Raw genomic sequence first — 57,671 nt, forward strand, 5'->3', positions numbered from 1 at the left:
CCTCTATTCTTCCGGCATCCCGCTATCCCTCCTCACCCTACGAGAGTTGAGGGTGAGGACTCCCGCGAATACGTTGAGGATTGGGGAAGTGCGAGAGTTTTGTGTAGGGGCTCTTTTCACTGTTATCGTTTCTTATCTCACCCCGATGGGACTAAATCCGCCCTCCCTTATCCCCCCTGTCTCCCTTGTTTTCTTTGTCTACCTCATCTGTCTCATCTAAACCCATGAAGTATCCTATTCGCCTATTCGGAATAACTCTTAGTCTGATACTGCTTGGATGTTCGGCTTCCGGCTCAAAGAATGTCGCCGATGGAACACCATTGAAGTCCGGCGAACGGCTTCCAGAACCGCCATCCCTCTCCTCGTCACCTCCCAATTCCGGTCAGATGTTACCCATTAGCGCTCAAACTCAGATCGGTGATCAGCAGATTTTACTCGAAGTCGCTAGAACACCTGGACAACAGCAGATTGGATTAATGTATCGCACGGCTTTAGCACCAAACCGAGGGATGTTGTTTCCCTTGAATCCGCCGCGACCTGCTACGTTTTGGATGAAGAATGTGAAAATCCCCTTGGATATGATCTTTTTGCGAGATGGCGAAGTCAAAGCGATCGCGGCAAATGTTCCCCCCTGCATCACGACTCCCTGTCCTACCTATGGTCCGGGGGTTCTGGTTGACCAAGTGATTGAACTTGCCGGTGGACGAGCCGCTCAACTGGGTCTCAAGGTGGGCGATCGCATCACAATCACCATCCTAGAGGATGAGATTAATCCATCGCCAGAATCTTAAATTTTGATTAACATCATTGAGAAAATAAATAAACGATGTAAAGATTTTTCTACGAAATTACGTTAACATTTCGTAAGATAGATTTCTAATCTAAGACCATTGACGACGAGGTAGTAACCTGCATTAGTGGTGGATACCCATCAAAGCGACCAAGTACGGGTGTAGTCTGGAACAGCCTTTTAGTGGTGTGAGGTGAGGCAAGGCGAAACAGTACACAAAGAGTCGATGGGGGGTGAGGGTTCAAACAATACCTGGTCAGTACATCCTGTGAGTTGTCAACTCGATCAATCAACATCTTAGATGGTCAGTGATCTAGGACACAAGCAGTGCCGGATTAACCTATCACAATAAGCAAAGAACCCTCAGCTAGTAGACAGTATTAAATGTGTCTACCCATTGCTAAAAGAGGCAGGACGCTGATTCCACAATAGATCCGATAAGGAGGTGAATAGCAGTTATGGCACCTGCAACCTATTCTGAATTTTTACGATTTCTGCAAGAGGAATTGGCAATTTCCACCGATTCCATTGCGATCGCTCAACGGCGTCGGGAACAAGACCCAGGACCATTACCGATGATTCTGTGGCAGTACGGTTTAGTCACATTGCAGCAATTAGACCAAATCTATGACTGGCTGGAAACAGTCTGAAATTAAAACAATCGGTCAGGAGCATATAGTAATGTCTAAGTGCTTACGCTTTGGGAATAATCCATTCAAGTCTAAACCGTTCAATTTCATACAATGTTATCCATTGACCATTGATTCCTCTACAAGAAAGAGCGGGTCGCTAGTTGACCCGCTCTTTTTTGGCGTCTTTAGTGTATTTCGTTTATGGCTTAGCCTAAGATTGAGTCAAGACGCGAGCCGCCGCTGACACTCCTGCTCCTGGTGTCATAGACTCATAACCCAACTCTCGCAGCGTCGCTTCTAGCGCCCCAATCGCCGCCAGAATATCGCGATCGCAAACAAAGCCTAAGTGACCAATGCGAAATATTTTGCCTTTCAAGTGATCCTGTCCCCCAGCTAGGGAAATATCAAAGCGCTTTTTCATCACGCCCCGAATTTGTTCGGCTTCAATCGACACAGGCGCCACAGCCGTTACCGCTGGACTGGCGGCGATATCCGGAGCAAATAGGGGAAGGGAAAGCGCCTCAATCGCCGCCCGAGTTGCTTGCATCAGGCGTTGATGACGGGCAAAAATATTATCTAACCCTTCAGCTTGCATCATTTGCAACGCTGTTTGCAGTCCCACCACTAAATTGACTGGGGGGGTAAACGGATTGCTATTCTTTTTTGCCGCTTTACGATACACACCCAAATCTAAATAAAAGCGAGGCAGTTTGGCTGTCTCATAAGCTTGCCAAGCTTTATCCGAGACACAGACAAACCCTAATCCAGGGGGAACCATATAGCCTTTTTGGGCACCTGAGGCTACCACATCAATCCCCCACTGATCAATCGGTAAACTGACAGCGCCTAAGCTGGTTACCGCGTCTACAATAATTAGAGCTTGACCGTGTTCTTTGACGTAACGATTAATCGTTTCCAGGTCGTTGAGTACACCTGTGGAGGTTTCTGAGTGGGTGACAATAACGGCTTTGATTGTCTTATCCGTATCCGCCACCAGCTTTTGGCGAAACTGTTCCGGATCGAGGGGTTGACCCCACGGTGCCGTAATCGTCTCCACCTCTAGACCGAACGCTGCACTCATCTTTGCCCAGCGATCGCCAAATTTACCATTAGTTCCGACCAAAACGCGATCGCCAGGACTCAAAAAATTAATAATCCCGGCTTCCATAGCACCCGTACCACTCACCGTTAACACCAAAACATCGTTCTGAGTTTGGTGCAACCATTTTAGGTTTTGGGTCACCTCTGCCATAATGGCGCTAAATTCCCCACTGCGATGCCCAATGGGATGCTTGGCTAACGCCAGCAATACCTGTTCGGGCACCGGTGTTGGTCCGGGAATCATCAGCATCAACTTATTATCCATGAGCGTTATCCTCAATCGTTGAGTATCACATAATTCAGAATGACACCACTATCTCATGACTGAGTTTTGGTTTCCGAATCTAGAGGAAAACCATTATCCGATGATTTTGACTCAACGTTGACATTATTGAGTGACCAACGGTACTCAACGGGTAAGTTGAGGCGCCCACAGGTTTGTTCTAGTTGTTTCTGCTGGGCTAATGCTTTGCGTAGAGTGGCAATCAACTGATGCACCTGTTCTCGAATCATCGGGTTTTGATTCGTGGCAAAGGCAGTATGACGCTCTAGCATCTGTAGTAGCAGTTCGTAGTGAATATATGACGGAAGGGGTATTGGCTCCATGAAACCTGGCTTACCTTAAATGGACGAATTGCGATTAATCTTCACGTTCGACAAGCGTATCGGATGATCTGACCTGCTCTGTGACAAATCAACAGGCAAGGACGATTGATTACACAGAACTCACGAACTTGGCAATAGATTGGTGATGGCTTGGGCTGGATCAGGTTGTTTAACCAATGATTCACCAATTAGTACAGCGGTAGCACCCGCCGATGCGACCTGCTCTAAATCGGCTTTTTTTTGCACTCCTGACTCACTGACAATCAGAATACCGCGTTCTTTGAGCTGCTGACCTCGCGCTGCCAGAAGTTGGCAGGTTGTTTGGAGATCAACTGAGAAATCTGCCAAGTTGCGGTTGTTTATACCTACTAGGGTAACGCCATCTACCAATAACACGCGGTCTAATTCATCCAGGGTATGCACTTCGATAAGAGGGGTCATGGATAACCCATTGGCAATTTTGACAAAGTAGCGTAGGTCTTGATCCGACAAGATCGCCGCAATCAGCAAAACCGCATCAGCACCGTGACTCCGAGCCAGATAGAGTTGATAGGGATAAATGATGAACTCTTTACACAGAATTGGCAAGTTGACCTGAGCCCTAACTTGGCTGAGATTCTCCCAACTCCCTTGAAAGAACTTTTGATCAGTCAGCACAGATATGGCAGAAGCACCACCTTGTTCATAAGAACGGGCAATCGCCACGGGGTCAAACGCTTCCCGAATTACGCCTTTACTGGGAGATGCCTTTTTTACTTCAGCAATTAATGCCGGACGAGTCTTTGCCCCTAATAACGCCGCTTTAAAGTCACGCGGCGGTGGTGCCGATTCTATCTGTTTCCGGAGTTCAGCTAAGGGTAGCCGTTCCCGCATCCGGTCAACTTCTGTTTCTTTATGCCAGACAATTTCTTCCAGAATATGGCGCGGCTGGGCGTCTGGGAGAACGACTTGATAGCGCAGGATATTCAGGTCAACCGCCGGATTGGGTGGACGGCGGCGAATTGGTAGTTGGTCATTTGTCATTCGTCGTTGGTCATTGGTCATTGGTCAAGAGTTAACAACAGGCAAAAAAGCACATACTTTAAAGTTTACAGCCCTGGAACCGTGGAGTCCTCTGCCTTCTTGTACTACGTTATTTGTTCTTGATCACAATAGGTTTAATGACTGGCAACGGCTCGCTTGTAGGCTTCATCGAGGACTTCTGACAATGTGGGATGGGCATGGACTAAGTATGCCAGAGTATTTACAGACTGTCGTTGGGCGATGGCGTTTGAGGCTTCGTGAATTAAATCAGAGGCGTGGATGCCCAAGATGTGAACACCAAGGATTTCACCGCTATCTTTACGATAGATAACTTTGGCAATGCCATCCGACTCTCCTTGTGCGATCGCTTTGGAATTTCCTTTAAAATACGTCCTCACTGAGGCAACTTCAAATCCCTCTTTTTCTCCGAGTTCCTTGGCGGCGGGTTCAGTCAGTCCCACGTAACTAATTTCTGGATGGGTAAAGGCGGCGGCGGGGATGCTGCGATAGTCAATGGTACGATGACGCCCACAGATATTTTCCACGGCGACAACCCCTTGAGCTGATGCCGCATGTGCCAGCATGAGTTTACCTGTGGCGTCACCAATTGCCCACAGATGGGGAATGGCTTCGTCACCGGATAAAACTGCCATTTGATCATTGATGGGGATGAATCCTCGGCGATCTGTTTCCACACCTACTGATTCTAAGCCTAAATCCTTGCTCACGGGAATCCGTCCCGTGGCGACTAAGCAAGCATCAACTTCTAGGACATCCACAACTTCCTTGGTTTTGGCATCCGCCAGTTCAATTACAACGGGTGAACCGGGAGTCACTTTTTGTGCCAGAATGCCGGAATAGGTTTCAATATCGCGGGGAGAAATCAGCACCCGGGTGGCTAGTTTGGCAATATCTGGGTCAAATGTGGGCATTAACTGGTCGAGGGCTTCAATCATGGTGATTTCCGACCCTAGGGCTGTATAGATGTCAGCAAACTCTAAACCAATATAACCACTGCCAATAATTGCCACCCATTGGGGTAACCATTCGAGCTTTAGGGCGTCGTCGCTGGTGAATACGGTTTTCCCGTCGAGTTCAATACCGGGGGGGACGAAGGGAACGGAACCTGTACAGAGGATAATGTCTTTGGCGGTAACAGTTTTTTCGCCACTGTCTGTCGTCACCGTTACTTTTTGTTGTCCAGCCACCCGACCCCAACCGGGAATGATATCAACATTTAAGCGTTTGAGGCTGTTGGTGAGATCGCCGCGAATCTTACTCACCAGGGTATTCGCATGGTTTGCGATCGCGTCTCGGTCAAAGTTTACGCCACCCACCTGAATTCCCAGGGATTTCAGATGATGGGTATTGCGTAACTCCCGTACTCGCCCTGATGCGGCTAATAGGGCTTTTGACGGGATACAACCGCGATTTACACAAGTACCGCCCATTTGGGAGGCTTCAATGATGGCGGTTTTCAATCCGCAACTGACAGCATGTATTGCCGCGCCATGCCCACCGACACCAGCACCGATAATCACTAAATCGTAATCAAATTCTTGACTCACATCCATTTCCGTTACATAAAACTTACACAAATCTACCAATACCCGGTAGAACCTGCCGTTTACTTCTTGCTTCACTCGCTTCAGTGTCGGCACTAAACCAGTCTACAGGCTCTCCCCCACCAGTACGGGCTTGGTAACCAAGCCCCTACGGCGGCTTGCTCCACATTGAACGATGCGTTTAATGTCGGTCGCGCGCGATCGCACTCTCGCCCCAAAGTTGTCACACCGGAAAACCCGCTTAGATATTTATCCTACAGCCAAAAGGGTTGTCTCTCCCGACAAATCCACTCAAAAGATTTTTCGGGAAATATCTAGAAATTACCTGTAAATCAAGCTCTAATCGTTAGCCCCTAAAAGACTATACCATAGGATCAAACGGTAAGGGTGCTAGTTTCTCCGACATAGGCTAATGAGTAGCGTTCATCTCCATAAACACTAGCTTTAGGAAATCAACTATTATGCGCGAACCTCAGCAAAATCATCGAAATGAAGCAGCTAAAGCCTTTGTGGAATCCCTTGACCAACTTGAGAATCTCTTGGGGCACCCATCCCCTCCTCCCCAATCGCCATCCCGTCGTTCTTCATCGAAAGCCCCTACTCCTCAATCAAAATCCTCCCAGTCAGACGATGACATTTTCGATCTGGATCTTCTCGAAGAAGCTGCGGCTGATCTCGATGCATTTTTTGGCGACACTGAGTTACCAGAGGATGAATAGGAAGACAACAGAGCCGAGATGCCAAAGTGCAGGGGGAGATGGTTGAGATGAAGGAGATGGGGGAGTTAACTTAAAACTCACGCGCCATGCCCTACCCGTTGGCGCAGCGCTTCATAGACGATTAAAGCCGCCGCGATCGCAACATTTAAAGATTCTACATCCTGACTGAGGGGAATTTGCACCGATTTATCAGCGAGTGCGGCTAACTCAGGGCGCAGTCCCGCCGCCTCATTGCCCAGTAGAATCAAGCTAGGACAGCGCCAGTCTATTTCCCAGTAACTCAATGTCGCCTTGGGTAGAGTTGCCACAACTTGTACCCCTTGATCCTGACTTTGCCTAACCACCTGACTTAGATTAGCATTGCTACTCATGGGCAGACGAAACCATTGACCCGCTGAAGCCCGTAATACTTTGGGATTCTCTAAGTCTACACTGTCTCGACTCAGCCATAAACCATCAACACCTGCGGCGGTTGCGGTACGAATGATGGTTCCCAAGTTTCCCGGATCTTGCAGGGTCTGTAAAACTAAACCGAGGGAACAGGGAATCTGAGGAGGGACGAGGGATGAAGACTTTGCGGTTACCACCACGCCATCTGGCTGAACAGTTGTCGCCATCGCCTTGAGCACAGAGGGTTCAACAATTTCAACGCGCTGACACTGAGGTGTGGCGTCTTGCCAAAGTTGCGGATGAGTTTGCTGCCAATCTGGTGTACAACAAAGGGTGACTAGGGGATAATTGACCGCACAAGCTTCTGCCAACAGGTGGGTTCCCTCTAACAGCAGAAGTTGCTCCTCCCGCCGCCCTTTGGCTGTGTGCAGTTTCCGAATTGCCTTAACTAGAGGATTCTTGCTACTTGTCAGCATTATCAAGTTCAAGGTCAGCGTAGAGACGTAGCATGCTACGTCTCTACAATCTTCGATGCGGAACCCGGGACTTGAACCCGGAAGTTCTTGCGAACACTAGAACCTGAATCTAGCGCGTCTACCAATTCCGCCAGTTCCGCTTCTTTCCATGCAGTTTTCCATTATGCGACTATACTGACGCCTTTGTCAACTAATTTTTTTTTTGCGGATTTTCGGCATCGGACAAGGTAAAATTCAATGCTGGTTGATTCACCAGTTTGGGAAGCAAATCTAGACATTTGCCCTGTTTCAGGTAGAATCAAAACCAAATTTTAAAAAATGCCAAGATTTCACCGATTCTGGAGGATAGACCTATCAACCACTCTCTTAATCTGACAGATACTGGATCTGTACCCAAGGGGAACCCATCCGTTCTAGAGATTTGGGGCAGTTCGTCCCTCAAAGGACATGTGACCATTAGTGGCGCGAAGAACTCGGCATTGGCAATTATGGCAGGGGCGCTGCTGTGTCCTCAAGATTGCCGACTGCGTAATGTGCCTTCCTTGGTAGACATAGCGCGGATGGGTCAGGTGCTGACGGCTTTGGGTGTTAAACTAAACCATCATGGGGATATATTGGATATCGATGCGCGTCACCTGGAACAGTCAAAAGCGCCCTACGAGGTAGTTAATCAGCTTCGAGCCAGTTTCTTTGTGATTGGTTCTCTGCTGGCACGATTGGGCGCGGCTCAAGTTCCTTTACCGGGTGGCTGTGCCATCGGCGCTAGACCTGTCGATCTCCATGTTAGGGGATTGCAAGCCCTAGGTGCTGAGGTGCAGATTGAGCATGGTATGGTTAATGCCTATGTGAGGGGGAATGGGCGGCAGCGGTTAAAAGGGGCAAAATTTTATCTCGACTATCCCAGCGTGGGAGCAACGGAAACCCTGATGATGGCAGCGACATTGGCTTCAGGGGAAACGATCTTAGAAAATGCTGCCCAAGAACCAGAAGTGGTGGACTTGGCAAAGTTTTGTAACGCCATGGGTGCCAAGATTCGGGGGGCGGGGACAAACACGATTATCATTTCTGGCGTTCCCAGTTTACATTCGGTAGACTACTCAATTATTCCCGATCGCATCGAAACGGGTACGTTTTTAGTGGCTGGAGCAATTACCCAGTCAGAACTCACTCTTTCCCCGGTTGTACCGGAACATATTACCGCCGCGATCGCGAAACTCCAAAACATTGGCATGAGAGTGATTCAGGAAGCCCCTGACTGTCTACGGATTGTCCCAACAGGGATAATTCGCGCTACGGATATTGAAACCTTACCCTATCCAGGATTTCCCACGGATATGCAAGCCCCATTCATGGCACTATTAACGCTGAGTGATGGGGATAGTGTGATTACCGAAACCGTGTTTGAAAATCGCTTAGGTCATGTCCCCGAACTCAATCGCATGGGGGCAGATATTCGGATTAAAGGCAATAATGCGATTGTACGTGGTGTGCCTCTGTTATCAGGCGCCCCTGTCGTTGCGACTGACTTACGCGCATCCGCCGCACTGGTATTAGCCGCCCTAGCCGCCGATGGTAAAACCACGATTCAGGGACTGCATCATTTAGACAGAGGGTATGAGAAGCTAGAGGCGAAGTTAAAGAAACTTGGCGCACGATTACAACGGGTGTCGGATAACTCACCGCTAAAAGACTCCTCAGCAACCCAAAGTCCAGTTAAAACACTGTGACGCTCAAAAATCTTTGTGGCTGATATCCGTCGCTTTAATCCTAGACGTTGACATCCTCCCCACTCTGCTTGCGAACTGAGACTCTATGCGGTATTCAACGGTTTAAATTGTCGTTTGTCCGGCAATCCCTAACAGAGCAGCGATAGCTAGGTTAGGGTTGTTGAACTGTAGAGCGGAACGTTACTATCAGGTAACAATATCGGCTAACGCGGGTTTGACTGTTGGATAGCGATAGTTAAAACCACAGCTAGTCGTCCGCTTAGGTAACACATTTTGACCTTCGAGAACAACTTTAGCCCCCTCTCCCAGTAATGCTTCTATAGCAATGCTGGGAACGGGTAACCAGGAGGGACGGTTTAGCACATCCCCCAGGGTTTGACAAAATTCCGACATCCGCACGGGGTTGGGTGCTGTAGCATTGAATACCCCTTCCATGTCGTTGCGGGTGAGTGCGTCGATAATCAAGTTCACGAGGTCATCTCGGTGTATCCAAGAGAACCACTGACGCCCACTCCCAATCGGACCCCCAGCAAAGAGTTTAAATGGGGGTAGCATTTTTGCCAGTGCGCCACCATCGCCAAGAACGATGCCAAACCGGAGGATAACCAACCGAACGTCAGCATCTTTCACCTTTTCGGCTTCAGCTTCCCAATCCTGACAGACTTGAGCGAGGAAATCGTCTCCAGGGGGACTGGTTTCAGTGTATGTTGCTGTTTCGCTAGTCCCGTAATAGCCAATAGCCGAGGCATTCACTAATACGCTAGGTTTGGGTTGAGCTTTCGCGATCGCGTCTACAATTTGCCGGGTTCCCAGTTGGCGGCTATTGAGAATCGCCTGCTTACGTTCCGGTGTCCAACGATTCTCACCGATGGGTTCTCCCGCCAAGTTCACCACCCCATCGCAAGACGCGATCGCGTCTTGCCAAGCTCCGGATTCGGTGGGAGTATAACCCACAATCTCTAAATTGGGAAACAGCCTAGTCGCTTTGGCTCGGTTTCGGGTTAAAATTAAGGGTTGATGCCCTTTCTCAAGCAGACGCTTGACTAAGCGAGAGCCAATAAATCCAGTGGCTCCAGTAATAGCGATTTTCACGATTAAGTTACTCTGCTCCCTGTCCTTGTTTTGTGTCATCGTAAGCCATATCATTGGCTTCGGCATAGCGGTGCATAAAGCGCATGAAACGATCCCAGTGCTCTTGCTGTTCGATGTCAAATTCGCAGTCTACCCGCTTCAAATCATCGCCTTCCGGACCACTGAATATAAATTTAACCGATGATGGCTCAACACTAATTTGCCCTTCTTCATCGATTAAGAGCAAGGCGTTAGCGAATCGCTTGGTATAACTCTGGAATTTTTCTATCGCTTTTAAGGAATCGAAACTCATTAATACTGAACGCACGCCCGAACTCCGATTTCGTCTCAAGCTAACATTGCTCAGTTCTTCAGGAAGTCCTTCAAAAAATTGAATCGATGGCGTTTGGGAAGTCATTTTAAATTGCAAATACTATATTATTCAGTATACAAAACTTTATGCCTCTCACAGAAGAGATCCCCGACTTCTTCAAGAAGTCAGGGATCTCAGGCTCACGAGAAATGACTCAAAACTACACGGCTTGCGGTTGCACTTGCGGCTGGAATTGGAACAGCGAGTACACCACATTGCGACGGATGTCAATCATCATCTCCAAGAAAGTTTCATACCCTTCTTGCTTATACTCAATCAGTGGGTCTTTCTGCCCATACCCCCGTAACCCGACAGACTCGCGCAAAGCATCCATCGATTGCAAATGCTCCCGCCACAGGGTATCAATCTGCTGCAAGATGAAGAACCGTTCAGCTTGTCGCATCAATCCCGGTTGAATCTGATCGATTTGGGCTTCTTTAATGTCATAGGCTTTACGGACTTCTTCATGCAAAAAGGTTTTAATCTCCGTAACTGTCATATCATCCAGATGCTCTGGCTGGAGATCTTGCAGCAAATAGACAAACTCTTGTACCTTTGACACTAAGCTGGCTAAATCCCATTCTTCTGGTGGCAAATCGGGGTTGACATAAGCATCTACAATATCATCCATGGTCTTCTCCGCATACTGGATGACTTGTTCTTTGAGATCTAATCCTTCTAAAACCCGACGACGTTCCGCATAAATTGCCCGCCGCTGATTATTCATCACCTCGTCATATTCAAACACCTGTTTCCGGGTGTCATAGTAGAAGGTTTCAACTTTTTTCTGTGCCCCTTCTAAGGAACGAGTCAGCATTCCAGATTCGATGGGCATATCTTCCTCAACCCGGAACATATTCATCATCCCCGCCACGCGATCGCCCCCAAAAATCCGCAGCAAGTTATCTTCTAAGCTGAGGAAAAACTTCGTCGAACCTGGGTCACCTTGGCGTCCCGCCCGTCCCCGCAGTTGGTTATCAATCCGGCGAGATTCGTGGCGTTCAGTACCAATCACATGCAATCCGCCGATGCTAATCACCTCATCATGTTCTTTATGGGTAAAGGCTTCGTATTCCTTTCGCACCGCCCGACAAACCTCCCGCAGCTTTTGAATCACCGGGTCATCAGTGGGGGCATTTTCCGCCGCGATCGCCACTTTTTCTTCCGCTTCCAATTCCGGTAGACTGCGTTCCCCATACTGCTGCACCGCAAACTTCACCGCCTCAATCAGCTTTTGTTCCGTACTTTGAGACAACTGAGTCGGGAAAATCTGGGGACTCACCTTCCAAGTTTTCACCTTTTTCCCTGGCGCAAACCCTTGGGCTTGGGAGCGTTTTCCGCTACCGGATGCCATAGCCGCAAAAGAATCTTCTTCTTCGGGAATGACAATCTGGGGCATGAAATATTCTCGCACTTTCAGCCGCGACATGTAGTCAGCGTTACCGCCTAAGATAATATCGGTTCCGCGTCCTGCCATGTTTGTCGCAATTGTCACAGCCCCTTTACGACCCGCTTGTGCGACAATTTCTGATTCCCGTTCCACGTTCTCCGGTCGAGCATTGAGCAGATTATGGGGAACTTCTAATTGGCTTAACAAACTCGAAAGCACTTCTGATTTTTCCACACTGGTTGTACCCACCAAGACTGGGCGTCCTTGCTCATGCATTTCAGCGCATTCTCGGGCAACTGCTTTCCATTTGGCTTCCTCAGTTTTATACACTACATCCGACATATCCCGCCGCCCGGGGGGCTTATTGGTGGGGATAATCGTGACTTGTAGGTTATAGATTTTTTCAAATTCGGCTTCTTCTGTTTTCGCGGTTCCCGTCATCCCGGCTAGCTTGGGATAGAGCAAAAAGAAGTTTTGATAGGTAATCGTAGCTAGGGTTTGGGTTTCTTTTTGGATTTCGACGCCTTCTTTTGCCTCAATCGCCTGGTGCAGTCCATCACTCCAACGGCGTCCCTGTAAGACTCGTCCGGTAAACTCATCGACGATGACCACTTCGTCGTTACGCACGATGTAGTTTACGTCATTGGTAAATAGTTCCTTTGCCTTAATCGCATTGAAGATATAATGTGCCCAAGGATTTTCCGGGTCATACAAATCCTCAACCTCTAGGAGTTTCTCTGCCTGGATGAAGCCTTCATCGGTGAGGATCACATTACGAGCTTTTTCATCGACCTCATAATGCTCCTCTGGCTGAAGCATCTTAGCGATTTGAGCCGCTTTCATATAGTTCTGGGTGGGGCGTTCCACCTGCCCAGAAATAATCAGAGGGGTGCGGGCTTCGTCAATGAGTACGGAGTCTACTTCGTCAATGATGCAGTAATTAAAGGGACGCTGCACCACCTCATTCATCGATGTTGCCATATTGTCCCGCAAGTAGTCGAAGCCCAACTCGCTGTTTGTGGCATAAGTAATATCACAGGCGTAATTGCGCTGTCGTTCCGCAGGACCCATACCCGACTGAATCAGTCCCACCGTTAATCCGAGGAAACGGTGTACCTGTCCCATCCATTCCGCGTCCCGACGGGCTAGGTAATCGTTGACGGTAACAATATGTACACCTTTACCTGAGAGTGCATTGAGATAAGCCGGTAGGGTGGATACCAGGGTTTTCCCCTCACCCGTTTTCATCTCCGCGATTTCTCCCCGGTGCAGCACCACGCCACCTAATAGCTGCACATCAAAATGGCGCATTCCCAGAACCCGCCGTGCTGCTTCCCGCACTACTGCAAAGGCTTCGGGTAGGAGATCCTCAAGTAACTCTTCTCGCTCACGATCCGTTGTTGCTTTTTCAAGCTGCTGCTTAAATTCTGCGGTTTTCCCTTGGAGTTGCTCATCGGAGAGCGATCGGATATCTTCTTCGAGAACGTTGATATCGGCAACGAACGGTTGGTATCTTTTAAGTTTGCGGGTATTTGGATCGCCAAGTAAGTTTTTTAACATAGCAGGAGAGGGATACGTCTAATCGCGCTTGGTCTAGGGTTAAGGTTAGACACTCAAGACTAAGGGCATGAATAGGGGAGGGAAGGGTTCACAGGCAATCTTGCACGAGTCCCAGTGACTAACGGCTAACCCATGATAAACCACCGCTTAGGGCGGCATTTTTATGATCATCCTACCATTTTTGCTCGGATTGAGGGGGTACGGGGATCTCGAACAATGCTGGTGGATACTCTTGTCCCGTGGGCAGGATGCTAATCCTATAATAAGATGGTGTTTTGGCAAAAATTGGATTTACCCCCTATTATCGCCCCAATAAGCTATTGATTTTACTTAAGAAACATCACGGATAAGGCTTCAGAATATTTTTGACCGTATGTCGTTCTTTTAATGATATAAGATATAAATATTTTTTGTAAATATGTAATCAATACCGAAAGTATTAACCACACCAAAAAACGTTCAATTGCTTGTGATTTAATGTTAATTATTCTAAAAATAGCTCCTCCATGATAAATTAATAGAATATGCCACAAATAGATCCATAGTGACGAAGAACTAATAAAAAGTATAATTTTTTTGATCTGATCTATCTGATTCTTATGATAATTTAATTTATTCCATAGATTCAAGCAAAAGTCAACAAATAAATATATTAAAGTTGACATGAATATACCATAAGACACATAGTAAAGTCTCGGCGGGAACTTGGCAATATAGGTTGAAACAAAAGATCCTGCGTCACTATAATAATTTAATCCTAAAATAAGATACACAATACCAGCGAAAATAGAAATTAATAAAATTGAGCTATTTTTCATCCTTGCCATTATCATCCCCAGTCCGAATAAACAGCCATAAGGAATTAAATAAAAACAAATTTGCTGCCAAAATACAAAGAGGAATAATCTGCCGTAAATGAAATCAAGAATAGGATTAGCGATGCCCGTATCTTCTACATTTAACTTTAGGATAAAACTAGCCAATACTTCATAAGCGCCATAAATAATTGCCAAAGACATCAAAAACAATAGCCGACTTGACAAAGCTTGCTTAAATTTTAATAAAAGTGGAGAAACAATGGCGACTAAGACAAAGACACGAATAATCCAAACATATCCAATACTGATATAATTTAACAAAAAAAAGCTTCCTATTATTTCTTTTAAAGTAAAAGGAAATACCTGATTTTCATCTTGAGCCAAAGTGACTAGATATGTAAAAATAAAAAATACTACAAGAAAAAACCATACTGGAATAATTAATCGAGGAATTCTTTTTCTCAGGTAAGTGATGAATGAATATTGTTTATCACCAGAAGAATGATAAAAAACACTTCCTGAGATGATAACCATGAGTGGAACATCAAAGTTTCGGAGTTCTTGTACGACCATTTCAATGGAATTTTGACTATTTCCATAAATTGCATGGGCAGCAAAAATTCCGATAATGCCAATAACCTTAAGAATATCAAATCGGATATCTCTACTATTGTTCGGTTTTACTTGCATAAAACTAATGCTGTTTTTAATTGTTCATTATTTAGAGTTGTACCTACTTTTTCCTAAAAATACTATAGGGTTTTAGGCTTCTATCAACAATCTCAAATTCTAAATTGTGGCTTTCACGAAAATCATGGCTAAAGTGATCAACCTGATTTGTGTCACTCAGTTCCAAATTATAGAAATCGGCAAAATCATGTTCAAAATAAGGACCCGCGTGCCAAGTCCCTAGTTCTAACTTGATAAAGCAATTTCCCGGAATCAGAAAAACTTTAATTTCATCAATGGCGGGTTGTTCACGTTCACAAGCCGGTGCAACCGCCATCCACCAGTCTTTCCCTTCTAGAGAACCTAAACATTGGGTACATTGGCGATGGCGCGTGATTTTGTGAAATTTGCGACCTCTTTGGTACAAGCGCATGATGTAAAAACGGGGAGTACCGTTGTGCAACATTAATTGAGCATCTGTCGCATCATAGGGTTTATCATCGGCTGTCGGCGTGATCAACTGACCGAAGGGTTGAAAGCATTCGGCGCTAATGTTTTCTAGTGGAAGTTGTTTCACCGAAATGGTGGGATTCATGACAGATATCGATAGTGCAACACAAAGCTTACTGCTATTTTGTCCCAAACAGGCGATCGCCTGCATCCCCAAGTCCGGGCAAAATATAGCCATGCTCGTCTAAGCTTTCATCAATAGCGGCAGTATACAGAGGGACTTCCGGATGATGATCATGGAAATTCGCGATTCCCTCCGGTGCAGCTAACAAGCACAAAAACTTGATTGACAACGGGATAAAATCCTTCACCCTATCCACGGCGGCTACGGCTGTATTCCCTGTCGCCACCATGGGATCAACGACCAAGATGTCTCGGTGTTCAATATCATGAGGCAGTTTGCAATAATATTCAATCGGAATCCGAGTAGTGGGTTCACGATACAAGCCAATATGCCCCAAGCGGGCGGAAGGAATCAGTTCTAAGATACCATCAACCAGCCCTTGCCCTGCCCGCATAATCGAAACAATCACCATTTTCTTATCCGAAGCCAGCATGGGAGCGTGCATGGGAGCCAGGGGTGTTTTAATCGCTGCGTATTTAAGGGGTAAGTCCCGTGTTACCTCGTAAGCTAACAAGCTACCAACTTCTTTCATCAGTTGACGAAATTTAGCCGTACTGGTATCCGCCTGACGCATAAGGGTTAGCTTGTGTTGCACGAATGGGTGATTGATTACTGTAACTTGAGGAGTCATCTGTTAGGAGTAGACAGCTTTTTATCTGTATAGAAGTTAATCTTCATGTCCTGAGAGTATACCACTCCTGTTGCCAAATCACAGTCCAGGAAGGAATACAGTATAAACTATACGTTGATCATGTATTTATTAATTCATCATAATCAATACAAAAACAAGAATAGTATTATAGGTTTTCTGTCGCTAAATAAGATTTATTCAAGTTATGTTTAAAATTGCCCCTACCGTGGATAGGGTGGCTATTTAAGTCCTGATAGTTTTACTTAGCCTGATCCGGTTAACTATCTGGAACTCCAAATTGATCGGGTAACTCATCAGACGTAATTTTCAAAATTTTCAGTAAAGTCTTGTACTGAACAGGGGTAAGTTTTGGCACTGATCGCCCTGCTTCCCAATTCCTTATGGTTGTTTCCGTTACGCCGAGTGCATCCGCTAACTGCTTTTGGGTGAGAAATTGTCGCACTCTTAGTCTCATTAGCGGCGATCGTTCAGGTTTGTCGGTCATTTGCGTAAATTAGTTGACGGTTAGCGTAAATTACTTTACTCTAGTCATAGACAGACTAAAGAAAGACAGCGCTCATTGAACCAGAGAAAGCGTTCTAGAGTATTGCTGCCTTTTCTCAATCCGTTGTCATTTTACGCACTCATGCGATCGCATGAGTGTAAATCTATCTGGAATTAATCAGGACAATTCATGAACCGCAATCTTTTATCCAACTATTTTAGACCGACCCAACCCACCAGTTCTATTGTTCCTCATCACTGGTGTTATTCATGCGATCGCCAACCTCCTCTTCCTCGTCGAAGTCTTCACGGGTTTTTTGCTGCAAATCCCGGTATAGCTGTTGAAGACAGCTAAGCCGCGCCCTCAATCGAGGTAACTTCTGTTCCAGATAAGCCAATTCCTCTTGGGTTTCCAAGATTAATTGGCTGAGGATTCCCCCAGATATTTCGCCTTTTGAAAACCTTGTAAGTCTTGTGGATTTTGGACTCTGGATATTTGGGTGATCAGTTCCGTGCGAGTCATTCCCAGACTGGCTGCTAGCTGATTGAGGTTTTCCCAATCCTGGGGTTCGAGCCGTATCCCAACGCTGATCGTCTTCCGGTCTGATTTCGGTCTACCACGTTTGTTTGTCATTCTCCTTCCTCATCGCTAACCTTGTCTTCATCATCAAGGTTTTCGCCCGTCTTGACCCTTAACTGGTCAAACAGTTCTTCAAGCTGGCGCTCCCTTTTTTCCAGCCGTTCCACTTCTGATCGGTAATGAGCCAACTGAATCGCGTTCTCCTCTATCAGTTGGCGAAGGATTCCCCCAGAAATCGTTCTTCGGCTAGTTGCGAAAGGTTCTCCTGAATCTCTCCTCTGGCAAATCGCTCCACCAGTTCTGATCTGGTTATTCCCAGTTGCTGCGCTTGAGATTGTAGAAGCGTCCACCCCTTCGGCGTAATCATCAGCGATACGTTTTTTGCGTTTTCCCTGGCTGACTTGGGTCTGCCGCGCTTGCTCGTCATACTTTTTTGAATGTGCCATAACCTGTCTGTGCATTATCTCATATATACAAATAGGATATTGACTTTTTATTATTACATATATAAAATAAAAATACCGATTTTTACATACGTAGATCAAACAAGTTCAGGCGATCGCGTAACAGAGCGCTGCGATTTCACAAGGCGCACACTGCGGATCGCTCTTCTGTGACAACCTTACCCAGCTTTCGACGATGAAACACTCCGACTGGCTACGCCTTCAATCCGAAGGCGAGAGTATCTGTGCAATTTTGCGCCAACAAGGTTATGTCTGCCGCAAACAGACTCGACGCCTATCCTGGAAACTTTCTAAAACGGGTCAAAACGATTACATGCTCAGATGGCTACCAGCACCCATCAACGAATGGAATTTGATGCCCAAGGATACCAGCCCACAATGGGAGCAGCTTTGGCAAATCATTGAACGCACCTTAAGCATCATCAGAGGGGAAGCCAGGAAAACTCTGCCCAAACCCACTTCACAACCAGAAAATAACTCCCGCCCTTGGGCAATTATCCGACTCCTACCTGATGCCAGACGGCATACAGTGGCGAGATTTTTCAACCGTCAAGATGCAGAGGATTACCAACGCTTTCTCAAGCATTTTATACCGGATGCTGAATTTGAAGTCTTTTTCGATGTTCCCAACGAACAGCTTTAAGGCACAACTAATTAAACAAACGATTAAACCAGGAATCAAGCGATCATGACTGCCTTATTTCGCCGCATCAAACCTGCCCAAAACTTCCGCATCACTAAGCGTCAAATTGCCAAATTCTTAAATATTCCCGCTTCCCTCATCGTAAAAGTAGAATCCTGGCTCTACGTTATCTTTGTCCATCGTCTCGATAAAGGAGGACAATTCATCAGCTATCGTCAGATGGAACAATGGAAAAATGCCATTGCCTGTCACCTGCAAAAATGTTCGACGTATCAACAATTACACAGTTTGTGGAATGGGATTAAATATGACCAGACCAAGCACCGCAAACAATACGCTGATTCTATCTTGCCTTTCCTCAAGACAATCTGGGAAAAATGTCTGCTCATCGAGTAGGTTTGTAGCGAAATCACCCCATGCAAGAGGAGGCGATTGAAATCGCTGCTACACAAACAAAGTCCGCCTGCGCGGACTAGGTTATAACGGCGGTAGCTAACCTGGATTTGGTATTAAAACGCTACTTAGTATTAGACTTGATTTTAAGAGCGATCGCGCTTATTTTGCATTGATGTTGGATTGGAGTGGATGTTGGGTTTCGGCGCGTCAACCCAACCTACAGTGATAGGCGATAGCACTATCCTGCAATCGTTAGATAAACAGCGCTGGCGAAATCTGGAAGTAATCGCCAAGTGCCTTAGCTTGTGCTTTACTAATGAATCGCTTGCCATTTACCACTTCAGACACTACACCACTCGATCCAATAACACCCACCAAGTCAGCTTGACGAGTGCCACTGGATTCCATGATGTGTTGGAGAATTTCATGAGGTGCAGCTTGATCCATCGGATAGTTCTGTTCCTCATAGGCTTCAATCAGCGTTACGAGCAACTTGTGTAACGCTTTCTCCTCTGGAGTTCGGTTTTTGGCAAAGGTTAGCCGTTCTGCCTCTGCTAGAGCGCGATCATACTCCTGTTCTGTCTCAATCACTTTGGGCGCGACTTGTGCGAGTAGATGGCGGTAAGCGTCTTGGTCAAAAGTAAGGGTCATTTTTCCACTTTGCTTTAATCAGAGTTAAATTGAGAGTGTGATTGCCTTAGAGTTGATTGTAAGAGCGATCGCGCTTATCTGGCATTGATGTTCACGAGAGTGAATATTGGGTTTCCTACGTCAACCCAACCTACGGCGATGGGCGATCGCACCTACTGATTATTTCGTTCAAAAAACTGTCCCATCACTCTCAATCTGAATCGGCGGAACCCCCCCTTCTCTTAATTGTGCTGCAATCTTTCGTCCGGCTGTCCAAGTCCCACCTTGTAAAACCTTAACTAATGGTAATTGGGTTGCTGTTAAGTTTAGCTGTTTTCGGATAGCTTCGGCAATTCGATCTAACAGACTTACAGTCAGCGCTCGCCACTCGACAATTACTTCAGAACCCGGTAAGTGGCGCTGCTGCAAAATAGCCGGATCTTTCACCACAATCAGTCCTAAATCGAGGCATAAACCGCCATTGCGATACTCGGCTAATCCGGTGAGTTCGTCTAATCCAGTAATTTCTAACCCTAATTCTTGTAAGGGTTCTAAAAGAGAGTAGGTTAACCACTGGGAAAGTTTGTGAAACGGTATATATTGATCACTCGGCTTTTCCCCGGAGAGGGCAGAATGACGCCAGACATCGCCTAAATTCACTCCCGCGATCGCGAGTCGTCCTGACCAAATATCACCTAACCCCTCTAACACAGCCGATAGTACGACTTTTGCGGGTAGCTTGCCGATAACGTTGGGTTTAGATAAGTTATCGGTTGTTTCCATAACCTTATCTGTCAAACTCCCCTCCATCGGTTCTCCCTCACGGGTTGAAAGACTCAACAAATACTTGACCAAATTACCCGGACGGGGATTTTGATCACCAAACAATTTCGGATGAGTCTGTAGGGATTCTCCCAAGCGCTGTAAGAGTTTTACCCTACCCTCTAAACCTAAAAGGGGATTCGCTGAACTAACTTGAAATCCGTGAGCTAACTGCTCAACTGTTAAGTTTTGCAATCCTTGAGCATCGGCTTGTAAGGGGTATTCTGGATTACTGGAAAACATACCCTGATAGAACATCCGGAAACTAGCAACGGCTAAACCTTCAGAACGGCGAAACACTTGTCCCGTTTGGGTTTCAAAATATTGCCAATCAGCACCCGCCCCCGCATCCAATAAGACACTAACAATCGCTAAATCAAATTTAGTTTGGGCTTTTTGCCGGGGAGTGAATCCGGCTAATTTTTGTGATAATTCAGCAAGGCGTGGCACGTTCCCGACTTCAAAATGTCGCCAGCGACTGTGGAACGGGATATTAAAATCAGGATATTCATCCTGCATCACTTGAATCACATAACTGGCTACATTTTCTAGCTGGGTTAAATCGCAACGGAAGTAATGCAACCGATTTGCCTCAGCGAGATCCAAGACGCGATCGCACCGTTCTCGAATCGCCTTTGGTGTTCTCAGGTAAGCAATAGTTTGTTGATCGTTTGTCATTTGTCATTTGTAACCTGTAGGGGCGAAGCATTTGGGGAGCCATCTTATAATACTTGTCCAAAATGTTTTACCCAAATGCTTCGCCCAGTTCCGGTGATGTCGTTTATGGATAAATTTTAGATTTGTCGGGGCGGGTCTAGTTATATTTATTGTGAGGTCAGAAACGATAATAGTGAAAAGAGCCCCTACACAATACTCAAAACTTTTTCATAATTCATAATTTCTATTTTATAGGTGTGTACCCCTGAATAACTGTCTGTCGGTATAACTTACTACAGACGCCAGTGCGGGAGTACACACTCTACTTGTGATTAGACACACTTACTGTTCTGAATTGAAGGAAACACTGCTGACTATGAGGAAGCTAAGTCACTAGATCAAGAATAACAAAGAAGTTGCCTGAAATCAAATCTGCAATCATCTGTTGTTTTCGGCGTTTCATTCGTCATTGGTTCTGCTCAAATCCCCAATTTGCAATAACGAATCCAAAACCATCAGCCAAGACTACGCCCTTTAATCGTCGCTAATTTTACTGCATCGGGTGCGGTTGTTTCGGTATAATAACCAGCCGCTTGCTTGGCAGCAATTTCGACCATGGCATCTTCGGGAATTAAATCGTCAGGAATCGGGACGCGCTTGACAATCTCGATGCCAGAGTTGGTGATCGCATTGTATTTCATGTCGCTCATGGAGACAAACCGATCAATCCGTGTAATTCCCAACCAGTGTAGTACATCCGGCATTAGTTCTTGGAAACGCATGTCGGGAACACCTGCGACACATTCGGTGCGGTTGAAATAGGAAGAAGCGCTATCGCCGCCTTCTTGTCGCTTGCGGGCATTATAAACCAGGAACTTGGTGACTTCACCTAATGCCCGCCCTTCTTTGCGGAAGTAAACCAAAACCCCTGCACCTCCGGCTTGTGCGGTTTGCACACAAACTTCCAACCCATGTACTAAATAAGGACGACAGGTGCAAATATCGGAACCAAAGACATCGGAACCGTTGCATTCATCATGAACTCGCACCGCAAGTTGGCGATTGGGATCAGTAATCGCGTCAACCTCACCAATTAAATAAACTGTAATTCCACCAATCGGAGGTAAGAAAACCTGTAAATCTGTGCGGGTTATCAGTTCAGGGAACATTCCCCCGGTTTGCTCGAAGAGGGCGCGGCGTAATTCTCCTTCCTTGACGTTGAGTCGGTGGGCAATTCCTGGCAGATACCACACGGGATCAATGGCTACTTTGGTGACCACTAAACTGCCATTGGGCTTGACAATTTTACCGTCAACTGATAAACGATTTTTCTGGATCGCTTCTTGGATTTCCGGCAAGTTGACATGGGCTTGGGTGACTGCGATCGTGGGTCGAATGTCGTATCCTTGCTCATAGAAATTGGCGTAGACATCCCCCACCATTCCCCCAAAGGGATCAAGAGACACAATGCGATTAGGGTTAGCCCAACTGGGATGGGGACCTATCGCCACAACGGGAGATGTATTGGTCAAATCCGCTCTGTGATTGGGATGCAGCGCTCCACTGGCAACGGCTAATGCCCGATAGACGGAATAGGAACCGGAGTGAGTGCCGATCACGTTACGATGGGCGAGGTTCGTCACCGTACCAATAATGGGTCTGCGCTTGAGGGGGTCGATTTCTCCCCAATGCAGGCGAGGGGGTTGTTCCCGGGAACGCCCTGGATGAGAGGTCAAAACAATATGCTTTAGTTTCGACTTCGACAAAGGCTGTGATAGTTGCATGATGGCTCCTATGTAGAATGCACCTCAAATTAACGTATGAGTCGTTTAATTCAAGCAAGCTCCAATCATAGCAATTAGAGTTTGGTTATGGATGAACCTGATGGAACAGGGTGTCAACACCCTGTAGTATTTCAAAATACAACGTAATGACTCAGAGGCTATGGTGCGAGGAACACAACCACAGGGGAATTCTGGTTCCCCGTCACTGACACAACAAAGGCAGATGGCAGATGGCTCGCCTGGATTTATGGCGATGCCTTCAGCACTCTTTGATGGTGCAACTTAGCCTGGAGCAAGGGTTTTAATTTAAGGAGAGGTCATTATCCATTGTTCATTATCCATTGTCAATTTGTGAACACTCTTGCCCATCTTGCATCTTGAGTCATTCTAGGCTTGACCAAATGCTGACTAAAAATTTTATCAATTTAGTCAGGGCGGGTTTAGTTACATTTGGGTGAGGGCATAAATGATAGTAGTGAAACCCGCCCCTACACAACAACCAAGACTGTGAATATTATTCGCCAGCAACGCCCAACTAATCCGACTGAAAAATTAAATATTCATTAAATTTTTTAGCCAGATTATTTAATTTAACCCAAAAGTATGAGGTTGAACGCTCCATTTCAGGTGATCATGGCATCGTTACCGTATTGTTGGATTGTCACGATGCTTGGACTCTCTGTAAGTTATACCGTCGCCGAATTAATTTCTCTGATTTTTTGTGCTGTTGTTGGCACGGGAATAATATTTATGGGATACTTTTTGGCATTATCTGTCGTCTAAGGGAACAATCTCACCAATTCAGGTGGGATGGTGTTGTTCTTAAGGGTTAAGTATGAGTCGCAGGTCAAGTTCTTACGCGGTTTTCGTCGTACTGACGGTTATAACTGTCCTGTCTGTCATCGTCACCAACGTGCCGCGATCGCATTCTATATCCCCCAATCCTGGAAATGCTGCTCTCATCGCCGCTACGCCGACTCAACAATGGCAAGATGCCAAATTGTTGCGTAATATTAAGGGACATGCAGACGCAGTAGGCGCGATCGCGATTAGCCAAGATGGACAACTCCTCGCCACGGGTAGCGATGATCAAACGATTAAACTCTGGAACCTAAATACAGGTCAGCCATTGCGGACGTTTTCTGGACATTCTGATCAAATTACTGCCTTAGCCATCAGTCCAAATGCAGAAATACTGGTGAGTGGGGGGGGTATCGAGGACGGTTCAATTAAACTCTGGAATCTGAAAACTGGTGAATTGATCAATACTTTCCAGAAGAAAGAAGGCATGATTCCATCCTTGGCGATTACCCCAGACGGACAAACTCTCGCCAGTGCGAGGAGAGGAGAAGGTTTAGGTTTTGTCTCGGAAATTACGCTTTGGAATATAGAAACAGGCAAACAACTGCTTCAGTTTGATATTGAAAATTTAACCCTATCTCTTGCTTTTAGTCCCAATGGAGAACTCCTTGCCAGTGGTTCTGAGGACGGTACAATTCATTTATGGAATTGGCAGAGTGGGGAAATCCGGCATATCCTCCAGCATCCTCAGTCTTTAAGAGCGTTGGCGTTTAATCAGGATGGACAAGTCTTGGTGAGTGAGAGTTTTGCCGAAACTATTAACCTTTGGAATCCCCAAACCGGGGAATTACTTTCGACACCTGTAACAAATCCTAAACCTGTCTTTGTGAATGCCTTGGCGCTGCATCCATCGGGTAATATCTTGGCAAGCGCGTTAGGTCCTTATGGCAGATTAGGATTATGGAATCTGCAAACCGGTGAGTTGATGACGACGCTGACAGGGTTTTCAGGTTCGATTTTTTCCCTCGGCTTTAGTGGTGACGGTCAGATATTGGTTAGCGGGAGTAATGATGGCGCGATCGCAATTTGGAGAACAGGAAATAGGGAATAAACTGGGGAAATGAACAGTATGGGGGCGGGTCAATACTGCTCGGTTAAGGAAGGTTGTCCATCGAAGGAAGCAGGGGAAGCAGGGGAAGCAGGGGAAGCAGGGGAAGCAGGGGGAGAGAATACAGGCTTATCCGAGCAGTATTGGGGGGCGGGTTTAGTCACATTTGGGTAAGTTCATAAAGGATAGTCGTAAAACCCGCCCCTACACTTTAAGACGCTTCAAAAGCGCGTCTCTACACTTTTTCAACTTCCACCACTGCCTAAAATAATCAAACTCAGTAACGTCCCACTATTCCAGAGACTGTGAACCAGCATGGGAGCCAGAAGATTGCGCGATCGCGTGTACACAACTCCCAATACAATTCCTAATGTGGCGAGGGGTAAGACTTCCGATAGACTCAGGTGTGCGATCGCAAAGATGAGACTACTGGTCACAATTGCTCCCCAAACAGGCATATAGCGCGTTAAGGAAGGTAATAAAAACCCTCGGAACATAAATTCTTCAAACAGGGGTGCAGCAATGCAAGCGGTGCTAAAAAATATCACGATAGCAACTGTATCCTGTCCTTCTAGCACCAGAGAAAGAATCGGATTACTCCCCCCTTGCCCCTGCCATAATTTTTGGTTAATGAGTGAGACCAAAATGACCAGAGGTAGAGCCACAAGATAGCCACCTAAGCCCAAAAGAATCCCTTTCCTGCGGAATTTAATCTGAAACCAATCCTCTGGCAAGGGGAAAAAATGCTTGATTGAAAGGTAAAGTACTCCCAATCCGGCGGCGGCTAGCAAGACATAACTCATTAAAATATAGAAGGCTTGCATCCGTACTGTGAAATTAGCCGGCTCAAGCTGGAACACGACCAGAAAAATTGGCAGGATAAAAATAGGAAGGAGGATTTGACCAATAAAGAAAAAGCCGAGAATCAAGACTTGCCAAATCGTTTCTCCATCCCAAGGCGTATCCCAAGGCATATCGCTGTTGGTGGCTAGTAGCGATCGCTCTCCTTGAAGTAGCCACTGACCCAGCAAAAATAGCAAGAGTCCCACCCCGACAATACCCCCAATTCCGGGAATGGCACTAATGAGAGCTAACTTAAGCAGGGCTTGTTTTGCTCTCTGTTGTTCTTGAGCTTGTAAGGACAATAAAGCATCTTGACGCTGTTGCAATTGATAAAGCTGAAGCAATGCTCGATACTGGAACCAGCTATCTAAATTTCGTTGAATTTTTGACTCAGCATCTGGTAAGATACGGGGTGGATCATGCCAAAGACCTGCTAATACGGCTGCAGTTTGGGCAGATGGCGTTGTCGCTGGAGCGGTACTTTCGAGAGTTTCTTGCTCAATCAACTCATTCCATGTCTGAATCGCCACCTCTGTTTTACCCTGTTGAGCTTGCAGCAGTCCCAAGCGCACATTCAGTTCATCAATGAGCTGTTCTGTCTGAGACAATGATTTTTGCAACTGCTTTCGCTGCTGGGAGGTCATCGGAACCTCGTCAATGGGAGCGATTTGCATTTGCGGTTTAGCCAGCTCATCACCGATAGATGTCGCGACATCCTTGTTGGATGAGAGTTGTTCCAGTTTAGCGATTATTTTCGATTGAGTCGTCTGAGCTGTTTCCAGCACTTGTTCATATTGGTTTTGGGCGTTTTCAAAAGGATTATCACCGAGCAATGCATTCCGCGCTGCTGTCAAATCCTCTTCCCCTGATGTAACTAAACTCTGCCCCTCGGCTGCATGGAGTAACAAATTTGTTTGGTAAAGTTCTAAGCGACTTTGGATTTGAGGTTTACCCCAGCTTTCAACCAAAGAGAGGCTGACTTGTAAGAGTACAGCAATCGTCAGCACTGCCAAAATCAAGCGTTTAAGTAATAACCCAGTGTTCATGAACCCCCCCCAAAAAATAACAAGTCATAAGTCATAAATTATAAAAAAAGGTTTAGTAACAAATGTCACTGTTTTTGTTTCAGACGTGATCTGTCGCGTTTTGACTTTTCACGGGAAGTCTTGCAACTGAGTTGGTAAGCCAGATGAGGAAACTGAGACTCCTCCGGTGGAACGTCTAGGAGATAGAGGAGATGAGGAGGATAAATTGACTTGTTCCTCACCTTCATTCAGCCAGATGCCGTGAAAAGCAAGCTCCCCCGCCTTTTTGTACAACCGATGTGCGGTTAAACTGAAAATGACCCTGATATTTGAAGATACCCCAAGGATGCTACCAGGATTTGGGTTAATCTGGCTACTATTCATAGATTTGGTAACAGAGGAGCAAAAGGATTGACTACTCGCGTCATTATTGTAAGGCACGGTCAAAGCAGCTATAATTCCCAGCAACTCATTCAAGGACGCTGTGATGAGTCCGTGTTGACCGAAAAAGGAGCTGCCGATGCTCGTAAGGTGGGTGCTGTTCTCAGTAGCCTGAGCCTTGATGCTGTTTATTGCTCTCCCCTCCAACGAGCGAAGCAGACAGCAGAGGTCATTCTACCCTATTTGTCTGGCTCACCCCCTCTCCAGGCAGCAGAAAACCTGATGGAAGTCGATTTACCCTTGTGGGAAAAATTGGCTAAATCAGACGCCCAGGCAAAATTCCCGGCGGAATATCGGTGCTGGAAAGAACGCCCGGATGAATTCTATATGGAGATTTCTACGCCGGAGGGAACCCGGAAACATTTTCCCGTCTTGGCACTTTATCAACAAGCGCAGCAATTCTGGCAAGAGATTCTACCCCGCCACCAAGGCGGCGCGATTTTAATCGTGGCACACAATGGCATTAATCGCTGTTTGATTAGTAGCGCCTTGGGTATTTCTCCAGCCCGTTACCAATCCATCTTGCAATCAAACTGTTGCATTAATGTTCTAAATTTTACGGGCGGTTGGGGTGAATCTGTACAATTAGAGTCTCTCAATCAAACCTCTCATGTCGGTACGCCTTTACCGACGCCTCGCCCTAATAATAGGGGTTTGCGTCTTCTACTGATACGTCACGGGGAAACGGAATGGAATCGTGTCTCCCGCTTCCAAGGGGGTATTGATATACCATTAAATGAGAATGGTCGCCAACAGGGACAGCGGGTGGCTGAATTTCTCAAAGATATCCCCATTGATTTTGCCGTTACCAGTCCCATGCTACGTCCCAAGGAAACGGCTGAATTGATTCTCCAGCATCACCGTGGCATTACGCTAGAATTTGAAGAAAAGTTTCGCGAAATTAATCATGGACTTTGGGAGGGTAAGTTAGAGTCAGAAATTAACCAGGAGTACGCTGAGTTATTGCATCAGTGGAAAGTCGCCCCAGCTACTGTACAAATGCCCAATGGCGAAAATTTAACCCAGGTATGGGAGAGAGCTACAGCCGCTTGGGATAGGATGATTGAATCAAAAGCTGTATCAGCTTCGACAGAAATAAAAACGGGTCTGGTTGTTGCTCACGATGCGATTAATAAAGTTATTCTTTGTCATGTCTTGGGATTGAGTTCAGAATCATTCTGGAGTATTAAACAAGGGAATGGGGGTGTGAGTGTGATTGAATATGCTCAAGGGTTAGAGAAGTTACCTGTTGTTCAGGCGATGAATATCACGACTCACCTTTCTGGAGATATTTTCGACCGAACGGCTGCTGGTGCGTTATAACTCCTGAGACATAAGTTTTGACATAGAAGATTGAGGAAAGGGCGACCCAATCGTCTGTAGGGGCGGGTTTTACAGATAATATGCAAGCCAAAAGGGGTAACTTATGTAAACCCGCCCTGTTTCTGGAGTTTTTTATTGTTCTTACCTACTTAGTAGTTGGAAATCATGTTTCAAACCGACCCGCCTCAAGACCCGAAAAAAGTTTTGCCCACAATGTATGAGCTCAAGAGTGAAGACCCAGAGGAATCTGGTTTGCCTGACAAATATCATTTACTACAAGCGCGTTTCCTTGAAGATACATTCTATCCTCCCAACTACCCAACTGATCGCATTTTTGTTGCCAGCGATTTGAATCTTTACTACAATCCACGCCAACCCAATTGGTACAAACGCCCCGACTGGTTTGCTGTAGTGGGGGTTGATAGACTCTACGAACAACGGGATTTACGAATGAGCTATGTGGTGTGGCAAGAAGAAGTTAATCCCTTTGTCGTGGTAGAACTGATTTCACCGGGTACTGAGAAAGAAGACTTGGGACAAACGCTGCGGGAAGCGAATCAACCGCCGACAAAGTGGGATGTCTATGAACGGATTTTGCGTGTTCCCTATTATATAGTGTTTAATGGTCGCACGAACCAGCTAAGAGCGTTTCAATTAATGGGTAGTCGCTACACCGAGTTAGACGTTAGCGAACCGCGTGTGTGGATGAACGATATTCAGCTAGGGTTAGGACTGTGGCAGGGTTTCTATGGGGAATGCGATCGCATCTGGTTGCGTTGGTATGATGCACAGGGTAACTGGATTTTGACTCCCTCAGAACGAGAACGACAAGGAGTAGAACGAGAAAGGCGACGGGTAGAGAGGTTGGTTGAACAATTGCGATCGCTTGGTGTTGAACCGGATTTGGATTTGGATGTTTAGGGGTTTTTTGATTTAGCATAAACTCCCCCAAACCCCCACGACAAGTTAAGAAAGAATAAGTTTTCACCGCTGGGGAAGAAGCTGCGGATTTTTAAAGCTTTTGGCAGTATAAAGAATAAGGATCTGCCAAAGAATGCAGCTTGGCGGAAATAGCCCTACAGTTAATAAAGAGGTGAAAAAGTAAATACCATAAACTTGAGCGCCTTGGAGCCTCCTATCTTGGAGTCTGTTTGTACCAGCTACAGCCTGCACCCTACCCAATCATTATGCAGCCTGACACCACTCCCATCACCTTACCTGCTTTAGATTGTTTCATCGACTATCATCCCCTAAGTATTAATGCTCAAGGAACCCTAGCTGAAGCGATCGCGTTATTAAATCAAGGACAATCCTTGTCGGGGTACAAGTTTGGGCAAATTGCCAGAGAACCGGAATTTTCACGTAGCTGCGTCTTGGTGACTGAAAACTCGGCGTTGATTGGCATGGTGACAACGCGAAAACTGATTGAACTGATCCTAGCTGGGGTGAATTTCCAAGACACCACGGTGGCTGATGTGATGGTGCGATCGCCTGTTACCTTAACCCTATCCGATTCCTGTCATCTTTTTTCGGCATTATCCCTATTCGATTGCTATTCGATTCATCATCTCCCGGTTTTGGATGAGAAGGGTCAGCTTATCGGTATAATCACATCCAATAGTATTTGTCAAGGGTTACCTGCCCTGAATTTGCTCCAGTCGCAACCTGTAGCGGCGACAATGACGACTTCTGTGCTGCAAGTCCCGTTAACCACCTCTATCCTGGAACTGGCAAAACAGCTAATCGAGGCTAAGGGAAATTGTGCGGTAGTGATTCCGGAAACGGACATGGGGAATGAAAGGAATGGGAGAGAGTTTCAAAAGAGTGCGATCGCGGAGAACCCATCCTCGGTTTGTGCCAATTCTATACCTGTAGGATTAATTACAGAACATGATTTAATTCACTGTTTGCAACTGTCAGTATTTGGACTGGATTTGTCAAAAACGCCAGTTTCTATGGTGATCAAAAAACCTCTGTTTAGTCTCCATCCCGATGATTCATTATGGCAGGGACTTGAACAGATGCGGCAAGTCGGACAAATCCCTCAATTAGTCTACCAATCTCCGGAAAACCTCCTCGGTATTTTTACTCCAACTGACATCATAAAAGCCCTTAACCCCCTCGCACTGCTAAATCAAGTTGAGCAATTACAGCAAACCATTAGCCAACAAGCCAGCCAACTTCAGCAAACCATTCATGACTTAAGCCAAGCCGAAACGACTCTAGAAAATAGCCATAAGCGTTTGCAATTAATTCAGAAAATTGCCAGCACTCCCACATCAAACGGGAGAGACTGGCAAAGTGAATTCGGTGAGTTGACAGACAGAGACTCAGCCTCCCCTTGTCTTCCCTCCTCCTCATTAGCCGAAATTCCCCGCGATCATCCAATTGAGCCGCCTCAGGTTGCCCATATCGTCAAAACAGCTACAGAACGGCTGGAGTTAATCCTCCGCGCCTCCCAGGATGGATTTTGGGACTGGAATATGATGACTGGGGAAATCTATTTCTCTTCCCGATGGAAAGAAATGCTGGGTTACGCCGATTGGGAATTACCCAATGAATTAGCCTCTTGGGAGAAAGTAATTTTTGACGAGGATCGGATTGCCGCCTTAAAACTGATTGAAGACTATAACAGTGGTAAAGTTTCTCGCTTCCAAGCCATCCAACGCTTCCATCATAAAAACGGCTCAACCGTTTATGTTTTGTCCCGGGCGATTCACCAGAAAGATGCAGCCGGTCGAGTGATCCGCATGGTGGGGACTCATACCGATATTACCGATCGCAAGCAAGCTGAGGCAATCCTACAAGCCGAGTATTCCTTTAAAACCCAGCTAATTGAACGGATGGCAGAAGGGGTTTGTGTCTGCCATAGTATTCAGACGTATCCCTATATCCGATTTACGGTTTGGAATCAGCAGATGGTGGAGATTACCGGGTATACCGTTGAGGAAATCAACCATCGGGGCTGGTATCAGACATTCTATCCCGATCCGCAAAAACGAGCTAAAGCCATCAAGCGGATTGCTCAGATGCAACGAGGGGAGGATTTAATCGGCGAGGAATGGGAAATCATTTGTGCTGATGGGAGTAACCGCATAATATCGCTCTCCACATCCAGAATCGAAACCCCAGAGGGTCAGAGTCATATCTTAGCCTTAATTCAAGATGTGACGGATCGCCTGAACGCTGAAACCAAGTTGCAGCAACAAGCCGAACGGGAACGGTTAATTCGAGCGATCGCGCTGCGGATTCACCAGTCGTTGGAATTGGAGGACATTCTCCATACCACGGTGACTGAAGTGCGACAGTTTCTGCAAACGGATCGAGTATTAATTTATCGCTTCAATCCCGATTGGAGTGGAGTGGTAGCGGTAGAGGCGGTTGAATCACAAGAGTTATCGGTATTGGGACAAACCATTTATGACCCTTGCTTTGGTGAGAAATTGGCTGAGCGTTATCGACAGGGTAGCATTCACTTCGTTGAGGATATCTACACCGCCAACATTCAACCCTGTTATCAAGATTTTTTAGCCGGTTTACAGGTGAGGGCAAACTTAGTCGTACCGATTTTACAGGGTACCCGATTGTGGGGGCTACTGATTGCCCACCATTGTCATTGTCCCAGACATTGGCAAACCGTTGATATTGACTTACTTCAGCAACTAGCCACCCAAGTCGCGATCGCGATTCAACAGTCTGAATTGTATCAGCAGTTATCCACAGAACTAACTGAACGTAAACAGGTGGAAACCGCACTGCGACAGCAAGCCGAACGGGAACGGTTAATTAGTGCGATCGCCTGTCGCATTCGTCAGTCGTTGGAATTGAAAGAGATTCTTAACACCACAGTGACAGAAGTGCGGCAGTTCCTGCAAACGGATCGGGTGTTAATTTATCGCTTCAATCCCGACTGGAGTGGCGTGGTAGAAGTCGAGTCTGTCACCGTGAACGAGTTATCGGTATTGGAACGCACAATTTTTGATCCCTGCTTTGGTGAAAAGTCGGCGGTGCGTTACCAACAGGGTTATATTCACACCCTAGATGATATCCACACCGCTAACATTGAACCCTGTTATCGCAACTTTTTAGCCGATTTACAGGTGAGGGCAAACTTAGTCGTCCCGATTCTACAGGGTGCTAAACTGTGGGGACTGCTGATTGCCCACCACTCTCATCTGCCCAGACATTGGCAGTCTCAAGAGACAGAATTGCTGGTGCAACTCGCCACTCAAGTCGCCATTGCTGTACAGCAATCGGAACTGTATCACCAAGCCCAGGCAGATTTAACCGAACGCCAACAAGCAGAAGCTGCATTACAACAGCAACTCCAGCGCTCACTACTGCTCAAACAAATTACCCAAGACATTCGCCAAAGTTTAGACGCGCAACAAATTTTCCAAACCACCGCCACTCAAATTGGTCAAGCCTTTCGCGTCAACCGTTGTGTGATTCATACCTACGTCGAAGAGCCTTCCCCACAAATTCCGGTTGTGGCTGAGTACTTAGAACCCGGTTACTCATCCATCCTAAATGTAGAGATTCCCACTCAGCAAAATCCCCACATTCAGCAGGTGTTAGCCGCAGATCGCGCGATCGCCTCGAACAATGTTTACGAAGATCCCTGGTTACAAACTGCTACTGTTGTATGTGACCAGGTTAACCTGAAGTCTATGCTCGTCGTGCGGACATCCTATAAGGAAAAACCCAATGGCGTGATTTGTCTGCATCAGTGTGATCAGTTTCGTCAATGGAGTCATGATGAAATTGAATTACTCGAAGCCGTTGCCGATCAAGTGGGGATTGCCCTTGCCCAAGCCCAACTCCTGGAACAAGAAAAGCGTCAACGCCAGCAATTATCCGAACAAAACCTTGCTTTAGAAAAAGCAAAACACTTCGCCGAAGCCGCCAACCGTGCCAAAAGTGACTTTCTCGCAACCATGAGTCATGAAATTCGCACGCCGATGAATGCGGTAATTGGCATGACGGGACTGCTGTTGGACACGCCACTGACTCACGAACAAGTCGAATTTGCCGAAACCATCCGCCACAGTGGTGAAGCCCTGCTGACGATTATTAATGATATTCTCGACTTCTCCAAAATTGAGTCCGGCAAACTGGAGTTGGAGGAACAACCCTTTAATCTGCGAACCTGCATTGAGGAATCTCTTGATCTGCTGACTCCCAAAGCAGCAGAAAAGGGGATAGAACTGGCGTATCTGTTTGATCCCCAAACCCCCAGCACCATTCGCGGCGATATTACCCGACTGCGCCAGATTATCGTCAATTTGCTGAGTAATGCGCTTAAGTTTACTCATACCGGAGAAGTTACGGTTTCGGTTTCGTCCCAGGTGGTTAGTCCCCAATCATTAGATCACCTCTTGACGAATCACAAGGAACAACAGTATGAAATTTTGTTTGCAGTTAAAGATACGGGGATCGGAATTCCCCAGGATCGTTTAGATCGTTTATTTAAGGCTTTTAGTCAGGTCGATTCTTCCACCAGTCGCCACTATGGGGGTACAGGATTGGGGTTGGTGATATCCAAGCGGTTGAGTGAAATGATGGGGGGCAGAATTTGGGTGGAAAGTGAAGTGGGGAAGGGTTCGATCTTTTACTTCACCATCATTGCCCCAGTCTGTGTAATAGATAATCCCAGTCATTTGGATCTCAGACAACCTCAGCTTGAAGGCAAGAGGATGTTAATTGTGGATGATAATGCCACCAATCGCCGCATTTTAACCCTACAAGGTCAATCTTGGGGTGTGGTTACCCGTGCAGCATCATCAGGGGGTGAGGCATTAGGCTGGCTACAGCAAGGTGAGACATTTGACTTAGCGATTCTGGATATGCACATGCCCGGAATGGATGGGGTAAATCTCGCCTCACAGATACGCCGACAGCCCCAGGGGAAAGAGATTCCCCTGGTTATGTTAACCTCAATCGGCAAGCCGGAAAATAGTTGTCAACTGGATGAAGCCAAGTTCTCGGCGTTTCTGACTAAGCCGATTAAGCAGTCCCAACTCTATAATGTGCTGATGGACGTATTAGTCGGTCAGCCGGTGAAAGTGCGCTCAGCCTGTGAGATTTCACCGACGATCGATCCGTATATGGGGTTAAACCTGCCGTTGCGGATTCTTTTGGCGGAGGATAATGTGGTCAACCAGCAAGTGGGGTTGCATATTCTGGGGCGCATGGGATATCGGGCGGATGTAGCCGCCAATGGGTTAGAAGTCCTAGAAGCATTGCGCCGCCAGTCTTATGATGTGGTATTAATGGATGTGCAGATGCCGGAAATGGATGGTTTGACCGCGACTGAGCGTATCTGTCAGGAATGGTCACCCCAAAGCCGTCCTTATATTGTGGCAATGACAGCTAATGCCATGCGAGGCGATCGCGAAACCTGTTTAGCCGCAGGTATGGATGATTATATCAGTAAACCGATTCGGGTTGAGGAACTGGTGCGAGCGTTGAAGGGGGTTCCAGAACAATCCAAGAAGCCAGAAAGAGGGCAGAGGCTTCCAGGGAAGGAGCAAGAAGGCAAGGTAGAAGGACATAATCACGGTTTAAACGGACATGATGTTATTGATGCCCAAGCTTTTCAGCAATTGTGCGATATGGTCAAAGACGATCATGTCTTAATCCAAGTTATTGATAGTTTTTTGGAAGAAGCCGCCCAGTTATTGGGGGTGATGCACCAAGCACTGGATTCACAGAAAACCACACTTTCACCCCAGACGCTAACCACTTGTCAACAATCTGCTCACAGTCTCAAATCGACCAGTGGCACTGTTGGGGCAATTTACCTGTCTGAACTGTGTAAGCAGTTAGAAAGGGTCAACATTAAAGCTGAAACGGATAATCCACTAACGTTAGTCATTAATCTATTGACACAAATCGATCAGGAGTATGAACAGGTAAAGGTGGCGTTACAAAATAAACGTCAGCTTTTGATGTGTTGACTCTTGAAGTGCGGAGTCTGGGATTTGACGCTCCCATCGCTAAAAGCGAGGGATTCTCAGTTCAATGAGTGAACTTACCCAAACTAAGTTTCCTTACTTTGAGCAGAGGTTCTTCTCTCCCTGAGCGTTAATTTCTGTTCGCCCAACAGTATTTTTAGTGCTAGAGTAAGGATATTTATAGCTGCATTCTCATCCCTATCAAGAATTGTTCCACAGCTACAAACATGAGTCCTAACCGATAGCGATTTATTGACTCTTTGACCACAATTTGAGCAATCTTGGGAAGTATAGTTAGGAACAACAGCTACTACTTGCTTTCCAAAGAGTTTAGAAAAATACTCAAGCCATTCTCGAAACTGAGTCCAACCCGCATCAGATATCGACTTCGCTAAACAGTGGTTTTTGAGCATGTTTTTAACACTTAAATCCTCATAGGCTATCAAATCGTTAGATTGACAAACGCACCGCGCTAACTTTACAGCGTGGTCTTTACGTTGCCTTGAAATCTTTAAGTGAATACGTCCCAGTTCAACTCGATTCTTGTGATATCTTTTCGACTGCTGTTGACCTTTTTTATGTTTTCTGGAGAGCTTTCTTTGTAGACGCTTTAAGGCTTTCTCGCTTTTTCTCAGATATCGTGGATTCTCAACTTGATTACCCTCGGAATCCGTATAGAAATGATTAAGCCCCACATCTAATCCAACTTGTTTTCCTGTAAACTCAACAGACTCTTTGCGCTCAATGTCGATACAGAATTGAGCATAGTAACCGTCAGCTCTACGTACCAAGCGTACTCGCTTAATTTGTTCGCTTTGGTAGTAGCTTAAATCTCTTGAACCTACAAGCTTGAGTTTGCCGATTCCAGTTCCGTCAGTAATGGTAATAGCCTTTTTGTCTTGAGAAATCTTCCAACTGCTCGTCTTATACTCAACCGAACGGCTGAACTTCTTGAACTTTGGATATCCCTTTTTCCCTGGAACTTTCTTCTTACATTTTTCAAAGAATCGACTGATACTAGCCCAGGCTCTCTCAGCCATAGACTGTCAGTCGTAGATCCGTATACAATCTCATCGTACATCTAGTTTTTGTGACAAAATATCGACGTAAGGTACTTAGTGAAGCTATGATACACAGATTGAGTGAGGTATTTAGCTCCGTCGCTCAAAAATGGGATTCTAATCTTATTGAATTTAATGGGGAGTCTGACCATGTTCATTTGTTACTTAGTTATCCTCCTCACAAGCTGCTGAGCAATCTTATCGCTAATTTAAAAGCCACAGCATCTAAGACACTGTGGCGTAAATTTGAACCAGAACTAGCTAAAATTTATAGAAAACGTGTTTTATGGACAGGCGCTTATTTTGTCGCTAGTTGTGGCGGTGTTACCATTGAACAGCTAAAAGTCTACGTTCAAAGCCAAGATTGTCCGGATTCATCCCATCGCTAAAAGCGAGGGTCTTCTCCGGACACTAAGATAACTCAATCAGCAGACCCTAATTAACTCTAAAAACAATGACCCAGCCAGAACGGCTACGCCGTTGGCGACTTCTGTTAGGGAGTGGAGACGCCGATGGTATTTGCCAGGGGAATGGTGAGACAGAAGCAGCAGGTTCCTTCAGCCTAACTCAAACTGACCACGCGATCGATAATGCCCTAAGCGCCCTCTACGATTCTGACCGCAGTGGCGGACTCGGTAGTTCTTCCCCCAATGTTGCCCGTTGGTTAGGCGACATTCGCACCTATTTCCCCTCATCAGTTGTGCGGGTGATGCAAAAAGATGCCTTAGAACGCCTTAACCTACAACAAATGCTGCTGGAACCGGAACTGCTAGAAGCCGTTGAGCCGGATGTTCATCTTGTGGCGAATCTGCTATCCCTCAGCAGTATTATGCCAAGCAAAACTCAAGAAACCGCCCGCCGCGTGGTGCGTCAGGTGGTTGAAAAATTGCAGCGTGAACTAACCAACCCCACCCACCAAGCCATAATCGGTAGCCTCAATCGTGCCATTCGCAACCGCCGTCCCCGCCATAATGAAATCGACTGGAACCGCACTATCCGCGCTAACCTCAAACATTACCAACCTAAATACGGCACCATTATTCCCGAAACCCTAATTGGCTACGGACGCAAACGCAGTTCCTTACAAGATATTATCCTCTGCATCGACCAAAGCGGTTCCATGGCAACTTCTGTTGTGTATGCTGGAATCTTTGGGGCGGTGCTAGCCTCTCTCAGGGCAGTGCAAACCCGAATTGTCGTATTTGATACTTCGGTCGTAGATTTAACCGACGCAGCACAAGACCCAGTAGATTTACTCTTTGGCACTCAACTGGGAGGCGGAACAGATATTAACCGCGCCCTCACCTACTGCCAAGGACTGGTGCGCCGCCCTCAGGAAACTATTTTAGTGTTAATTAGTGACCTATATGAAGGGGGAAACCGGGAAGAAATGCTCAAGCGCGTGGCTGCACTGCTGGGATTAGGAGTTCAGTTGATCACGTTGCTTGCCCTCAATGACGAAGGTGCGCCCATGTATGATCATTGGGTAGCTGAGAAACTCGCTGGATTGGGTATTCCGGCGATGGCTTGCACACCTAACCAGTTTCCAGATTTAATGGCAGCAGCAATTAAGCGGCAAGATATCACTCAATGGGCGGCAGCACGGGGTATGGTGACAATGGGGAGTGAATCTGTAGTAAGCCGCAGGGAAATTGATATTACTGAATCCGTGGACAGTTGAGATCAATTAAATATCCCCCTGCTTCAAGCACAAAATCATCGAAATCATCATCACTCCCGACTTCCACCTGTCCTCCATCTTCCCAAGACACGCGAGTCCCTGTAATATTGCCACTTCTCCCCCCGGCTAAACTACCATTAAACCGAGCAAAGTTTTGGGTGGAAAGAATACTGCGTCGGGTTTGACCGGTAGGGCTCACCGATTCGAGGAAGAAAATATAGCGGTTATTGGCTTTAAACTGAAACTCGCTGAATCGATTGGGTACAGTTCCCCCCTCAACTGTTCCGACAAAATCTGATCGAGTCCCCAGATCATTTTGACCGCGAGAGGTTTCCACAGACTGGTTTGTGCCAAAAGCATCATAGGGTTTGGCTTCCTGAAACAGAATCCTTTCTTCTCCGGTTGTTTCATTCCGCACACCCAAGGCGGCTTGGTAAGATCCGTGAGATTGCAGGAACTCAAATTCCACAATCGTATCCTCTGGGAATTGGATCGCCCGATTATCAAAGATATCCTGGGCTTGTACAGGTGTTGCCAATGTACCCAATAATCCACTCGCGATCGCGCCAATTAACCAATGTTTGCTGTAGAGTTGTTTCATTGCCAATTCCCTTTATTTTCAAAAAAACTCAAAACTTTACCATCCCAACAGCGCCGGATTTGATTGAGATCGGGTAGCATCTTGTAAGGTGACCCGTAAGGCTTCGGCTTCGGTTCTGAGTTGTTCTAACTGCTGACAAGCAACAGGTACTGGTAACATTTGTGTATCCGGCTCTCGGGCATAACGACGCACATCTGCGGCATTTTGCTCAAGTTGCGCGATCGCGGCGTTGCAGGTTTGAAAAGCGTCGGCTGATTCTTGGTTCAACTGTTGCACTCTCTCTAGTAACGCCGGATCTAAGCCGCCATCGGTTTCAAATAGGGGTGCAGTATTATTCCAAATATTCGTCCCCGTAATATCAGAATAACTGCGGTCAGCCCTGGCGGGCATCGCGGTTAAAATACTAGCAACCATCGCTGAAATGGGGACAACCAGAACAAATTGAATTTTACCCATCGGTTAACTCCTCTAAAAACGCAGTGCTGTTCCAGCACCAATAACAAATCGGGCTTCATCACCCGCACCCGCAACATCGCGCACGGCGGGGGTAATCACAAAGGGAATATTTCTAAAGGGGGCGATGGACAACCCCAAGCCTAAATCTTGCCCCGTCCATTCAGCAATAAAACTGATGGGACGCGCCACTCGCAAGGCAATATTACCGAAAACGTTAATATTGTTAACCCCATCATCTACTGCACCATTAGAACGAAATTGTCCATCACCCACACCAACAGTAACAGCGATGCGACTGAATGCTTGGTCAAGGGATTCTTGGGTGCGGAAAATTTTAGTAATTACTCCATATTTTGACTGTTCAAAATCGTTGCGCGTGATATTCAAAAAGCCATTCCAACCCAAAGCAGCCGATAAATCTTGTGCAAACCGACGATGAAGTTTGGCATTAAAGCCACCATCTCCGAAGTTGTCGTCTGTGGTTTCTAAAGCATAGGAAAGTTCAACGCCCACGGCTTTATCCGCATTCCCCACGCCAATCCCGACACCGCCTGTACCAACAGAACCGTCATCATCGCGCACCGTGGCTTGGTAGCTACCATTGAGAAATAGAGTATTGCGATCGGCACCATATCCCACGGGAATATAAATGCTTAACGCTGGTGACGCGCCAAACTCTTCAAAAGGTTCGGGTATCACTAATGGCGCAACAGGTTGGGGACGAGGACAACGGCGAGGAGTTCCAGCTTGAGCGAGTTGATAAGAGGTACTTTCTCCAGCTAAGTCAGTATTTTCAGTCGATTGTTCTAGACAACTTACCCTTGTATTGGTAGCAGCATCTGCAACCAATCTATCCAGGTTCAGTGTTTGTTCCTGAATCGTCTCAGGATTGAGCGTCTTTGCATTTGAAAATTCTGTTCGATTCGTTGGAGTTAGTGTTGCTGTTTCATCTTCACGTTTGATTTGCCCTGTTTCTGGAAAAACAGGAGGAGAGGTAAGATCAGTTTTAGGTAAGGAGTTCGTGGTGGTTTTTTGGGAAAACACTTGTTCTTCTAATTGTTCAATAGTAACAAGGGATTGACTGACTTGAGGAGTAATGTCAGACAGGTTGCCATTAGTATTAAACGTTTCTAAAGGAAAATTATCAGCATCTGAAGTCTCACCTGCTTGTGCAGTTAAGCCTCCAGCTAAAATTACGGTCACGGTAAAAACTGCTAAACTGGGAGGGCGCATAATTTTCATCTCACCCGAACTGAGTCGGAATACATAAGGGTTGATAAGTAGGCGTAGATGTTCCCCCAGAAAAGTCTTGCCTTCTCTCCTGTAATTCATACGAGATTCCTGAACAAGATCCGGAATCAACAGGTTGTGAAGTCAAAAATCAACAGTAATACCAAATCCGCCTTCATTACCCCATGCAAGAGGAGGCGATTGAATCGCTGCTACAAAAACTTTCGTCCGCCTGCGCGGACTAGGTTATAACGGGGGTAGCTAACCCGGATTTAGTATAAAACGGACAAAAATGAAGAATTTGCTAGGCAATTTATGGTTTTTACTCGCCGTTTTGACTAATTAACGTAATGTATTTTTTATAGTTCAAGAAAACTCTGTTTTTTAGTCAAATTCCCAGATCAGCAGGTTGGTGGCAATCCATGCCTCTATGTTACATTATGTAAATTTTCCTCAATCCTTACTCCTCACAGATGACCAATAGCGTAAAGATTTCACACGAATCGTAGTAAAAGGAACAGATAGCATTCTAATCTAGGATTAGAGCAACCGTTCAGATGGATACCAGTCAGCTTCTCTGGTTAAATCAAAGATGATAACGGAAGCTTGCACAGAAATGTTCAACAAACCTGTCTCAGTTTTAATCCGGATGGAACGCCAGCGATACCCACCAAAGCATCACGGGCAAGACTTTGGGTTAGAGACAGTTAACCCCTGATTAAAGAACGAAAGATTTTTTCCAACCAAAAAGCGACTCAAGCAAGGTGTAACCGACAAACACAGTCGCTTGCTTCGTTACGTCACCTACTTGTAAACCTATATGGAGGCGTGGCATTATTTTCCGATTATAATCTTTGATTGAACGGGAGAGGAATGCCACGAAGAAAGATGATTCGGTCATTTAGTGTGCATCCCCAGTCTATTCCCACAGTCAAACAAGCTTGGCGCAATAAGAGTCATGGACGCGATCGCGAACTAGCAGAAGCACTAGGACTATCCTTAGATACCTTAAATCACTTTCTCAAAGGACAACCCGTTAAAGGACTAAATTTTGTCGAACTTTGTCAGGTCTTAGAATTAGACTGGCAGAACGTAGCTGGCTTAGATAGCCAGCCGGATCTGGTTTTTGACTCACCGCTTGAAGTGGGGAAGTTCCTAGCTTACTCCTACAGCAATGGGATTAGTGCGGTTGACCAAGCCTTACAAACACTGGTGAGAACACTCTGTCAACTCTTGGGTCGTCTCACCCGCAAAGTAGGGAGTTTGCTTCGTGCTGATCGCACCAGTATTTTCTTATTGGATCGAGAACGACAAGAATTAGGTTCACTGATTGCCGAGGATGGAGACGGTGGTAGTCTCTTAATTGATATTCCTGCTGACAAAGGAATTGCCAGTCTCGCCGCCTTTTCCTTAAAAGTGATTAACATTCCCTTTGATGTCTATGATGATCCGCGCTCCGAGATGGCGCAGAAAACGGATCGCCGCACCGGATACCGCACCTATACAATTCTGGCTTGGCCCCTATTAAACAAGCAAAAAGATCTGGTAGCGGTGGTGCAATTACTTAATAAGTTAAAGCCAAACTACCAGCCGGAAGATGATCTACTCAAGAAGATTGATCCTCGTGGCTTCACCTCAGACGATGAAGTCCTATTTGCCAAGTTTGCCCCTTCGATTCTCCAGATTATAGAACGATGTCAATTTTGTTACCAACTTGCCCAAAAACTCCGGGAAACGACTGATATTAAACCCGGTAGTTTGCGAGAAGTTGAATTGGTCGAGCAACTTCAGCGACAAGAACGACAGTTACAGAAACATCTCCAACGGATCTAGAGGGAATAAGGGCAGCAGGGGGAGCAGGGGGAGCAGGGGGAGGGATGGGATCAACATCCTCAATTTTGACTTAATATTTATTTACAAACAAGGTAAACCGATCAATATTCCTGAAAGTTGGATGAGTTTGAGTAGCTATTAGTGTAACTCTAAAGTCTTTAACTCTTTAGTCATGAAATTTTATCCTCTGACCCCGGTAACGAAAAAAAATCAGTTCAGTGCGGGATTATTATTGCTGGTTCTTTTCTCTTCTGGATGCAATAATCAACTCGATGCATTAACTACCCAAACTTGCGCTGAGGCAGAAGCGGCTGTTGCTGAAGCCCAGCAGCAATTTGAGCAAGTTAAGGATAAATTAGTTAACTCAAGTCAGTCAGATAATCAGACGATTGATACCTCTATATTGCAACACCTGCAAGAAACGCAAGAGTACGCTTTTGAAATTTGCGAACAAGGAGGATAGTTAAACTATAGATATTCAGGTAATGTTTTCGGCGAGAAACACGAGCTTATCCGGCATTGAAAAAATAAAATAACTTTTTCTCAAGCTCGGAAAATAGAAAATTTATTGGTAAGATGGATAAGAATAAACTATTAGAGCATTAAAAATTAATTTCAAAGACTGTGTGAGGGGCTTTCTTTATTTCAAGTCTACCATTAAGTTGTGCGACTAAAGCGTAAACCAATTGTAATCCTAATTTTTTCGGTGAATTAAAGTCAATCAATTCAGTTTTTGTCGGCTTGGTATTGCCCACTATTAATTTAATTGTGTGACTTTCTGTTTTATGGGAATGAATTTCAATCCAAATGTGTCCTTGGCGTCCGTTGTTTCTCAAAGCATGTTTTAAGGCGTTAGAAATTAGTTCATTGAGAATCAATCCACAGTGAATTGCGGTAGATAAATCAAAATTTATTTGTTGATCAACATTGAGTTTTACAATAATAGATTCGGGATGAATAGTATAGGTTTGAATCAGATGATAGGTGAGATTTTCGATATAATTGAGAAAGTTAATCCGCTCCAAGTGATCGACTTGATAGAGTTCCTCATGGATAAGAGCCATGGATTTGATTCGGTTCTGATTTGCCTGGAAGAGTGCGAGAATCTCAGGATCATCAATTTGCTGGGATTGTAGATCAAGCAAGCTAGAGACAAGTTGCAGGTTATTTTTTACGCGATGGTGAATTTCTTGGAACAGCACTTCCTTTTGCTGTAAAGAAATCTTAAGCTGATCCTCGATATGTTTGCGCTCGCTAATATCCATTGCCGCGCAGGTAATTCCTTCGATGTCTCCGATTGAGCTGCGTAAGGGTTCGACCGTTAAATCGTAGTATCGCTGTTTACCATGAATGGTAAGGGATACTTGATCTCGCATTCCTACTCCACTGCTGAGTACACGTTGCTTAATGGAGATTAACCGTTGCGCTTCTTGGGGGGCTAGGAGTTCGCTGTCGGTTTTTCCTAAGATAGTATCCACTTCGCCATCAGAAACCGAATTGTAGACCCAAGTGTAGCGTAACTGATGATCTTGATTAAACACCACCAAGGGTGCATGTTTGAGCGCCGTGCGGAAGCGAGTTTCACTTTGCCGTAGTGCTTCTTCTACCTGTTGACGTTCCCTCAATTCACATTGTAACTTAGCATACAATTGGGCTTGATGAATCGCGATCGCACAATGATCAGCAATAGCTTGGACAAACTCAATATCCTCTGTGTTCCATTCCCGTGAATCATCGCACTGGTGTAAACTAATTCCACCAATATAGGAATTTTGGTGAAGCAATGGCACAATTAAAATAGCGCGAATTTTACAATCCTGCGCCGCCTTGATTAACACCTCTGGCAAATTGGGAGTAATTTGCGGGAAAACCACAGGCTGACCCTGACTTAACTCCTGGTGGTGATACCGATAAAAATCACAGTAGACACCCAAAACACTCTCCCGTTGTGCTGTCGCTTCAGAAACGTGATGCGCCCTCATTTGCGACTCATCATCCGGTCGAAAAATCAAACAGCGACTGACATTGAGCGTTTCATGGAGTTGATCGACTGTGGTTTGGAGAATATTTTCCAACACCAACGTACCCCGCATCGCTTGAACAATTTGGTTGAGTAATGTCTGTCGGGAGACTTGGCGTCGCAGTTCAACAAGTTCGTTTTCTAATGCGGTAATATGGGTCGAGTTAGGAGAGTCTACCTCTAGGTGAGAGTTGGATGGCTGATCAACGGACATGGTTTTCCTCGGGGAAAGGATGTAACAGAAAAAATTTGATTTTAGTTCATTAAGGCATGTTTTGAATAGGTATCAGGAGTTAAAATTTCTCGCCTCTCTCTCAAGGTATATTGGTTCTACCCAAGATGGTATGCTGAATAAATGCTTCTTAAAGACAACTCTTAACTGACTTGGGGGGTAGGAAAGACGCCGCAAATGTCGAGTTCCAATCAACGACTAAAAAAGCTGTAGTAATTCATCATAAACAGTGAGTTTATTTAAACACTAATATTGCATTTCATCGCGATCCCGTTGAGTTTTAGAGGACAATTTACCATTCATCCCTCATCCTTGAGTAAACAGCTAGAGACCACTTGAAGCTAAACTGAAGACTTAAGAATCCATGATCGACATCTTTGTCGGACATCGGCGGCGATGGCTAGCTGAGCGATTCTTGATTTCCTTTGCCCGGTTCAGTGAGGAACAATCTATTTCTAGAACTCTAACCATTCAACTCTTGCAATCCGGCTCTAGCACAGTATAGAAATATCCAGGCTAATTATGTCTGACTTGAGTGAAAACAAAATTCCCCTCCAGAGGGGATCGCGCAGTGAATTGCGGGAGTTAGTTCGGACTCAACTGCAAATGCTGTTGGAACAAGAAAATTTTCAGGGCGCTAAACAGGTATTAGTTCCCGTACAACCGGTGGACATCGCCGACGCAATCGAAGGATTGCCAGACGCCCTACAGGTTATCGCATTCCGCTTACTCTCTAAAGCTGAGGCGATTGAAGTTTACGAGTACCTTGACTCTAGCGTCCAACAGTCGCTGATTGAGGAATTTAAACGCCAAGATGTACTTGACATCGTGGACAAAATGTCCCCAGATGATCGAGTCCGATTGTTTGATGAATTACCCGCAAAAGTTGTCCGCCGTTTGCTTGCTCAACTGAGTCCCCAGGAACGCCAAGCCACCGCCCAACTCCTCGGTTATGGAGTCGATACAGCGGGGCGAATTATGACCCCGGAGTATATTTCCCTCAAAGAAAGCTTAACTCTGGGCGAAACCCTAGAACGGATTCGCAGTTTAGCCAGTACCACAGAGACGATTTATTATGTTTATGTCACTGATGCAGGGCGACACTTAAGTGGAATTGTCTCATTGCGGGATTTAGTCGTGTCTCCACCGGAAAAAACTCTGGGTGAAGTGATGACTTGCGATGTGGTTTGTGTTCACACGGATACGGATCAAGAAGAAGTGGCGCGGTTAATCCAACGCTACGACTTTCTAGCGGTACCTGTGGTTGATCGAGAACATCGTTTGGTGGGGATTGTCACTGTTGATGATGTGATCGATATTTTAGAACGAGAAACCACGGAAGATATTTATGCCTTAGGTGGTGGGGTACAATCCGGGCGTGATAATTACTTTCAAACCAATTTAATTACCGTTGCTCGTAAACGAGTGGTTTGGTTATTTGTGTTGTTACTGACAAACAGTGTGACTGCCACTATTATTAACTCTCAATCCGAAATTTTACAGAAAGTTGTGGCGCTTGCCGCATTTATTCCTCTGCTGACGGGTACAGGGGGGAATGTGGGCGCTCAATCTTCAACGGTGGTGATTCGTGGTTTAAACACTGACGAAATTCGCGATATGGGTTCATTGCAGGTGATCGGGCGCGAGGCAATGGCAGGAGCTATACTGGGTACAATTTTAGGAGTAGTGGCGACGGTTTGGGCATATTTACTCAGAGATGATATCAATGTTGCCTTTGCGGTGGGAACCAGTTTAGTTGCAATCGCGATTCTTGCATCGGTGGCGGGTTCGGCGTTACCCTTTTTGTTCCGTTCCCTGGGATTAGATCCCGCTTTGATGTCAGCACCGTTTATTACGACGGCGGTTGATGTGTTAGGTGTGTTGATTTATTTCAGTATCGCCAAGATGGTTCTTCTTTAGTCATTTGTCGATTTTTTTCATAATTCATCTTCGTGACATCCTCATGACATGAACAGGGAATGCTAACTCACCGTCTTAAAATTGCCGAGTGTATCTTTGTTGCTGTCTCAATCATTGGCTGGGTTGTAGCGGCGGCGTCTGGTCAAATTGTCTATGGGGCGGTTCCGTTGTCGATTACACTGTTGCTCAATCTGATCAATCGCCTACGGTTTGAGCAACACAGCCGACATCGGCTCACGGGAGCCATCGCTCAACTGCATCGACAAGTGTCCCAAGAGAGTCAATCTTTGTACCAACAGCAGCTTAATCAGGCGCTAGCATCTCTACAAGCGAAACTCCCCGACTATCTGGCTCAAATTGAGAACCCCGCTTCGGAATTAGGGGCGATCAAAATTGCACAACTTCAAGCTCGAATTGTTAGTGTAGAACAATCGCTGCGGAATGTTGTGGATTATCTCAATAGTGCTTCATTGCCAAACCACATCGAGCAATTAGAAGCCGCGATCGCACAAGTAACTGCCGATATTGATAAGATACAATACCAAATCCCTGTTGCCACCGATCCAGAACGCTCAACCCATTGGTACACAGAGGCGGGGGGTGAGCCGTCTTTATTTCCTGTCGCTTCCGAGTCGGTTTCCCCTGTGAGGAGAGCTGGGGAAGTTGGGGAAGCTGGGGAAGCTGGGGAAGCTGGGGGAGTTGGGGGAGCTGGGGGAGCTGGGGGAGCTGGGGGAGCTGGGGGAGCTGGAGAAGAAGATATAAGAGCGTATCCGAGTGCTTTTGTCCCTGAACCAATCCTACCCAATTGGAACTTTAGATTAACCCTGAAAGGACATCAGGATTGGGTTAGCGCTTTGGCAATGAGCGCTGATGGTCAAATCCTGGTTAGTGGTAGTTTAGACAAAACCGTGAAGCTGTGGCACTTAGAGACGGCTGATCTGATTCACACATTTAGTGATCATCAACAGGGAGTCCTCTGTCTTAGCTTAAGCCCTGATGGTAAATGGCTGGCGAGTGGGGGATTTGATCAGACAATTAAGGTCTGGAATCTAGAGGCTGGAGAATTATGCCATACCTTAACAGGTCATAACGGTTCCGTGCGATCGCTGGTGATTATGCCAGATAACCAAACTCTGATCAGTGGTAGCTTTGATCAAACCATTAAGCTATGGCAATTGGATCAGGGAAAATTCGTCCAGGATTTAGTCCAAGACGCCGGACGATTATCCGCGATCGCATTAAGTCCAGATGGCAAAACCCTTGCCAGTGGCGGCGGAGATGGCATTGTTGATCTGTGGCATGTTCAGCCGTTTGATCTAGAATTCAGTCTCACCGACAATCTGAGTTCGATCAACTCTCTTGCCTTAAGTCCCAATGGGCGTCGGTTAGCCGCCGCCTGTACCGATGGTACTCTGAAGGTATGGCAACTTGATAGTGCGGAACGGGTAGAGAGTTGGCAATGTCCCTCCGCTCCCGCCATGTCGATTATATTTAGCGATAACGGGCAAAGTGCGATCGCGGCTCATGCAGACGGTACGATTAAGATCTGGTGGCTAGGCATCGATGAACCGTTGCTTGTCTTGGACAATAACGATGCTGGTTCTGTGGTATCCGTTGCTCTCAGTCCAGATGGTCAATGGCTAGCTGGAGGAAATCGAGATGGTACAGTTAAACTTTGGCAACAGTTATAAGATTTGTAGGGATGTGCCATGCATCCGTGTCAACTTCAGGTAAAAAACCAATGCTGGCAAGGTTTTAAGCTGTGTCTATCTACTCCTTGACATTTTCCCCCTCATCCCCTAGCCCCTTCTCCCCAGGGAGGGAGAAGGGGAACCGGATTCTCTATTCCCTGTTCCCTGTTCCCTGACGAATGACAAATGACGAATGACAAACATAATTGGCTTTTTATCGCTGAATCTGTTGCTGTTGCTGTCTCATTTGTGGGAGTCGCCATAGCGGTTCTATCTGGACAGATGATTTATGGATTAGCGCCTTTAGCCATCTCCTTGTTACTCAATCTAATTAATCGCCGTCGTGTTGTCCGACTTCTTCGGCATAAGATCAGCGATCGCACTCAAATTGACAACTTAAGCCGAGATATCCAAACGTTGAGTACAGAACTTGCTCAACTGAAGCAACATCATTCTGATTTGGCTAATCTGGTATCTAGGGAGGAACTTTCTGCTGTTGTCTCTACCGTTGAGGCAATTAATGAGCAGCAAAAGGGATTGCGACGTTCTTTGGTTCCCTTACAATCGAAACTTGATGAATTGAATCAAAAATTTACCCAGCGTCCAGAATTAGAACAGATTGAGACTTTAGCCGGGATTATTGTAGCACTTAAACAAACCATTGATCAGCTTCCCCAGCCTGAGCGCACCTCCGTTGCTCTCAACCCAGAACGAGTTGAAGGATTAGAACGTGCGATCGCGCAAATCCAACAGGAACTCAAGCAACTTCAACAGTAAGCGCGTTATGAGACTTAGGCAAGGATTGGAACCCAACCTGGAACATCCGCGTCCATAGCTAACATATTGAGTTATTAATCTCCAAGAGGAACACGCCTCTGTTCACTTTGCCAATCAGTACAACCTCGTGCCAAAGTCAAAAACCCAATTGCCAGAGATTCCCAAACGATGAAATCGGTTAGTTATGGATAAAAGACACCTTTCCCTCTCTACTCCCCCTACTAATATGTCACCTCTGTCCATCCTCTCTCATTCTCCGGGGAGTGTCTTGAGCTTCTTGCGCTGGGGAACAGCATTTGTCACAGCAGCATTTGCCAGTGGTCTAGTGATGACTCCTGACGTTGATGCTCAATCCGCCACACCGCAACCAATATTTGAGAACGTAAAACTGGGGCGACGATTTTCACCCGATCCTTTTGTCATTCGCGGTATCAGTGGCGGTTCCGTTTCAACCCAAGCTGTTTCGGGTCGTACCGAAACACCAACCGGTTCTTGTATTGGGTATATTGATGAACCGCCTGATCATATCCTAGAGCTAACTTCTTTTTTCAACTATCTCAGCTTGCAAGTGGAAAGCCCTGAGGATACAACTCTATTGGTCAAAGGACCCGGCGGAAGTTGGTGTAATGATGACGCTGAAGGCAAAAATCCTGGAATTTCAGGTCAGTGGTTAGCAGGACAATATAAAGTTTGGGTTGGTTCTTTTCAAAAAGATAAGTATCATCCCTACGTGATTCGGATTAGCGAAGTTCAACTTCTCAATCCCGGACCCTCTCGACGCTGAAGCTAGGGTGTGGGGTGTGGGGTGTGGGGTGTGGGGTATGAGGGAAACAAGGGAGATGGAGATATTAATTCAAACCCAGACTCCGCACTTCATTTAATCTGTTAAAATCAAGTCCCCACGCATGACAGTAACCGCAAGTCCTGCAAGAATGACGCGATCGCTCCCAGTATACTGTACCTTGACTACGCCTCCTCGACGGGATGCTTGATACGCTAAAAACTCATCTTGACCGATGCGGAAGCGCCAGAAAGGTGCTAGACAGCAATGGGCTGCACCGGTTACCGGATCTTCATCAATTCCTAATCCCGGTGCAAAGAAACGAGAAACAAAATCATACTCCGAACCCGCATCCGTCTGGCTGGTAACAATAACATCGGAGATAGGTAAAGTTTTAAGTAAACCAAAATTCGGCTGCACTTGTCGCACCATTGCTTCCGATTCTACTTCCACCAAATAGCCCAAAGAATTCTGCAAAACTGCTTTAATCGGTACGCCTAAGGCTTGAGTAAGTTCTGGGGGGGCGGTTGTGGGTTGGGAATGATTCACCGGGAAATCTAACTCAATCCATTCACCCTGACGCTGGGCGATGAGTATCCCACTTTTGGTATAGAAACGGGCGGCGGTATCGGGGGAAAGATGACCTTCTGACCATAATACATGGGCGCTGGCTAACGTGGCGTGACCGCAAAGGGGGACTTCTACTGTCGGGGTAAACCAACGCAGATTAAAACCATCGTCTTGCGGAACTAAAAAGGCGGTTTCAGACAGATTCATTTCCTGTGCTACATTCTGCATCCAGCTATCCGGTTGGGGAGTTGACAAAACACAGACAGCGGCTGGGTTTCCAGTGAATGGAGTATGGGTGAATGCATCAACTTGAATGATCGGGTATTTCATTGCTTCAGTGGTCAGTTTACACCGATCCCCAATTTCTCAAAGAATTCGCGGATCTTACTGGCATAGATTTTAGACTCAAATGATTTACAGTTTCTCAATCTCTTCTCTAGTCAGTCCTGTTGCTGCTGTGATGGTTTCAAGATCAGTCCCTTGTTGTTTTAAGATTCTGGCTATGTTAATCTTTTCTTGCTGTTTGCCTTGCTCCATACCCTCTTGGATACCTTTCTCCATGCCCTCTTCTAAACCCTCCAATCTTCCCTCTGAGCGTGAACTTTCTATTAGACTGATTTCGTAGCGCCGATTTTCCATAAATCTCAGGTAGTTGGCTCTTTCTTCTTCACTCAAACTATCGACGAGTAAATTTTCCTTCGCTTCCGCTAAACCTTGGGCGGTAAATTCTTCTTTGATTTGGCTCTTTTTCAGAAAATATATCCATTCATCTAGGGTATCTTTCGCCACATCGTTAAAGTTGTTGACTTTTATCACATAATACTCTGGAAAAATCTCATAGACCTCTTGGATATTAAATAACTTCCGCTGGTTGATTGATAGACCTAATTTATCATCTAAATGAAGACTACGAAAATCTAATCTCCCTTGGTAAATATAATCATCTCCCTGTCCCAGCGAAAAGTAGACGATATTCACTGAATAAACTTTTTTGACGTTCCCGTAAGGTTCTCCTCTTTCCAGGAAGTCGGTAATTAATCTGGATGTGCCGTAGAGCATCCGATGAAAATAATCTTGCTCTGTACTATTTTGCACTTCAATGAGAATTAATTCTCCCTGGTCATTTTCGGCGAGAATATCGACTCGATTTAGCTTGTCATCTTCGGCTTGTTGATTGCTTTCACCTTCGAGGATTGATTGGATCGTGATCGGTTTCCTCAACAACTCGCTCAAGAAACCTGCCAAAACACCATAATTGGCTTTGTTTCTCAGTAATTTTTTAATCGCCCAATCAAATCGGATGTGTGTTTGGGGCATAACGGCATCGATGGAAACGTCTACTGAATCTATTTTGACAGATTTTGTCCCATCTTGATACCTTGGATATCAAAAAAATAGAGTTGATAATTTTAAACACACTATACTGTAAAAATAAGTAGTCGGACAAAAGAAAACAGTACGCTCATTAAGTTTTGTAAATTCCCCTCAAACCCTTACTTTTCCCTGTTCCCCAATCTCAACCGTTAACTTTAATGAAAGTCCACCTACTTATATATGTGCAATACTATCAAACCTCTACCACAAGCACAATCGTGAGGAATTATACCCAAGAACGGGTCGTTTAAAAATCTCTACAACTAGCCTTGTAGCCATCTTGAAGGTCATTTAAACGCTGTACCTATGTTGGCACAGGTACAGACGGACAGCCCGATGCTGGCTCTTGGACGGGACTTGTACTTTGGATTCTCAAGGTAAGTGGGGAACCGTGGCTTTGGAGTATTCTGCCTGAGCAACTTGGAGGATTCCTGGAAGAAGTGCAATGGACAAACGCTCCTGATTTAGTTGGGGCAAGCGCCAAGCATGGCGTAGAGTATTTTGGTGTGGCTATAAAATGAATTCGTCGGAAATGGACAAATTAACTCTTTAGTCGTTCTGAATGGGGACGGTGGGGACAGTCCGAAGCATCACTATCTGTTGATACAAAACATTAGAATTTCAAATGAAAAAGTATTGCAGCAATAAGCAGATAAAATGTAATCTAGGTTCTAGTGATACAGAAGGAACCTCCCATGCACGATCCTCTAACCTCCTCGCCGCCGAACTGGTATGAACAGCTCAAGCGGAATCGCATAGTCCGGGCGCTGGAAACAATTCAAGATTTATTTATCATTTCCCTCTGTGTTGGCTTATTTGCCTTTATGGCGATTCAGCTACGCGAGATGTTTTTGGAGTTACTACCGCCGTTAGATTTCCCAGGCGTGACTTCAGATATTCTGTTCTTGCTGATTTTGGTTGAGTTATTCCGACTGCTGATTATTTACTTACAAGAACAGCGTGTATCGATTGGAGTCGCGGTAGAAGTTTCGATTGTCTCCGTTCTGCGAGAAGTGATTGTGCGGGGAGTCTTGGAAACCTCATGGGTTCAAATTTTAGCTGCCTGTGCGTTCTTAATTGTGATGGCAGGACTATTAATTGTGCGGATGTATTTGCCGCCAACTTTCGATGGAATTGACCCAGAGAAACAGTTGTCCCTGCGATATAAAAAACAGACTCTGCGTCAGGTTCCAGACTCTAATAACAATCCGTTAAACCCTTATCCCCATACTGTTACTGTGGCAGATAAAATGGGTCATTTAGATCCGATAATCAATGCAAAAGACTAATACAAGAAGTCACCTCTTCGCCAATCACTAATCACTGATCACCAATCACTAATATCTATGACTACAATACCTGAGATTAAACCCCGTGATGTCCAAGTCGCCGCCATTGAAGGAACGGATACAACCGTGTTGCGATCGCGGACATGGGATAGACTCAAGTTTGAGGTGGAATATTCCCTGCAACGTGGCACAACAGCAAACTCCTATCTTATCCAAGCCGATAAAACGGCGCTGATTGATCCGCCAGGGGAATCATTTACCGAGATTTTCCTGAATCAATTGCAGCAATGCATGAATGTGCAGCAATTGGATTATGTAATTTTAGGTCACGTTAATCCTAACCGGATGGTGACGCTGAAAGCTTTGCTAGAATTAGCCCCCCAAATTACCTTTGTTTGTTCTAAAGCCGGTGCAGTTGCGTTACAAAATGCCTTACGGGAACACCAATGCAATGTTTGGGTACCCAAAGGCGAGGAACCCTTAGACTTAGGTCAAGGTCATCACCTGCAATTCATCCCCATCCCCACACCCCGTTGGCCCGATGGACAATGTACCTACGACCCCCAAAGCCGTATTCTATTTACCGATAAACTCTTCGGCGCCCATGTCTGCGGCGATGAACTCTTTGATGAAAACTGGAAACGCCTAGACGAAGACCGACGCTACTATTATGATTGTCTTCATGCCGCTCAAGCGCGACAGGTCGAAGTCGCCCTGAACAAATTAGTCCCGCTCTCGGCTAAAATGTATGCCCCGGGTCATGGTTCAATTGTCCGCTACAGCCTTAGCCGATTCCTCCATGACTATCGCCAATGGGGTCAGCAGCAAACCGAACAAGACTTGACAGTGGCGCTTATTTATGCATCAGCCTATGGAAATACCGCCACATTAGCCCAAGCGATCGCTAAAGGAATAACCAAAACCGGTGCAGCCGTCGAATCAATTAACTGTGAATTTGCCGAACCTGGGGAGATTGAAGCCGCAATTCAACGCTGTGATGGCTTTTTAATTGGTTCCCCTACCCTGGGCGGACATACGCCTACTCAAGTTCAAACGGCGTTAGGGATTGTCCTCTCCAATGCCGCGAAAACTAAACTGGCAGGGGTGTTTGGGTCTTATGGCTGGAGTGGCGAAGCCGTTGATGAAATTGAAAGCAAACTCTTAGATGCGGGGTATCGCCTGGGATTTGAACCGATTCGGGTTAAGTTTAAACCTGACGACGAGACAATTCAATATTGTAAAGAAGTCGGCACAGACTTTGCCCAGGCGCTGAAAAAATCCAAGAAATTCCGCGCCCCCAAACAAGCCGTCAGCAGTGCCCAAATTGACCGAACAGCCCAAGCTGTGGGACGAATTGTCGGATCATTATGTGTTGTCGCGGCGCAGCGTGGTAATGTCCGCAGTGGGATGTTAGCCTCATGGGTAACCCAAGCCTCATTCAATCCGCCAGGGATCACTGTCGCCATTGCCAAAGATCGGGCAGTTGAATCTCTAAGCCATACGGGAGATGGCTTTGTCCTGAATATCTTAAAAGAAGGGATGAATGTCCGGCGACACTTCTTGCAATCCTTTGCCCCAGGGGAAGATCGGTTTGCGGGGTTAGAGACGGAAACGGCGGAAAATGGGTGTCCGATTATCAAAGATGCCTTGGCTTATTTAGAATGTACAGTGCAGAGTCGGATGGACTGTGGCGATCACTGGTTAGTCTATGCCGTCGTCGATAATGGTAAAGTATTGCAATCAACCGGGATGACTGCCGTACATCACCGCAAATCGGGGAATCACTATTGATTTGTCATTTGTCATTGGGGATTGGTGGTTGGGGATTGGTGGTTGGGGATTGGGCGAAGCATTCGCGTTGAAACGTTGGTAGAAAACCGATAAATTTGGGCGCGAATGCTTCGCCCCTACGAATTACGAATGAATGAATGAATGAATGAATGCATGCATTTCCCCCATCTTCCTGTTCCCTGTATCCATGGAAAACAACGCTGTTCAACGATTTAGACAATCAACATCTGGCAAAATTGGTCTGGGAATCACGCTTACTATCATCATATTGGCGCTGTTGGCACCGATTCTCAATCCCTATAATCCCGCAACGGATCGCAATTATACAGCGCGGTTGCAACCCCCCAGCTTGGATCATTGGTTTGGCACCGATGGTTTAGGACGAGATATTCTTGACCTGGTATGGTATGGGTTACGCACGTCTTTATTTATCGGTTTAGTTTCCGTGGGATTAGGGCTAATCCTGGGGGTAGTGTTGGGGTTAGTCGCGGGTTATTTTCGGGGAGGGTTAGAAACTGTGATTGGTTGGGTAACCGATATCCTGTTAGCCTTTCCCTCAATTCTACTCGCGATCGCGATCGTTACTGTAACAGGTCCTCGTATCTCCAGTGTGATGATTGCTGTGGGTGTGGTGCAAGTCCCCATTTTCATCCGTTTGACTCGCTCTATGGTGCTATCATTACGGGAACAGGACTTTGTGCAAACCGTGCGATCGTTTGGTGCTACGCCGGGACGGATTATTGTTTATCATATCTTACCCGCTAGCTTGAGTCCTTTAGTCGTGCAAGGGACTCTTTCTATTGGTACGGCTACCTTAGAAGCAGCAGGTTTAGGTTTTTTAGGGTTAGGCGCCCAACCTCCCACACCGGAATTAGGAACGATGTTATCCGATGCGTTTAAGGGCGGCTATTCTCTATCATCTCCTTGGACAATATTATTTCCTGGTTTGTTTATTACCCTAACCGTTTTAGCCTTTAATTTACTCGGAGATGGTTTAAGAGACGCTTTAGATCCCCATATTTAGGGCTTGCTGAATAAGTCTTGTGGTGGGGGTAGGGAGCAGGGGGAGCAGAGGGAGCAGGGGGAGCAGGGGGAGCAGAGGGAGCAGGGGGAGCAGAGGGAGCAGGGGGAGCAGAGGGAGCAGGGGGAGCAGAGGGAGCAGGGGGAGCAATGATGCATTTTCCCTGATAGCGGTGCAAGGGTATGAAAGGGTTTTACTCTATTTCCTTGAAGCTGAACTAATGTGTATGCTACTCAAAGCCTTGATAGATAAGGGTTTTGCAGTTGTGCAGCAAGCCCTATTTAGGTAGAAGGGTAGGGACACGGCAATGCCGTTCCCTATTATAGCAGTAGACACATCGATTAGGACAAACAAACTGTTGTAGAGACGTTCCGCCGGAACGTCTCTACCATAAGATGCTTCCTAACCGCTATGGCGATTGCGATATCACCCTCGTCGTCTAAACTTAACCGAATCTGATATTACACAAGAGTTGGAACCATCAGCAGTTCAGCTTGGGGCATTTCAATCAGGGCTTCAACTGTCTCATTGGCGAAAGAGTCTCCTATCCCGATGCTATTTGTTAGGTTAATTTGCCTCACTTCACTAGCAGTAAAGGAGTCTAATACTTCTTGATTACTGGCTAAAGTCAGTTGCCCAATTGAGGCGTCAAAACCCCGATTACTGCCGTTCTCTTCCTCGATAAACAGAAGAGGGTTTCCTCTATTGTCGAAGACATCAACACTTGTATTGCCTAAAAGCTCATCACTCACCGACTCAACATTTGCCAACGTACCAGCAATATTCTGTATCGTTTCATTCACAAACAAGCCACTGGAATTAGCCGCATAAAGCTGACTTTTGGGGATAATCCCTTCCGATTGACTCTCACTTGACCAAGCCAGTTGTGCTACTGATTTTCCTTTGTTTTCATAGTAATCCATGCGAATTTCGTACTGTTGTCCCGCCTGTAGGTCAATCGTGCCACGATTATCGGTAACCCCATGGTCTGTCCAATTATCAATCAGGAGTTGGTCATTTACCCACAATCGAACCCCATCATCAGAAGAGGTTTTGAACTGATAGGTTTCTGAGTAAAGGGGTTCCACAAACCCTGTCCAACGTACCGAGTAGGTATCGGGATCTATCGCCGCATCCGGTGACCCTGAACCCCAGTTAAAGTCCACGGTTTCATCAGTACGAGTTAGTGCTAAGTCCGTAAAATTGCGGTTGTTGTAGTATTCGGCAGTTAAACCTGTACCGTTACCACTAACATCTAGACTGAGAGTATCAACAGCAGGAGAATAAAGCTGAGATTCAGGAATAATCTCCTTACTTTGACTCTCACTTGACCACAACAATTGTGCCACTGATTTGCCAAAGTTTTCGTAGTAGTCCATGCGGATGTCATACTGTTGACCCGCTTGCAGGTCAATTGTGCCACTATTTTCTGTAGCGGCGTGATTAGACCAATTATCAATCAGTAATTGGTCATCTACCCACAGGCGTACACCATCATCTGAGTTGGTGAAGAATTCATGGGTTTCTGAGTAGAGAGGTGCCACTGAACCCGTCCAGCGTACCGAGTAGGTATTGGAGTCTATCGCTGCATCCGGTGAACCTGAACCCCAGTTAAAGTTCACGGTTTCATCAGTGCGAGTTAGCGCTAAGTCGGTAAAATCGCGGTTATTGTAGTATTCAGCTTTTAACCCGTTACCGTTACCAGTGCTGGGAGGAGCGTTAATCGCCGGACTATCTAGAACCACATTGTCAACGGCAATGAAATCACTATCGGAAGTCTTTTTGTCAGCATTAACGCTGAAAACAACAAATTGATGACCATCACCAAAGTCTACATCCCACTCAAAGTTCGTCCAGTCAAAGGTAGAACCCCCGACTGTTTCTTCGAGTAACAGGGTTCGGTTCATAGGAATCGCTCCCGCCTGGGTTGGTCCATTAGAACTAATCCCACCGTGAAATTCTCCATCAACTCCCCAGAGGCGCACGGTAATCTCGTTGGCTTTGTCATCTCCCTCTGTATTCTTGATATCCAAGCTCAGAGTCTGCTGTCCCTGTCGAACCTGATTATCCTGGAAAATCTGCCCCAATGCGGTTTTCCAGGATTTGTCGGTGAAAACAGCCGCACCTCCATCACCAATATTCGGATTGCGCGACCAACCCGTACCCAGCCAACCTTCATTGGTTCGGGTAC

51 protein-coding genes, 1 tRNA gene and 2 pseudogenes (1 of these 54 running past the window's edge) are annotated in these 57,671 nt (G+C 46.1%); 25 read left to right on the forward strand and 29 right to left on the reverse strand.

What is annotated here, in order from left to right:
• Positions 1 to 224 precede the first annotated feature (224 nt).
• Together ACLGGO_RS13665 and ACLGGO_RS13670 are read left to right on the forward strand one after the other, a co-directional pair.
• A complete protein-coding gene (locus ACLGGO_RS13665) occupies positions 225 to 791 on the forward strand; it encodes a DUF192 domain-containing protein (RefSeq protein WP_446419728.1) in 567 nt (188 codons plus the stop codon).
• Positions 792 to 1,248: 457 nt separating this feature from the next.
• Positions 1,249 to 1,440 (forward strand): DUF2949 domain-containing protein, encoded by a 192-nt coding sequence (locus tag ACLGGO_RS13670; protein WP_006100242.1) that lies wholly within the window; start codon positions 1,249 to 1,251, stop codon positions 1,438 to 1,440.
• 193 nt (positions 1,441 to 1,633) lie between these two features.
• Here the strand turns inward: ACLGGO_RS13670 and ACLGGO_RS13675 are convergent, their stop codons facing one another.
• The 4 genes from ACLGGO_RS13675 to lpdA form a co-directional block, all read right to left on the reverse strand.
• Positions 1,634 to 2,788: a pyridoxal-phosphate-dependent aminotransferase family protein gene (locus ACLGGO_RS13675; RefSeq protein WP_446419729.1), complete on the reverse strand. Its 1,155-nt coding sequence runs from the start codon at positions 2,786 to 2,788 to the stop codon at positions 1,634 to 1,636.
• 53 nt (positions 2,789 to 2,841) lie between these two features.
• Positions 2,842 to 3,129, reverse strand: coding sequence for a DUF5340 domain-containing protein (locus ACLGGO_RS13680; RefSeq protein WP_446337502.1), 288 nt, complete (start codon positions 3,127 to 3,129; stop codon positions 2,842 to 2,844).
• Between the two features lie 120 nt (positions 3,130 to 3,249).
• A complete protein-coding gene (trpC, locus tag ACLGGO_RS13685; RefSeq protein ID WP_446419730.1) occupies positions 3,250 to 4,152 on the reverse strand; it encodes an indole-3-glycerol phosphate synthase TrpC in 903 nt (300 codons plus the stop codon).
• A 134-nt stretch (positions 4,153 to 4,286) separates the two neighbouring features.
• Positions 4,287 to 5,720: a dihydrolipoyl dehydrogenase gene (gene lpdA / locus ACLGGO_RS13690; protein ID WP_446337554.1), complete on the reverse strand. Its 1,434-nt coding sequence runs from the start codon at positions 5,718 to 5,720 to the stop codon at positions 4,287 to 4,289.
• 458 nt (positions 5,721 to 6,178) lie between these two features.
• On the opposite strand from lpdA, the gene ACLGGO_RS13695 reads away from it, so the two are divergent.
• Positions 6,179 to 6,436, forward strand: coding sequence for a hypothetical protein (locus ACLGGO_RS13695; protein ID WP_446365869.1), 258 nt, complete (start codon positions 6,179 to 6,181; stop codon positions 6,434 to 6,436).
• A gap of 77 nt (positions 6,437 to 6,513) precedes the next feature.
• On the opposite strand, the gene ACLGGO_RS13700 is transcribed toward ACLGGO_RS13695, so the two are convergent.
• Positions 6,514 to 7,302 (reverse strand): TrmH family RNA methyltransferase, encoded by a 789-nt coding sequence (locus ACLGGO_RS13700; protein ID WP_446337505.1) that lies wholly within the window; start codon positions 7,300 to 7,302, stop codon positions 6,514 to 6,516.
• Positions 7,303 to 7,358: 56 nt separating this feature from the next.
• A tRNA-Leu gene (locus ACLGGO_RS13705) sits at positions 7,359 to 7,442 on the reverse strand.
• A gap of 198 nt (positions 7,443 to 7,640) precedes the next feature.
• Between ACLGGO_RS13705 and murA the strand changes: the two genes are divergently transcribed.
• Positions 7,641 to 9,029, forward strand: a complete 1,389-nt coding sequence (gene murA / locus ACLGGO_RS13710) for a UDP-N-acetylglucosamine 1-carboxyvinyltransferase (RefSeq protein ID WP_446337555.1) — start codon at positions 7,641 to 7,643, stop codon at positions 9,027 to 9,029.
• Between the two features lie 186 nt (positions 9,030 to 9,215).
• Here murA and thyD read toward each other — a convergent pair whose 3' ends face one another.
• From thyD to ACLGGO_RS13760, 10 genes are all read right to left on the reverse strand, one after another.
• Positions 9,216 to 10,121, reverse strand: a complete 906-nt coding sequence (gene thyD, locus ACLGGO_RS13715) for a thylakoid membrane protein ThyD (protein WP_446419731.1) — start codon at positions 10,119 to 10,121, stop codon at positions 9,216 to 9,218.
• 7 nt (positions 10,122 to 10,128) lie between these two features.
• The gene (gene psb28 / locus ACLGGO_RS13720; protein WP_446419732.1) at positions 10,129 to 10,518 is read right to left on the reverse strand and encodes a photosystem II reaction center protein Psb28; all 390 of its coding nucleotides are present in this window, start codon (positions 10,516 to 10,518) and stop codon (positions 10,129 to 10,131) included.
• Between the two features lie 115 nt (positions 10,519 to 10,633).
• Positions 10,634 to 13,423, reverse strand: coding sequence for a preprotein translocase subunit SecA (gene secA / locus ACLGGO_RS13725; protein WP_446419733.1), 2,790 nt, complete (start codon positions 13,421 to 13,423; stop codon positions 10,634 to 10,636).
• Between the two features lie 326 nt (positions 13,424 to 13,749).
• On the reverse strand, positions 13,750 to 14,931 hold the full coding sequence (locus tag ACLGGO_RS13730; protein WP_446419734.1) for an acyltransferase family protein: 1,182 nt from the start codon (positions 14,929 to 14,931) through the stop codon (positions 13,750 to 13,752).
• 43 nt (positions 14,932 to 14,974) lie between these two features.
• Positions 14,975 to 15,505 (reverse strand): ureidoglycolate lyase, encoded by a 531-nt coding sequence (locus tag ACLGGO_RS13735; RefSeq protein ID WP_446419735.1) that lies wholly within the window; start codon positions 15,503 to 15,505, stop codon positions 14,975 to 14,977.
• A 34-nt stretch (positions 15,506 to 15,539) separates the two neighbouring features.
• Positions 15,540 to 16,175 carry a uracil phosphoribosyltransferase gene (gene upp / locus ACLGGO_RS13740; RefSeq protein WP_446419736.1) on the reverse strand — a complete coding sequence of 212 codons (636 nt, stop codon included), beginning with the start codon at positions 16,173 to 16,175 and terminating at the stop codon, positions 15,540 to 15,542.
• 277 nt (positions 16,176 to 16,452) lie between these two features.
• Complete coding sequence (locus ACLGGO_RS13745) at positions 16,453 to 16,680, reverse strand: helix-turn-helix transcriptional regulator (RefSeq protein WP_446337514.1); 228 nt, start codon at positions 16,678 to 16,680, stop codon at positions 16,453 to 16,455.
• Positions 16,681 to 16,921: 241 nt separating this feature from the next.
• Positions 16,922 to 17,095: a hypothetical protein gene (locus ACLGGO_RS13750; protein ID WP_446419737.1), complete on the reverse strand. Its 174-nt coding sequence runs from the start codon at positions 17,093 to 17,095 to the stop codon at positions 16,922 to 16,924.
• A 2-nt stretch (positions 17,096 to 17,097) separates the two neighbouring features.
• Positions 17,098 to 17,313, reverse strand: a complete 216-nt coding sequence (locus ACLGGO_RS13755; protein ID WP_446407838.1) for a hypothetical protein — start codon at positions 17,311 to 17,313, stop codon at positions 17,098 to 17,100.
• The gene (locus tag ACLGGO_RS13760) at positions 17,310 to 17,705 is read right to left on the reverse strand and encodes a hypothetical protein (RefSeq protein ID WP_446419738.1); all 396 of its coding nucleotides are present in this window, start codon (positions 17,703 to 17,705) and stop codon (positions 17,310 to 17,312) included. Before ACLGGO_RS13760 ends, ACLGGO_RS13755 begins: the two co-directional genes overlap by 4 nt.
• Before the next feature lie 193 nt (positions 17,706 to 17,898).
• On the opposite strand from ACLGGO_RS13760, the gene ACLGGO_RS13765 reads away from it, so the two are divergent.
• Both ACLGGO_RS13765 and ACLGGO_RS13770 read left to right on the forward strand, forming a co-directional pair.
• Complete coding sequence (locus ACLGGO_RS13765; RefSeq protein WP_446419739.1) at positions 17,899 to 18,366, forward strand: hypothetical protein; 468 nt, start codon at positions 17,899 to 17,901, stop codon at positions 18,364 to 18,366.
• Between the two features lie 45 nt (positions 18,367 to 18,411).
• The gene (locus tag ACLGGO_RS13770) at positions 18,412 to 18,762 is read left to right on the forward strand and encodes a hypothetical protein (RefSeq protein WP_446419740.1); all 351 of its coding nucleotides are present in this window, start codon (positions 18,412 to 18,414) and stop codon (positions 18,760 to 18,762) included.
• Positions 18,763 to 19,014: 252 nt separating this feature from the next.
• On the opposite strand, the gene ACLGGO_RS13775 is transcribed toward ACLGGO_RS13770, so the two are convergent.
• From ACLGGO_RS13775 to ACLGGO_RS13785, 3 genes are all read right to left on the reverse strand, one after another.
• Positions 19,015 to 19,413: a helix-turn-helix domain-containing protein gene (locus ACLGGO_RS13775; RefSeq protein ID WP_446419741.1), complete on the reverse strand. Its 399-nt coding sequence runs from the start codon at positions 19,411 to 19,413 to the stop codon at positions 19,015 to 19,017.
• Between the two features lie 168 nt (positions 19,414 to 19,581).
• Positions 19,582 to 20,892 (reverse strand): URC4/urg3 family protein, encoded by a 1,311-nt coding sequence (locus ACLGGO_RS13780; RefSeq protein WP_446337521.1) that lies wholly within the window; start codon positions 20,890 to 20,892, stop codon positions 19,582 to 19,584.
• 494 nt (positions 20,893 to 21,386) lie between these two features.
• A complete protein-coding gene (locus ACLGGO_RS13785; protein WP_446419742.1) occupies positions 21,387 to 22,655 on the reverse strand; it encodes a GTP cyclohydrolase II in 1,269 nt (422 codons plus the stop codon).
• A 160-nt stretch (positions 22,656 to 22,815) separates the two neighbouring features.
• On the opposite strand from ACLGGO_RS13785, the gene ACLGGO_RS13790 reads away from it, so the two are divergent.
• The 4 genes from ACLGGO_RS13790 to ACLGGO_RS13805 all read left to right on the forward strand — a co-directional run bounded on the left by ACLGGO_RS13790 (position 22,816) and on the right by ACLGGO_RS13805 (position 24,738).
• Positions 22,816 to 22,941 (forward strand): hypothetical protein, encoded by a 126-nt coding sequence (locus ACLGGO_RS13790; RefSeq protein WP_446337523.1) that lies wholly within the window; start codon positions 22,816 to 22,818, stop codon positions 22,939 to 22,941.
• A gap of 347 nt (positions 22,942 to 23,288) precedes the next feature.
• Complete coding sequence (locus ACLGGO_RS13795) at positions 23,289 to 23,438, forward strand: hypothetical protein (RefSeq protein ID WP_446337524.1); 150 nt, start codon at positions 23,289 to 23,291, stop codon at positions 23,436 to 23,438.
• Between the two features lie 52 nt (positions 23,439 to 23,490).
• Positions 23,491 to 24,567 (forward strand): WD40 repeat domain-containing protein, encoded by a 1,077-nt coding sequence (locus tag ACLGGO_RS13800; protein WP_446419743.1) that lies wholly within the window; start codon positions 23,491 to 23,493, stop codon positions 24,565 to 24,567.
• 9 nt (positions 24,568 to 24,576) lie between these two features.
• Positions 24,577 to 24,738 carry a hypothetical protein gene (locus tag ACLGGO_RS13805; RefSeq protein ID WP_446419744.1) on the forward strand — a complete coding sequence of 54 codons (162 nt, stop codon included), beginning with the start codon at positions 24,577 to 24,579 and terminating at the stop codon, positions 24,736 to 24,738.
• A 71-nt stretch (positions 24,739 to 24,809) separates the two neighbouring features.
• Here ACLGGO_RS13805 and ACLGGO_RS13810 read toward each other — a convergent pair whose 3' ends face one another.
• Together ACLGGO_RS13810 and ACLGGO_RS13815 are read right to left on the reverse strand one after the other, a co-directional pair.
• The gene (locus ACLGGO_RS13810) at positions 24,810 to 26,453 is read right to left on the reverse strand and encodes a CPBP family glutamic-type intramembrane protease (protein WP_446419745.1); all 1,644 of its coding nucleotides are present in this window, start codon (positions 26,451 to 26,453) and stop codon (positions 24,810 to 24,812) included.
• Between the two features lie 108 nt (positions 26,454 to 26,561).
• Entirely contained in the window at positions 26,562 to 26,816 is a 255-nt protein-coding gene (locus ACLGGO_RS13815) for a hypothetical protein (RefSeq protein WP_446419746.1), read from the reverse strand.
• Positions 26,817 to 26,843: 27 nt separating this feature from the next.
• Between ACLGGO_RS13815 and ACLGGO_RS13820 the strand changes: the two genes are divergently transcribed.
• The 3 genes from ACLGGO_RS13820 (at position 26,844) to ACLGGO_RS13830 (ending at position 35,155) form a co-directional block, all read left to right on the forward strand.
• Positions 26,844 to 28,196 carry a histidine phosphatase family protein gene (locus tag ACLGGO_RS13820; RefSeq protein ID WP_446337527.1) on the forward strand — a complete coding sequence of 451 codons (1,353 nt, stop codon included), beginning with the start codon at positions 26,844 to 26,846 and terminating at the stop codon, positions 28,194 to 28,196.
• A 165-nt stretch (positions 28,197 to 28,361) separates the two neighbouring features.
• A complete protein-coding gene (locus ACLGGO_RS13825; protein WP_446337528.1) occupies positions 28,362 to 29,117 on the forward strand; it encodes a Uma2 family endonuclease in 756 nt (251 codons plus the stop codon).
• Between the two features lie 266 nt (positions 29,118 to 29,383).
• A complete protein-coding gene (locus ACLGGO_RS13830; RefSeq protein WP_446419747.1) occupies positions 29,384 to 35,155 on the forward strand; it encodes a GAF domain-containing protein in 5,772 nt (1,923 codons plus the stop codon).
• Between the two features lie 93 nt (positions 35,156 to 35,248).
• Here the strand turns inward: ACLGGO_RS13830 and ACLGGO_RS13835 are convergent.
• Positions 35,249 to 36,198 (reverse strand): annotated as a pseudogene (locus tag ACLGGO_RS13835) (RNA-guided endonuclease InsQ/TnpB family protein); the annotation flags it as partial.
• Between the two features lie 2 nt (positions 36,199 to 36,200).
• Between ACLGGO_RS13835 and tnpA the strand changes: the two are divergent.
• Positions 36,201 to 36,602, forward strand: a pseudogene (gene tnpA, locus ACLGGO_RS13840) (IS200/IS605 family transposase); the annotation flags it as partial.
• 65 nt (positions 36,603 to 36,667) lie between these two features.
• Positions 36,668 to 37,894: a VWA domain-containing protein gene (locus ACLGGO_RS13845; protein ID WP_446419748.1), complete on the forward strand. Its 1,227-nt coding sequence runs from the start codon at positions 36,668 to 36,670 to the stop codon at positions 37,892 to 37,894.
• Here the strand turns inward: ACLGGO_RS13845 and ACLGGO_RS13850 are convergent.
• Genes ACLGGO_RS13850 through ACLGGO_RS13860 form a run of 3 tightly spaced genes read right to left on the reverse strand, consistent with a single transcriptional unit; the run spans position 37,872 to position 40,283 of the window.
• The gene (locus tag ACLGGO_RS13850) at positions 37,872 to 38,495 is read right to left on the reverse strand and encodes a hypothetical protein (protein WP_446337531.1); all 624 of its coding nucleotides are present in this window, start codon (positions 38,493 to 38,495) and stop codon (positions 37,872 to 37,874) included. The two genes, ACLGGO_RS13845 and ACLGGO_RS13850, sit on opposite strands and share 23 nt — an antisense overlap.
• A 36-nt stretch (positions 38,496 to 38,531) precedes the next feature.
• Positions 38,532 to 38,951: a hypothetical protein gene (locus tag ACLGGO_RS13855; protein ID WP_446337532.1), complete on the reverse strand. Its 420-nt coding sequence runs from the start codon at positions 38,949 to 38,951 to the stop codon at positions 38,532 to 38,534.
• 12 nt (positions 38,952 to 38,963) lie between these two features.
• Positions 38,964 to 40,283 (reverse strand): hypothetical protein, encoded by a 1,320-nt coding sequence (locus tag ACLGGO_RS13860; RefSeq protein WP_446419749.1) that lies wholly within the window; start codon positions 40,281 to 40,283, stop codon positions 38,964 to 38,966.
• A gap of 771 nt (positions 40,284 to 41,054) precedes the next feature.
• Here ACLGGO_RS13860 and ACLGGO_RS13865 point away from each other — a divergent pair.
• Together ACLGGO_RS13865 and ACLGGO_RS13870 are read left to right on the forward strand one after the other, a co-directional pair.
• On the forward strand, positions 41,055 to 42,014 hold the full coding sequence (locus ACLGGO_RS13865; protein ID WP_446419750.1) for a GAF domain-containing protein: 960 nt from the start codon (positions 41,055 to 41,057) through the stop codon (positions 42,012 to 42,014).
• Between the two features lie 172 nt (positions 42,015 to 42,186).
• Entirely contained in the window at positions 42,187 to 42,477 is a 291-nt protein-coding gene (locus tag ACLGGO_RS13870; RefSeq protein WP_446337535.1) for a hypothetical protein, read from the forward strand.
• A gap of 139 nt (positions 42,478 to 42,616) precedes the next feature.
• Here the strand turns inward: ACLGGO_RS13870 and ACLGGO_RS13875 are convergent, their stop codons facing one another.
• The gene (locus tag ACLGGO_RS13875) at positions 42,617 to 44,248 is read right to left on the reverse strand and encodes a histidine kinase dimerization/phosphoacceptor domain -containing protein (protein ID WP_446419751.1); all 1,632 of its coding nucleotides are present in this window, start codon (positions 44,246 to 44,248) and stop codon (positions 42,617 to 42,619) included.
• A gap of 382 nt (positions 44,249 to 44,630) precedes the next feature.
• Here ACLGGO_RS13875 and ACLGGO_RS13880 point away from each other — a divergent pair, with 382 nt between their 5' ends.
• The 5 genes from ACLGGO_RS13880 to ACLGGO_RS13900 all read left to right on the forward strand — a co-directional run bounded on the left by ACLGGO_RS13880 (position 44,631) and on the right by ACLGGO_RS13900 (position 49,438).
• Positions 44,631 to 44,771 carry a hypothetical protein gene (locus tag ACLGGO_RS13880; protein ID WP_446337537.1) on the forward strand — a complete coding sequence of 47 codons (141 nt, stop codon included), beginning with the start codon at positions 44,631 to 44,633 and terminating at the stop codon, positions 44,769 to 44,771.
• Between the two features lie 17 nt (positions 44,772 to 44,788).
• Positions 44,789 to 46,186, forward strand: a complete 1,398-nt coding sequence (gene mgtE / locus ACLGGO_RS13885) for a magnesium transporter (RefSeq protein ID WP_446419752.1) — start codon at positions 44,789 to 44,791, stop codon at positions 46,184 to 46,186.
• A 59-nt stretch (positions 46,187 to 46,245) separates the two neighbouring features.
• Positions 46,246 to 47,877 (forward strand): WD40 domain-containing protein, encoded by a 1,632-nt coding sequence (locus ACLGGO_RS13890; protein ID WP_446419753.1) that lies wholly within the window; start codon positions 46,246 to 46,248, stop codon positions 47,875 to 47,877.
• Positions 47,878 to 48,063: 186 nt separating this feature from the next.
• Complete coding sequence (locus tag ACLGGO_RS13895; protein WP_446419754.1) at positions 48,064 to 48,654, forward strand: hypothetical protein; 591 nt, start codon at positions 48,064 to 48,066, stop codon at positions 48,652 to 48,654.
• A 226-nt stretch (positions 48,655 to 48,880) separates the two neighbouring features.
• Positions 48,881 to 49,438, forward strand: coding sequence for a hypothetical protein (locus ACLGGO_RS13900; RefSeq protein ID WP_446419765.1), 558 nt, complete (start codon positions 48,881 to 48,883; stop codon positions 49,436 to 49,438).
• A gap of 93 nt (positions 49,439 to 49,531) precedes the next feature.
• Here ACLGGO_RS13900 and ACLGGO_RS13905 read toward each other — a convergent pair whose 3' ends face one another.
• Together ACLGGO_RS13905 and ACLGGO_RS13910 are read right to left on the reverse strand one after the other, a co-directional pair.
• Positions 49,532 to 50,335 carry a PhzF family phenazine biosynthesis protein gene (locus tag ACLGGO_RS13905; RefSeq protein WP_446419755.1) on the reverse strand — a complete coding sequence of 268 codons (804 nt, stop codon included), beginning with the start codon at positions 50,333 to 50,335 and terminating at the stop codon, positions 49,532 to 49,534.
• Positions 50,336 to 50,419: 84 nt separating this feature from the next.
• Positions 50,420 to 51,322: an Rpn family recombination-promoting nuclease/putative transposase gene (locus ACLGGO_RS13910; RefSeq protein ID WP_446419756.1), complete on the reverse strand. Its 903-nt coding sequence runs from the start codon at positions 51,320 to 51,322 to the stop codon at positions 50,420 to 50,422.
• 752 nt (positions 51,323 to 52,074) lie between these two features.
• Between ACLGGO_RS13910 and ACLGGO_RS13915 the strand changes: the two genes are divergently transcribed.
• The 3 genes from ACLGGO_RS13915 to ACLGGO_RS13925 all read left to right on the forward strand — a co-directional run bounded on the left by ACLGGO_RS13915 (position 52,075) and on the right by ACLGGO_RS13925 (position 55,483).
• Positions 52,075 to 52,668, forward strand: a complete 594-nt coding sequence (locus ACLGGO_RS13915; RefSeq protein ID WP_446419757.1) for a phosphate-starvation-inducible PsiE family protein — start codon at positions 52,075 to 52,077, stop codon at positions 52,666 to 52,668.
• A 57-nt stretch (positions 52,669 to 52,725) separates the two neighbouring features.
• Positions 52,726 to 54,459: a diflavin flavoprotein gene (locus ACLGGO_RS13920; RefSeq protein ID WP_446419758.1), complete on the forward strand. Its 1,734-nt coding sequence runs from the start codon at positions 52,726 to 52,728 to the stop codon at positions 54,457 to 54,459.
• 145 nt (positions 54,460 to 54,604) lie between these two features.
• Positions 54,605 to 55,483 (forward strand): ABC transporter permease, encoded by an 879-nt coding sequence (locus tag ACLGGO_RS13925; RefSeq protein WP_446419759.1) that lies wholly within the window; start codon positions 54,605 to 54,607, stop codon positions 55,481 to 55,483.
• A 458-nt stretch (positions 55,484 to 55,941) separates the two neighbouring features.
• Here ACLGGO_RS13925 and ACLGGO_RS13930 read toward each other — a convergent pair whose 3' ends face one another.
• Positions 55,942 to 57,671: the end of a PA14 domain-containing protein gene (locus ACLGGO_RS13930; protein ID WP_446419760.1), read on the reverse strand. Its footprint extends 2,509 nt past the window's final position; only the last 1,730 of its 4,239 coding nucleotides appear in the window; the start codon falls outside the window, past its right edge; its stop codon occupies positions 55,942 to 55,944.

The organism is Coleofasciculus sp., assembly GCF_046565525.1.
GTDB lineage: Bacteria > Cyanobacteriota > Cyanobacteriia > Cyanobacteriales > Coleofasciculaceae > Coleofasciculus.

Bases quoted from the DNA above. Each gene is read 5' to 3' on its own strand.
- ACLGGO_RS13790 (WP_446337523.1), top strand. From the start codon at position 22,816: ATGGTGCGAGGAACACAACCACAGGGGAATTCTGGTTCCCCGTCACTG.
- ACLGGO_RS13735 (WP_446419735.1), bottom strand. From the start codon at position 15,505: ATGAATCCCACCATTTCGGTGAAACAACTTCCACTAGAAAACATTAGC.
- ACLGGO_RS13890 (WP_446419753.1), top strand. From the start codon at position 46,246: ATGCTAACTCACCGTCTTAAAATTGCCGAGTGTATCTTTGTTGCTGTC.
- ACLGGO_RS13880 (WP_446337537.1), top strand. From the start codon at position 44,631: ATGATCGACATCTTTGTCGGACATCGGCGGCGATGGCTAGCTGAGCGA.
- ACLGGO_RS13875 (WP_446419751.1), bottom strand. From the start codon at position 44,248: ATGTCCGTTGATCAGCCATCCAACTCTCACCTAGAGGTAGACTCTCCT.
- ACLGGO_RS13855 (WP_446337532.1), bottom strand. From the start codon at position 38,951: ATGGGTAAAATTCAATTTGTTCTGGTTGTCCCCATTTCAGCGATGGTT.
- ACLGGO_RS13745 (WP_446337514.1), bottom strand. From the start codon at position 16,680: ATGACCGACAAACCTGAACGATCGCCGCTAATGAGACTAAGAGTGCGA.
- ACLGGO_RS13805 (WP_446419744.1), top strand. From the start codon at position 24,577: ATGAACAGTATGGGGGCGGGTCAATACTGCTCGGTTAAGGAAGGTTGT.
- ACLGGO_RS13765 (WP_446419739.1), top strand. From the start codon at position 17,899: ATGAAACACTCCGACTGGCTACGCCTTCAATCCGAAGGCGAGAGTATC.
- ACLGGO_RS13785 (WP_446419742.1), bottom strand. From the start codon at position 22,655: ATGCAACTATCACAGCCTTTGTCGAAGTCGAAACTAAAGCATATTGTT.
- mgtE (WP_446419752.1), top strand. From the start codon at position 44,789: ATGTCTGACTTGAGTGAAAACAAAATTCCCCTCCAGAGGGGATCGCGC.
- trpC (WP_446419730.1), bottom strand. From the start codon at position 4,152: ATGACAAATGACCAACTACCAATTCGCCGCCGTCCACCCAATCCGGCG.
- ACLGGO_RS13680 (WP_446337502.1), bottom strand. From the start codon at position 3,129: ATGGAGCCAATACCCCTTCCGTCATATATTCACTACGAACTGCTACTA.
- ACLGGO_RS13755 (WP_446407838.1), bottom strand. From the start codon at position 17,313: ATGACAAACAAACGTGGTAGACCGAAATCAGACCGGAAGACGATCAGC.
- ACLGGO_RS13915 (WP_446419757.1), top strand. From the start codon at position 52,075: ATGCACGATCCTCTAACCTCCTCGCCGCCGAACTGGTATGAACAGCTC.
- ACLGGO_RS13815 (WP_446419746.1), bottom strand. From the start codon at position 26,816: ATGAATAGTAGCCAGATTAACCCAAATCCTGGTAGCATCCTTGGGGTA.
- ACLGGO_RS13730 (WP_446419734.1), bottom strand. From the start codon at position 14,931: ATGCAAGTAAAACCGAACAATAGTAGAGATATCCGATTTGATATTCTT.
- ACLGGO_RS13695 (WP_446365869.1), top strand. From the start codon at position 6,179: ATGCGCGAACCTCAGCAAAATCATCGAAATGAAGCAGCTAAAGCCTTT.
- ACLGGO_RS13925 (WP_446419759.1), top strand. From the start codon at position 54,605: ATGAATGCATGCATTTCCCCCATCTTCCTGTTCCCTGTATCCATGGAA.
- ACLGGO_RS13665 (WP_446419728.1), top strand. From the start codon at position 225: ATGAAGTATCCTATTCGCCTATTCGGAATAACTCTTAGTCTGATACTG.
- upp (WP_446419736.1), bottom strand. From the start codon at position 16,175: ATGACTCCTCAAGTTACAGTAATCAATCACCCATTCGTGCAACACAAG.
- secA (WP_446419733.1), bottom strand. From the start codon at position 13,423: ATGTTAAAAAACTTACTTGGCGATCCAAATACCCGCAAACTTAAAAGA.
- ACLGGO_RS13780 (WP_446337521.1), bottom strand. From the start codon at position 20,892: ATGACAAACGATCAACAAACTATTGCTTACCTGAGAACACCAAAGGCG.
- ACLGGO_RS13760 (WP_446419738.1), bottom strand. From the start codon at position 17,705: ATGGCACATTCAAAAAAGTATGACGAGCAAGCGCGGCAGACCCAAGTC.
- ACLGGO_RS13675 (WP_446419729.1), bottom strand. From the start codon at position 2,788: ATGGATAATAAGTTGATGCTGATGATTCCCGGACCAACACCGGTGCCC.
- psb28 (WP_446419732.1), bottom strand. From the start codon at position 10,518: ATGACTTCCCAAACGCCATCGATTCAATTTTTTGAAGGACTTCCTGAA.
- ACLGGO_RS13845 (WP_446419748.1), top strand. From the start codon at position 36,668: ATGACCCAGCCAGAACGGCTACGCCGTTGGCGACTTCTGTTAGGGAGT.
- ACLGGO_RS13920 (WP_446419758.1), top strand. From the start codon at position 52,726: ATGACTACAATACCTGAGATTAAACCCCGTGATGTCCAAGTCGCCGCC.
- ACLGGO_RS13850 (WP_446337531.1), bottom strand. From the start codon at position 38,495: ATGAAACAACTCTACAGCAAACATTGGTTAATTGGCGCGATCGCGAGT.
- ACLGGO_RS13895 (WP_446419754.1), top strand. From the start codon at position 48,064: ATGACGAATGACAAACATAATTGGCTTTTTATCGCTGAATCTGTTGCT.
- ACLGGO_RS13825 (WP_446337528.1), top strand. From the start codon at position 28,362: ATGTTTCAAACCGACCCGCCTCAAGACCCGAAAAAAGTTTTGCCCACA.
- ACLGGO_RS13860 (WP_446419749.1), bottom strand. From the start codon at position 40,283: ATGAATTACAGGAGAGAAGGCAAGACTTTTCTGGGGGAACATCTACGC.
- ACLGGO_RS13905 (WP_446419755.1), bottom strand. From the start codon at position 50,335: ATGAAATACCCGATCATTCAAGTTGATGCATTCACCCATACTCCATTC.
- ACLGGO_RS13865 (WP_446419750.1), top strand. From the start codon at position 41,055: ATGCCACGAAGAAAGATGATTCGGTCATTTAGTGTGCATCCCCAGTCT.
- ACLGGO_RS13910 (WP_446419756.1), bottom strand. From the start codon at position 51,322: ATGCCCCAAACACACATCCGATTTGATTGGGCGATTAAAAAATTACTG.
- ACLGGO_RS13800 (WP_446419743.1), top strand. From the start codon at position 23,491: ATGAGTCGCAGGTCAAGTTCTTACGCGGTTTTCGTCGTACTGACGGTT.
- ACLGGO_RS13830 (WP_446419747.1), top strand. From the start codon at position 29,384: ATGCAGCCTGACACCACTCCCATCACCTTACCTGCTTTAGATTGTTTC.
- ACLGGO_RS13770 (WP_446419740.1), top strand. From the start codon at position 18,412: ATGACTGCCTTATTTCGCCGCATCAAACCTGCCCAAAACTTCCGCATC.
- ACLGGO_RS13900 (WP_446419765.1), top strand. From the start codon at position 48,881: ATGTCACCTCTGTCCATCCTCTCTCATTCTCCGGGGAGTGTCTTGAGC.
- ACLGGO_RS13870 (WP_446337535.1), top strand. From the start codon at position 42,187: ATGAAATTTTATCCTCTGACCCCGGTAACGAAAAAAAATCAGTTCAGT.
- ACLGGO_RS13810 (WP_446419745.1), bottom strand. From the start codon at position 26,453: ATGAACACTGGGTTATTACTTAAACGCTTGATTTTGGCAGTGCTGACG.
- ACLGGO_RS13670 (WP_006100242.1), top strand. From the start codon at position 1,249: ATGGCACCTGCAACCTATTCTGAATTTTTACGATTTCTGCAAGAGGAA.
- ACLGGO_RS13775 (WP_446419741.1), bottom strand. From the start codon at position 19,413: ATGACCCTTACTTTTGACCAAGACGCTTACCGCCATCTACTCGCACAA.
- ACLGGO_RS13700 (WP_446337505.1), bottom strand. From the start codon at position 7,302: ATGCTGACAAGTAGCAAGAATCCTCTAGTTAAGGCAATTCGGAAACTG.
- ACLGGO_RS13795 (WP_446337524.1), top strand. From the start codon at position 23,289: ATGGCATCGTTACCGTATTGTTGGATTGTCACGATGCTTGGACTCTCT.